The sequence below is a fragment of the Nocardia cyriacigeorgica genome (assembly GCF_005863245.1).
GTDB classification, from domain to species: domain Bacteria; phylum Actinomycetota; class Actinomycetes; order Mycobacteriales; family Mycobacteriaceae; genus Nocardia; species Nocardia cyriacigeorgica_C.
Map to the genome: position 1 here is coordinate 169642 of NZ_VBUT01000004.1, position 57146 is coordinate 226787.

At 67.5% G+C, this 57146-nt stretch carries 56 protein-coding genes (2 of these 56 only partly in view); 27 read left to right on the forward strand and 29 right to left on the reverse strand.

The window, feature by feature from the left end; genetic code table 11:
• A protein-coding gene (gene atzF, locus FEK34_RS10725) for an allophanate hydrolase (RefSeq protein ID WP_138447706.1) crosses the window boundary here: on the forward strand, positions 1-609 show its final stretch. It extends 1125 nt beyond the left edge of the window; 609 of the gene's 1734 nt are visible here — the last part of the coding sequence; its start codon lies beyond the left edge, outside the window; it ends in the stop codon at positions 607-609.
• A 245-nt stretch (positions 610-854) separates the two neighbouring features.
• Here atzF and FEK34_RS10730 read toward each other — a convergent pair whose 3' ends face one another.
• Positions 855-1433, reverse strand: coding sequence for a TetR/AcrR family transcriptional regulator (locus FEK34_RS10730; protein ID WP_138447707.1), 579 nt, complete (start codon positions 1431-1433; stop codon positions 855-857).
• Positions 1434-1534: 101 nt separating this feature from the next.
• Here FEK34_RS10730 and FEK34_RS10735 point away from each other — a divergent pair, with 101 nt between their 5' ends.
• Both FEK34_RS10735 and FEK34_RS29940 read left to right on the forward strand, forming a co-directional pair.
• Complete coding sequence (locus tag FEK34_RS10735; protein ID WP_138447708.1) at positions 1535-2791, forward strand: FAD-dependent monooxygenase; 1257 nt, start codon at positions 1535-1537, stop codon at positions 2789-2791.
• A 142-nt stretch (positions 2792-2933) separates the two neighbouring features.
• Positions 2934-3104, forward strand: a complete 171-nt coding sequence (locus FEK34_RS29940) for a hypothetical protein (protein WP_171048135.1) — start codon at positions 2934-2936, stop codon at positions 3102-3104.
• 391 nt (positions 3105-3495) lie between these two features.
• Here the strand turns inward: FEK34_RS29940 and FEK34_RS10740 are convergent, their stop codons facing one another.
• From FEK34_RS10740 to FEK34_RS10750, 3 genes are all read right to left on the reverse strand, one after another.
• Entirely contained in the window at positions 3496-3990 is a 495-nt protein-coding gene (locus FEK34_RS10740; protein WP_138447709.1) for a hypothetical protein, read from the reverse strand.
• 363 nt (positions 3991-4353) lie between these two features.
• The gene (locus FEK34_RS10745; protein WP_138447710.1) at positions 4354-5823 is read right to left on the reverse strand and encodes a catalase; all 1470 of its coding nucleotides are present in this window, start codon (positions 5821-5823) and stop codon (positions 4354-4356) included.
• Complete coding sequence (locus FEK34_RS10750; RefSeq protein WP_138447711.1) at positions 5820-6314, reverse strand: Fur family transcriptional regulator; 495 nt, start codon at positions 6312-6314, stop codon at positions 5820-5822. The genes FEK34_RS10745 and FEK34_RS10750 overlap by 4 nt, the downstream gene beginning before the upstream one ends.
• Positions 6315-6650: 336 nt before the next feature.
• Between FEK34_RS10750 and FEK34_RS10755 the strand changes: the two genes are divergently transcribed.
• Positions 6651-8006 carry a serine hydrolase domain-containing protein gene (locus FEK34_RS10755; protein ID WP_138447712.1) on the forward strand — a complete coding sequence of 452 codons (1356 nt, stop codon included), beginning with the start codon at positions 6651-6653 and terminating at the stop codon, positions 8004-8006.
• A gap of 61 nt (positions 8007-8067) precedes the next feature.
• Here the strand turns inward: FEK34_RS10755 and FEK34_RS10760 are convergent, their stop codons facing one another.
• From FEK34_RS10760 to FEK34_RS10775, 4 genes are all read right to left on the reverse strand, one after another.
• Entirely contained in the window at positions 8068-9102 is a 1035-nt protein-coding gene (locus tag FEK34_RS10760; protein ID WP_138447713.1) for an aspartate-semialdehyde dehydrogenase, read from the reverse strand.
• 2 nt (positions 9103-9104) lie between these two features.
• Positions 9105-10370 carry an aspartate kinase gene (locus FEK34_RS10765; protein WP_138447714.1) on the reverse strand — a complete coding sequence of 422 codons (1266 nt, stop codon included), beginning with the start codon at positions 10368-10370 and terminating at the stop codon, positions 9105-9107.
• Between the two features lie 181 nt (positions 10371-10551).
• Positions 10552-11127 (reverse strand): dihydrofolate reductase family protein, encoded by a 576-nt coding sequence (locus FEK34_RS10770; RefSeq protein ID WP_138447715.1) that lies wholly within the window; start codon positions 11125-11127, stop codon positions 10552-10554.
• A 31-nt stretch (positions 11128-11158) separates the two neighbouring features.
• A complete protein-coding gene (locus FEK34_RS10775) occupies positions 11159-11722 on the reverse strand; it encodes a dihydrofolate reductase family protein (RefSeq protein WP_138447716.1) in 564 nt (187 codons plus the stop codon).
• A gap of 72 nt (positions 11723-11794) precedes the next feature.
• Between FEK34_RS10775 and FEK34_RS10780 the strand changes: the two genes are divergently transcribed.
• From FEK34_RS10780 to FEK34_RS10795, 4 genes are all read left to right on the forward strand, one after another.
• Positions 11795-12376: a TetR/AcrR family transcriptional regulator gene (locus tag FEK34_RS10780; RefSeq protein ID WP_138447717.1), complete on the forward strand. Its 582-nt coding sequence runs from the start codon at positions 11795-11797 to the stop codon at positions 12374-12376.
• A 30-nt stretch (positions 12377-12406) separates the two neighbouring features.
• Entirely contained in the window at positions 12407-12598 is a 192-nt protein-coding gene (locus FEK34_RS10785) for a DUF1918 domain-containing protein (protein WP_048832581.1), read from the forward strand.
• A 146-nt stretch (positions 12599-12744) separates the two neighbouring features.
• Positions 12745-13203: an SRPBCC family protein gene (locus FEK34_RS10790; RefSeq protein WP_138447718.1), complete on the forward strand. Its 459-nt coding sequence runs from the start codon at positions 12745-12747 to the stop codon at positions 13201-13203.
• Between the two features lie 58 nt (positions 13204-13261).
• Complete coding sequence (locus tag FEK34_RS10795; RefSeq protein WP_138447719.1) at positions 13262-14473, forward strand: low temperature requirement protein A; 1212 nt, start codon at positions 13262-13264, stop codon at positions 14471-14473.
• 12 nt (positions 14474-14485) lie between these two features.
• Here FEK34_RS10795 and FEK34_RS10800 read toward each other — a convergent pair whose 3' ends face one another.
• From FEK34_RS10800 to FEK34_RS10810, 3 genes are all read right to left on the reverse strand, one after another.
• Positions 14486-15322 (reverse strand): ion transporter, encoded by an 837-nt coding sequence (locus tag FEK34_RS10800; protein ID WP_138447720.1) that lies wholly within the window; start codon positions 15320-15322, stop codon positions 14486-14488.
• 88 nt (positions 15323-15410) lie between these two features.
• On the reverse strand, positions 15411-17030 hold the full coding sequence (locus FEK34_RS10805) for a GMC oxidoreductase (RefSeq protein ID WP_138447721.1): 1620 nt from the start codon (positions 17028-17030) through the stop codon (positions 15411-15413).
• A gap of 151 nt (positions 17031-17181) precedes the next feature.
• Positions 17182-17943: a sulfite exporter TauE/SafE family protein gene (locus FEK34_RS10810; protein WP_138447722.1), complete on the reverse strand. Its 762-nt coding sequence runs from the start codon at positions 17941-17943 to the stop codon at positions 17182-17184.
• Positions 17944-18184: 241 nt separating this feature from the next.
• On the opposite strand from FEK34_RS10810, the gene leuA reads away from it, so the two are divergent.
• Together leuA and FEK34_RS30720 are read left to right on the forward strand one after the other, a co-directional pair.
• Positions 18185-19978 (forward strand): 2-isopropylmalate synthase, encoded by a 1794-nt coding sequence (leuA, locus tag FEK34_RS10815; protein ID WP_138447723.1) that lies wholly within the window; start codon positions 18185-18187, stop codon positions 19976-19978.
• A 167-nt stretch (positions 19979-20145) separates the two neighbouring features.
• On the forward strand, positions 20146-22311 hold the full coding sequence (locus FEK34_RS30720; RefSeq protein WP_249358973.1) for an AAA family ATPase: 2166 nt from the start codon (positions 20146-20148) through the stop codon (positions 22309-22311).
• A gap of 271 nt (positions 22312-22582) precedes the next feature.
• On the opposite strand, the gene FEK34_RS10825 is transcribed toward FEK34_RS30720, so the two are convergent.
• Entirely contained in the window at positions 22583-23476 is an 894-nt protein-coding gene (locus tag FEK34_RS10825; RefSeq protein WP_138448104.1) for a LysR family transcriptional regulator, read from the reverse strand.
• A 93-nt stretch (positions 23477-23569) separates the two neighbouring features.
• Here FEK34_RS10825 and FEK34_RS10830 point away from each other — a divergent pair, with 93 nt between their 5' ends.
• The 3 genes from FEK34_RS10830 (at position 23570) to FEK34_RS10840 (ending at position 25245) form a co-directional block, all read left to right on the forward strand.
• On the forward strand, positions 23570-24553 hold the full coding sequence (locus tag FEK34_RS10830) for an EamA family transporter (protein ID WP_138447724.1): 984 nt from the start codon (positions 23570-23572) through the stop codon (positions 24551-24553).
• Between the two features lie 63 nt (positions 24554-24616).
• A complete protein-coding gene (locus tag FEK34_RS10835) occupies positions 24617-24874 on the forward strand; it encodes a type II toxin-antitoxin system Phd/YefM family antitoxin (RefSeq protein WP_138447725.1) in 258 nt (85 codons plus the stop codon).
• Positions 24871-25245, forward strand: coding sequence for a type II toxin-antitoxin system VapC family toxin (locus tag FEK34_RS10840; protein WP_138447726.1), 375 nt, complete (start codon positions 24871-24873; stop codon positions 25243-25245). The genes FEK34_RS10835 and FEK34_RS10840 overlap by 4 nt, the downstream gene beginning before the upstream one ends.
• Before the next feature lie 16 nt (positions 25246-25261).
• Here FEK34_RS10840 and FEK34_RS10845 read toward each other — a convergent pair whose 3' ends face one another.
• The 8 genes from FEK34_RS10845 to FEK34_RS30725 all read right to left on the reverse strand — a co-directional run bounded on the left by FEK34_RS10845 (position 25262) and on the right by FEK34_RS30725 (position 31780).
• The gene (locus FEK34_RS10845) at positions 25262-25810 is read right to left on the reverse strand and encodes an LppA family lipoprotein (RefSeq protein WP_171048136.1); all 549 of its coding nucleotides are present in this window, start codon (positions 25808-25810) and stop codon (positions 25262-25264) included.
• Positions 25811-25832: 22 nt separating this feature from the next.
• On the reverse strand, positions 25833-26084 hold the full coding sequence (locus tag FEK34_RS10850) for a hypothetical protein (RefSeq protein WP_249358975.1): 252 nt from the start codon (positions 26082-26084) through the stop codon (positions 25833-25835).
• Positions 26085-26235: 151 nt separating this feature from the next.
• Complete coding sequence (locus tag FEK34_RS10855) at positions 26236-26946, reverse strand: type 1 glutamine amidotransferase (protein WP_138447728.1); 711 nt, start codon at positions 26944-26946, stop codon at positions 26236-26238.
• Positions 26947-26957: 11 nt separating this feature from the next.
• Positions 26958-28190, reverse strand: coding sequence for a MurT ligase domain-containing protein (locus FEK34_RS10860; protein ID WP_138447729.1), 1233 nt, complete (start codon positions 28188-28190; stop codon positions 26958-26960).
• Between the two features lie 37 nt (positions 28191-28227).
• Positions 28228-28872 (reverse strand): pyridoxamine 5'-phosphate oxidase family protein, encoded by a 645-nt coding sequence (locus FEK34_RS10865; protein ID WP_138447730.1) that lies wholly within the window; start codon positions 28870-28872, stop codon positions 28228-28230.
• Positions 28873-28933: 61 nt separating this feature from the next.
• Complete coding sequence (locus tag FEK34_RS10870; RefSeq protein ID WP_249358977.1) at positions 28934-30697, reverse strand: hydroxysqualene dehydroxylase; 1764 nt, start codon at positions 30695-30697, stop codon at positions 28934-28936.
• A gap of 229 nt (positions 30698-30926) precedes the next feature.
• Positions 30927-31265 (reverse strand): WXG100 family type VII secretion target, encoded by a 339-nt coding sequence (locus tag FEK34_RS10875; protein WP_138447731.1) that lies wholly within the window; start codon positions 31263-31265, stop codon positions 30927-30929.
• Between the two features lie 152 nt (positions 31266-31417).
• Complete coding sequence (locus FEK34_RS30725; protein ID WP_249358979.1) at positions 31418-31780, reverse strand: hypothetical protein; 363 nt, start codon at positions 31778-31780, stop codon at positions 31418-31420.
• Here FEK34_RS30725 and FEK34_RS10880 point away from each other — a divergent pair.
• Complete coding sequence (locus FEK34_RS10880) at positions 31772-33046, forward strand: alpha/beta hydrolase (protein WP_249358981.1); 1275 nt, start codon at positions 31772-31774, stop codon at positions 33044-33046. The two genes, FEK34_RS30725 and FEK34_RS10880, sit on opposite strands and share 9 nt — an antisense overlap.
• Positions 33047-33092: 46 nt before the next feature.
• On the forward strand, positions 33093-33623 hold the full coding sequence (locus FEK34_RS10885; RefSeq protein WP_171048138.1) for an LppA family lipoprotein: 531 nt from the start codon (positions 33093-33095) through the stop codon (positions 33621-33623).
• Positions 33624-33907: 284 nt separating this feature from the next.
• Here FEK34_RS10885 and FEK34_RS10890 read toward each other — a convergent pair whose 3' ends face one another.
• Positions 33908-34342, reverse strand: a complete 435-nt coding sequence (locus FEK34_RS10890; protein WP_138447734.1) for a YbaB/EbfC family nucleoid-associated protein — start codon at positions 34340-34342, stop codon at positions 33908-33910.
• A 67-nt stretch (positions 34343-34409) separates the two neighbouring features.
• On the opposite strand from FEK34_RS10890, the gene FEK34_RS10895 reads away from it, so the two are divergent.
• The 5 genes from FEK34_RS10895 to FEK34_RS10915 all read left to right on the forward strand — a co-directional run bounded on the left by FEK34_RS10895 (position 34410) and on the right by FEK34_RS10915 (position 37606).
• On the forward strand, positions 34410-34715 hold the full coding sequence (locus FEK34_RS10895) for a hypothetical protein (protein WP_138447735.1): 306 nt from the start codon (positions 34410-34412) through the stop codon (positions 34713-34715).
• Positions 34712-35893: a WXG100 family type VII secretion target gene (locus FEK34_RS10900; RefSeq protein WP_138447736.1), complete on the forward strand. Its 1182-nt coding sequence runs from the start codon at positions 34712-34714 to the stop codon at positions 35891-35893. The genes FEK34_RS10895 and FEK34_RS10900 overlap by 4 nt, the downstream gene beginning before the upstream one ends.
• Positions 35894-35928: 35 nt before the next feature.
• Positions 35929-36441 (forward strand): hypothetical protein, encoded by a 513-nt coding sequence (locus FEK34_RS10905; protein WP_138447737.1) that lies wholly within the window; start codon positions 35929-35931, stop codon positions 36439-36441.
• A gap of 190 nt (positions 36442-36631) precedes the next feature.
• Positions 36632-36844, forward strand: coding sequence for a hypothetical protein (locus tag FEK34_RS10910; protein WP_138447738.1), 213 nt, complete (start codon positions 36632-36634; stop codon positions 36842-36844).
• A 120-nt stretch (positions 36845-36964) separates the two neighbouring features.
• A complete protein-coding gene (locus FEK34_RS10915) occupies positions 36965-37606 on the forward strand; it encodes a hypothetical protein (protein WP_138447739.1) in 642 nt (213 codons plus the stop codon).
• A 15-nt stretch (positions 37607-37621) separates the two neighbouring features.
• Here the strand turns inward: FEK34_RS10915 and recR are convergent, their stop codons facing one another.
• Both recR and FEK34_RS10925 read right to left on the reverse strand, forming a co-directional pair.
• Positions 37622-38230 carry a recombination mediator RecR gene (gene recR, locus FEK34_RS10920; RefSeq protein WP_138447740.1) on the reverse strand — a complete coding sequence of 203 codons (609 nt, stop codon included), beginning with the start codon at positions 38228-38230 and terminating at the stop codon, positions 37622-37624.
• 19 nt (positions 38231-38249) lie between these two features.
• Complete coding sequence (locus FEK34_RS10925) at positions 38250-38585, reverse strand: YbaB/EbfC family nucleoid-associated protein (RefSeq protein WP_138447741.1); 336 nt, start codon at positions 38583-38585, stop codon at positions 38250-38252.
• Positions 38586-38920: 335 nt separating this feature from the next.
• On the opposite strand from FEK34_RS10925, the gene FEK34_RS10930 reads away from it, so the two are divergent.
• The 3 genes from FEK34_RS10930 to FEK34_RS10940 all read left to right on the forward strand — a co-directional run bounded on the left by FEK34_RS10930 (position 38921) and on the right by FEK34_RS10940 (position 40781).
• The gene (locus FEK34_RS10930; RefSeq protein ID WP_138447742.1) at positions 38921-39520 is read left to right on the forward strand and encodes a hypothetical protein; all 600 of its coding nucleotides are present in this window, start codon (positions 38921-38923) and stop codon (positions 39518-39520) included.
• A gap of 33 nt (positions 39521-39553) precedes the next feature.
• Entirely contained in the window at positions 39554-40366 is an 813-nt protein-coding gene (locus FEK34_RS10935) for a MerR family transcriptional regulator (protein ID WP_138447743.1), read from the forward strand.
• 61 nt (positions 40367-40427) lie between these two features.
• Complete coding sequence (locus FEK34_RS10940) at positions 40428-40781, forward strand: VOC family protein (RefSeq protein ID WP_138447744.1); 354 nt, start codon at positions 40428-40430, stop codon at positions 40779-40781.
• A 43-nt stretch (positions 40782-40824) separates the two neighbouring features.
• On the opposite strand, the gene FEK34_RS10945 is transcribed toward FEK34_RS10940, so the two are convergent.
• Entirely contained in the window at positions 40825-41259 is a 435-nt protein-coding gene (locus tag FEK34_RS10945; protein WP_014348569.1) for an SRPBCC family protein, read from the reverse strand.
• Between the two features lie 212 nt (positions 41260-41471).
• On the opposite strand from FEK34_RS10945, the gene FEK34_RS10950 reads away from it, so the two are divergent.
• Both FEK34_RS10950 and FEK34_RS10955 read left to right on the forward strand, forming a co-directional pair.
• Positions 41472-42902 (forward strand): FAD-binding oxidoreductase, encoded by a 1431-nt coding sequence (locus FEK34_RS10950; RefSeq protein WP_432760949.1) that lies wholly within the window; start codon positions 41472-41474, stop codon positions 42900-42902.
• Positions 42899-44215: a class I SAM-dependent methyltransferase gene (locus tag FEK34_RS10955; protein WP_138447746.1), complete on the forward strand. Its 1317-nt coding sequence runs from the start codon at positions 42899-42901 to the stop codon at positions 44213-44215. The genes FEK34_RS10950 and FEK34_RS10955 overlap by 4 nt, the downstream gene beginning before the upstream one ends.
• A gap of 12 nt (positions 44216-44227) precedes the next feature.
• Here FEK34_RS10955 and FEK34_RS10960 read toward each other — a convergent pair whose 3' ends face one another.
• The 5 genes from FEK34_RS10960 to FEK34_RS10985 all read right to left on the reverse strand — a co-directional run bounded on the left by FEK34_RS10960 (position 44228) and on the right by FEK34_RS10985 (position 55379).
• The gene (locus FEK34_RS10960; protein ID WP_138447747.1) at positions 44228-47944 is read right to left on the reverse strand and encodes a serine/threonine-protein kinase; all 3717 of its coding nucleotides are present in this window, start codon (positions 47942-47944) and stop codon (positions 44228-44230) included.
• A 450-nt stretch (positions 47945-48394) separates the two neighbouring features.
• Complete coding sequence (locus FEK34_RS10970) at positions 48395-48853, reverse strand: hypothetical protein (RefSeq protein WP_138447749.1); 459 nt, start codon at positions 48851-48853, stop codon at positions 48395-48397.
• A 128-nt stretch (positions 48854-48981) separates the two neighbouring features.
• Positions 48982-51132 (reverse strand): 3-hydroxyacyl-CoA dehydrogenase NAD-binding domain-containing protein, encoded by a 2151-nt coding sequence (locus FEK34_RS10975; RefSeq protein ID WP_138447750.1) that lies wholly within the window; start codon positions 51130-51132, stop codon positions 48982-48984.
• Between the two features lie 37 nt (positions 51133-51169).
• The gene (locus tag FEK34_RS10980) at positions 51170-52381 is read right to left on the reverse strand and encodes an acetyl-CoA C-acetyltransferase (protein WP_138447751.1); all 1212 of its coding nucleotides are present in this window, start codon (positions 52379-52381) and stop codon (positions 51170-51172) included.
• 415 nt (positions 52382-52796) lie between these two features.
• Entirely contained in the window at positions 52797-55379 is a 2583-nt protein-coding gene (locus FEK34_RS10985; RefSeq protein WP_138447752.1) for a DNA polymerase III subunit gamma and tau, read from the reverse strand.
• A 152-nt stretch (positions 55380-55531) separates the two neighbouring features.
• Between FEK34_RS10985 and FEK34_RS10990 the strand changes: the two genes are divergently transcribed.
• Positions 55532-56416, forward strand: a complete 885-nt coding sequence (locus FEK34_RS10990) for a hypothetical protein (protein ID WP_249358983.1) — start codon at positions 55532-55534, stop codon at positions 56414-56416.
• Between the two features lie 70 nt (positions 56417-56486).
• Positions 56487-57146 carry the 5' end (the start) of an MMPL family transporter gene (locus FEK34_RS10995; RefSeq protein ID WP_138447753.1) on the forward strand. It continues 1614 nt past the right edge of the window, so only the first 660 of its 2274 coding nucleotides appear in the window; the start codon lies at positions 56487-56489; the stop codon falls past the right edge of the window.

Here is a 57146-nt window from a genome sequence, read left to right on the forward strand (position 1 = left end):
GCGGTGCAGGCCGACCCGATCACCATCAACCGCAGGATGGGCACCTTCACCAACTTCTGCAACCTGCTCGACATGGCGGCGGTGGCCGTCCCGGGCGCGCGCACCGCCGACGGTTCGCCCTTCGGCGTGATGGTGGTGGTGCCCGCCTTCGCCGACCAGGTCGCCATCGATATCGCGGCGCGCCTGGTGGGCACCGACTCGACGCCCGCGCTGTTCGCCCATGACGCCGAACTCGCGGTCTTCGGCGCGCATCTGCGCGGCCAGCCACTGCACTGGCAGTTGGAGCAGATCGGTGCCCGTTTCGCCGGCGAGATCCGCACTACCGACGCCTACCGGCTCACCGCGCTCGACACCACGCCGCCCAAGCCGGGCCTGGTGCGGCACGGTCCCGGCCAGGGCGCGCCGATCGTCGGTGAGCTGTTCGGGGTCTCGGCCGCCGGACTCGGATCCTTCCTCGCCGCGCTACCGGCCCCGATGGCGCTGGCGAATATCGAGCTCGAGGACGGCCGCACCGTCGTCGGTTTCGCCTGCACCTACGACGCGGCAGTCGCGGCCACCGACATCACCGAGTTCGGCGGGTGGAAGAAGTACCTCGAGCAGCTCAGCTGAGCAGTCCAGCGCTCGGAACCGGCCGCTCGGAACCCGTGCACCGGCCGATAGTCCGCGCGCACAGAACCCATCGCACCCGCGGACAACCCGGCGCGCCGCTGCCCGATCAGCGGCGCGCCGGGGACGTCGTCCACCGAATGCGGACCGAACGCTTCCGATGCGGCCCCGAACAGCAGGACGCCATCTTCAAGGCCTCGCCGCGCGGCGCGGTACCCAGTGGCGTGAATAACGGCCGGTGCCGGCGGTCAACTCCGCGGGGCGAGTGCCGCAATCGCCACCGCCAGCTCATCCCCGCTCGGAAGCTCCCCCTCGGGCTCGGTAATCCATTGCAACGCCAGCCCGTTCAGCAAAGCGAAGTACAGCCGCGCGATCGCCCGCGCCTGTTCATCGCTCAATTCCGGATGCGACTGCACCACCAGGTCGGCCAGCTCCGAGACGGCCTCCGCGAGCAGCCCAGACATATGCGCCGCCTCGCCCGGTGTGCGGTGAATCCGGATCACGTTCTCCACGCTCGCCACCAGCATCTGCCGATTGCGCGCGAACACCTCGGCGATGTCGTTCCACACCAGCGGAAAGGCCTCGGCCGGTGACCGGCCGTCCTTGCTCGCCGCCTTGATCCGCTCATCGAGTGCGTCGCCGATCTCGCGGCCCGATTCCGCGGTGAGCGCCTCGGTGAGCAGCCGCTCCTTCGACCCGAAGTGGTAGCCGATCGCGGCCAGGCTCACCCCCGCCGCATTGGCGATATCGCGCGCGGTGGTCGCGGCGAATCCGCGCTCGTACACGCAGGCCCTGGCGGCCGCGAGCAGGTCCTCCTTGTTTCCCATACCCACATCGTACGCACGTCTTGAACATTTGTACTAGACAAACGTGCAAGCCATCTGTTAGACATTTGTCTAAGACGTTCGAGCAAACGAAGGATCCAGCGATGAGCACCCAGCCCGCCACCCACACCTCCCAGCCCGCCAACCGCCCCCGCGTCCTCGTATCCGGCGGCGGCATCGGCGGCAATGCCGTTGCGCTGCAACTACTCCGATACGGCATCCCGGTCACCGTGATCGAACGCGCCGCCGCTCCCCGACCCGGCGGTCAAGCCGTGGACCTGCGCGGCCCCAGCCGCGAGGTGGCCGAGCGGATGGGCCTGATGCCCGGCATCCGCGCGCACCAACTCGACGAACGCGGCATGGTGCACGTCGACGCGGACGGCACGGAACTGCTGCGCATGCCCGCCGACATGTTCGACGGCAAGGGCGGCGTCGCCGAGATCGAGATCACCCGCGGCGACCTGAACCAGGTGCTGCTCGACGCCATCGACGCGGCCGGCGGCTGCGACTACCGCTACGGCGAATGGCTCGAGTCGCTCACCCAGGACGACGACGGCGTGCAGGTCACCTACGCCTCGGGCGGCACCGAACGTTTCGACCTCGTCATCGGCGCCGACGGCCTGCACTCGGCCACCCGACGCCTGGTCTTCGGCCCGGAGGAACAGTTCAGCACCTACCTCGGCGGCTACATGTCCTTCTTCACCATGCCGACCCCCGCCGGCATCGAACCGCACTGGTTCACCATGCATTCGCTGCCCGGCGCCACCGGCCTCGGCATGCGCCCCGATGCCGATCCGGCCACCTCCAAGGCGCTGGTCGTCATCCGCGCCGACGCCGATCCGGCGCTGCGCCGCAACGTCGAGGCCCAGCAGCAGCTGATCCGCGATCGGCTGGCCGGCGGCGGCTGGACCGCACCCGCGATCACCGCCGCGATGACCGAGGCCGAGGACTTCTACTTCGACGAACTGGCCCGCATCGATATGCCGAGCTGGATCGAGGGCCGGGTGGCGCTGCTCGGCGACGCGGGCTACTGCGGGTCCCCGCTCACCGGCCAGGGCACCGCGATGGCACTGGTCGGCGCGTATGTGCTGGCCGGCGAGATCGCCACGCACCGCGACGACCCGCGTCGGGCGCTGGAGAACTATCAGCGGGTGCTGCGTCCGTTCGTCGCGCTCGCGCAGGAATTGCAGCCGGGCGGCCTGCGCGCGATGACCCCGAAGACCCGGTTCGGGATCCGGGCCGGACTGCTGGTCAGCAAGCTGATGACGGCGCGGATCATGAAGCCGCTCATGATGAAGATGCTGTCCAAGACCGAAACCTACGACCTGCCCGACTACCCGGCCACCACACCCGCGCGCTGATCCCGCGTCGCCGGTCACCGAGGTGGCCGGCGTCGGCATGTCGCTGGCGGTTGCCGCGGGATCGTCGGCCGCCGTGCCACACTGACCCAGGTGTGATCGCGACCCAATCGCTCGCGGTCGCGGTCACCGCGCTCCCGCAACCTTGGGCGGGGCGCTTCGCAGCGTCGGCACCAGGGAACTGGGATCGGCCATCGGCGAGCAGTGGATGGTTACCTTCGGCGGCGGCGAAGCCTGGGTCGCGCTCACCGTATGGATCGTGACCGCAGTAGCTCTGCTGCTCAGCTTCCGGAAGAGCCGGTACGTCTCGCGTTGACCTGCCCGGCCGGACCGATCACCCCGCGAGACCGGTCCGGCCGATACAAAGGCACCCCCTCGGCCCCTCCTGACCGCCCACCCCCGAGGCAGTCAGGAGGCACCGACCCCGCCGGGCTCGTCCATCGAGTCCCCGCACTCGATGTCACCCCTCCCGGCGTCCCCCGATCCCCCCATCGAGGCCCCACCCCGGTATCCGCCCCCGTCAGGTCCTCCCCGGCCTGCTCCGCTCGGATACCCTCGGGCCCTCCCCGGCCCGGCCTCGCCCGGCGCCGGATCTCCCCGGTCCGGCGCCCGCAGCGTCCGCCCCTCCCCAGCGGCGTCGGCTGCTGATTCCGGTGGATCGGGCCCTCCCCGGCCCGATCACCGTCCCCCTCTTATTCGGACCTCGGCTACTGGCAGTAGTCGAAGGTGCCGAGCTCGGTGCGACCGTCCTTGATCAGGTAGCTGGTCGCGTACAGGTCGGTCGCGGCGACCGGGTTCTCACCGTCGGGCGCGAGCCACTCGACCTCCTGGATGACCAGGTAGGCGTTGGGGTCGTTGCGCAGGACGTCCACCTTGGTGTCGTCCATATCGGCGGCCTTGGTGTCGGTGGCCTTGCCGGTCTCCCACTCGCCTGCCACGGCGAGGGTGCCCTGGGCGGCGTCGACGACCACCGTGCGGTAGCGGATCTGCTGGTTCTCACCGGGCAGGTAGCCGGGCTGGGCGTAGACAACCGGCGAGTCGATCTCGATCCGGATCTTGTCGTTCTTGTGCGTGCAGGTGGCCTGTCCGGTGACGGCGGCGCCCGGAACGCCTTCGGTGGCGGCCGATGCGGTGCCCGCACCGAGAACGAGGGCGGTGGTCGTGGTGGCGAGAGCGAGGGCGGTGGTCAGCTTGCCGATCATCGTCGTTACGTCCTGTTCGGGGTTTCGGTCTGTTCTTTCCGGTGTGTTCCGGTGTTGACACAAACAATGCCGCCCCCGGCTTGGCGCGCCCTTAAGAAGAACTTGCAGCCCGGCAATCCCCGCTCGAGCGGCTCCGATCGGCGAAACTGGACCAGTTTGCGGCGCGGGTGCTCGTTTCGCGCCATGATGGAAGTACGGCAAGAAGATTGGGAGAGCGTCGATGGAAACCGTGGTCGTCTGGATGCTGGCCTGCGTGATCTACTGGTTCGGTCTGCTCTAGGACCCTGCGGTACCGCTGGACAGAAAAAGATCCGCCCCTGACCGGAATGGTCAGGGGCGGAATGCTTTTCGAGGAGCCGAGGGTCAGCCGTTGCCGTTGAGACCGGCCCGCACGCCCTCCTCGACGCGCTTGCCGAGCTCGCTGTCGACGTTCTTCCAGTACTCGAAGACCCGGCTCAGCACCGGCTCCTGCACACCGCCGAGCACATGGCCGACGATATTGCTCACCAACCGGTCGCGCTGCTCATCGTTGAGCACCTCGCGCACCAGAATGCCGGGCTGGACGAAATCGCCGTCCTCGGCATGCTGGATGTAGCCCGCGCGCACGGCCTTGCCGTCGAACTCCCAGGCGCCGCCGTCACCGGCCAGTTCCGGATCGGCGTGCGGGCCGCCGTAGGAGTTCGGCGCGTACACCGGCACCTCCGGCTCGTTGAAGTGGTACCGCATCGCGCCTTCCTTGGAGTAGGAGTTGACCTCCGCGGCGCGCGGTGCGTTCGGCGGCAGCTGCGCGTAGTTGGTGCCGATGCGGTAGCGGTGCGCGTCGGCGTAGGCGAAGACGCGGCCGAGCAGCATCTTGTCCGGCGAGAACCCGATGCCGGGGACGATGTTCGACGGCTCGAACGCGGCCTGCTCGATCTCGACGAAGAAGTTGCGCGGATTGCGGTTCAGCGTCCACTTGCCGACCTCGATCAGCGGGTAGTCCTTCTTGGACCAGACCTTGGTGAGGTCGAACGGATTGAACCGGTAGGTCTCGGCCTCGGCGACCGGCATGATCTGCACGTAGACCGTCCAGCTCGGGAAGTCCCCGCGCTCGATCGCGTCCCACAGATCCTTGCGATGCAGGTCGGGGTCGGTGCCGGCGAGGCGGTCGGCCTCGGCCTGGGTGAGGAAGTCCTGGCCCTGGTCGGTGCGGAAGTGGTACTTCACCCACACCCGCTCACCTTCGGCGTTGATCCACTGGTAGGTGTGCGAGCCGTAGCCGTTCATGTGCCGGTAGCTCTTCGGGATGCCGCGGTCGCCCATCAGCCAGGTGACCTGATGCGCCGATTCCGGGCGCAGGGTCCAGAAGTCCCACTGCATGTTGTGGTCACGCAGGCCGGAGCCCGGCAGCCGCTTCTGCGAGCGGATGAAATCGGGGAACTTGATGGAGTCCTTGATGAAGAAGACCGGCGTGTTGTTGCCGACGAGGTCGTAATTGCCGTCCTCGGTGTAGAACTTGATCGCGAAACCGCGCGGGTCACGCCAGGTGTCGGGGCTGCCCTGCTCACCGGCGACGGTGGAGAAGCGCACCAGCGATTCGGTGCGCGCGCCGGGCTGGAACAGCTTGGCCTTGGTGTACTTCGCGATCTCCGGGTTGGTCACCACCAGTTCGCCGTACGCGCCCGAGCCCTTGGCGTGCACGATGCGTTCCGGCACCCGCTCCCGGTTGAACTGCGCGAGCTTCTCGATCAGATAGTGGTCGTGCAGCAGAACGGGGCCTTGAGTTCCCGCGGTCAGCGATTCGTTGTCGCTTTCGACGGGAATGCCGGTGTTGGTGGTCGTCGGCTTGGTCATAGAAGCCTCCTCGGCTGGTCAACGGACCCGGGTGGGCTGACCCGGGACTGTCGGGGTGTCGGCCGTCGGTCCGGACGGCAGTTCGGGCACAGGCCCCAGAACACGACCTCCGCCTCATCGATGGCGAAACCGTGTTCGTCATCGGGTTGCAGGCAGGGGGCGCTGCCCACGACACAGTCCACGTCCACGACCGTGCCGCAGTTTCTGCACACCAGGTGGTGATGGTTGTCGCCGGTCCTGGCCTCGTAGAGCGCCGCCGACCCGGCTGGCTCGATGCGCCGCAGGATGCCGGCGCGGACGCAGGCGTGCAGCACGTCGTAGACGGCCTGGGTGGAGACCGAGCCCAGCTGTTGCCGGACGGTGACGGCGACGGTGTCGGCGTCGGAATGCGGGCGAGCCGCAACCGCGTCGAGCACCGCTACCCGCGGGGCGGTGACCCGCAGACCGGCCGCGCGCAACTGCTCGCGGGGATCGGCGCCGTCGGTGTGCATACTTCGAGTCTCCACCTTTTCTGGAATTAGTCAAGAAAATAACTGGTGGGTTGCCGAACTGCGGTGCGTGGCCAAGTGTAGTGCCGCGCGTCACATCTTCGGCCCGGAATAGTTCCCCTCCGCGCCTCGTTGAACCCCGCTGTCGGCATCCGAGCAGCCCCGGGCCTCACCCCTCTGTCGCTACGAGCGACCACTCGCCGAGAGGCGCTTGCCGGGTGCCGATATCAGTGGTGACGTCGGCGTGGGCGTCCCGCGACTCGACGCCGCCAGGTCCCCGACCTGGCGGCGTTTCGCATATACCGGCCGCGACCGGCCCGCGGCGCTAACCTGATCCGCATGGGGCGTTTCGGTGGACTCCTCGTAGGGGTCACGGCGGTTGCACTGGTTGCTGGGCACGTCTTCGCCGCGTCCGCGGCAGCGGCGCCACCCACCACCACTCAGGCACAGTGCTCGGTGACCTCGGGACGGCAACTCGAACGCGCCGAACCCGAAGCGGTAGGGCTGGATTCGCAACGCCTGGCCGAGGCCCTGAACTTCGCGAGCACCCGGAATCGGTTGAACGTCCAGGTCTTCCGGCACAACTGCCTCATCGGTGAAGGCCCGACCAACGCCCAGACCGGCAATGTGGCCTGGAACGTCTGGAGCGTCACCAAGAGCATTGTCTCCCTGCTCGCCGGAATCGCCTCGGATCAGGGGAAACTCGATATCTCGGACCCGATCGGACGGTACCTGCCCGCCGGACTCGGCGACGCGCAACGGCGCTCGATCACCGTCGAAGATCTGCTGACGGAATCGTCGGGCATGCGTGTCGGCGTGGTCACCGAAGGCATCACCGGGGTGATCCCGCTCGACCCGAACAGCGCGGTGCAGGCCCTCGGTGTGCCGCTGGATCATGAGCCGGGCACCGTATTCAGTTACAGCCAGCGCAATGTCGACCTGCTGGCGTACGTGCTGGAGCTGGCCGTCGGCGAACCGCTGCAACAGTTCGCGCAGCGCGAATTGTTCGACCCGCTCGGCATCGAGCGCGGCGACTACTACTGGGCCCGCGACCGAGCAGGCCACACCTACGGGTACGCGCACCTGATGATCCCACCCAACGATCTGGCCAAGCTCGGACTGCTCGTGGCCAACGACGGGCGTTGGGGTACAACACAACTCGTCTCTCGCAGCTATCTGGACGCGGCGCGCTCTCCGTCGGCGACCAATCACTGCTACGGGTACCTGTTCTGGCTCGGCCCCGCCTGCGCGGAGAACGCCGACTTCCTGCCGCCGGACATGTATTCCATGGCAGGCATGGGCATGCAGAACGTCTTCGTCTTCCCCAGCCAGGATCTGACCGTGGTGTGGACCGGGATGTTCGGCAACGTCAGCAAGTACGGACCGTCCGGCGTCGTGCAGAACACGGCCGAACTGCCGCACGAATTCTTCCGCAGGCTGTTCGCCGCCTTCCACGAACCGCCGGTGCCCGATCCCGGTCCCTACGTCGAACCTCCGTTGACGCTTGACCCGAATGCGTTCATCGACAGCGATATCCTGCTGGCCATCGTCGGGGTCGGGCCGTCGGCCTATCCGGGCTGCAACGTTTTCGCCTGCCTCAACCAGCCGCTGCGCCCGCCCTTCAGCGACGCGCCACCCGGCTGCGCCATCCTGGCCTGCCTCGGCCCCGACCCGCGCACACCGGGCATCCGCTGACGAGACGAGCCCGGCCGCCGCTGGACAGCGACGGCCGGGCTCGTTCGGGAAAAGTATTCGCTCAGCGGTCGGCGAGCAGGACTTCCGCGATCTGAATGGTGTTGAGCGCGGCGCCCTTACGCAGATTGTCACCGGAGATGAACAGCGCGAGACCGCGACCGTCGGGCACACCGGGATCCTGCCGGATCCGGCCGACCAGCGACTCGTCGTGACCGGCCGCCTGCAACGGAGTAGGCACGTCGACCAGCTTCACACCGGGCGCCTTGGCCAGGATCTCCTTGGCCTGCGCCACCGACAGCGGCTGATCGAATTCGGCGTTCACCGACAGCGAGTGCCCGGTGAACACCGGAACGCGCACGCAGGTACCGCTGACCAGCAGGTCGGGCAGGCCGAGGATCTTACGGCTCTCATTGCGCAGCTTCTGATCCTCGTCGGTCTCGCCGGAGCCGTCGTCGACCAGCGAACCCGCCAGCGGCAGCACATTGAACGCGATCGGCGCGATGTACTTGTTCGGCGCGGGGAAATCGACCGCACCACCGTCGTGGGTGAGCTTCTCGGCGTCGTCGATCACCGCGCGCGCCTGCGAGGCCAGCTCCTCCACACCGGCCAGGCCGCTACCGGACACCGCCTGGTAGCTGGAGACGACGAGCCTGCGCAGACCGGCGATCTCGTGCAGCGGCTTGAGCACCGGCATCGCGGCCATGGTGGTGCAGTTGGGGTTGGCGATGATGCCCTTGACCAGGTTGCGGGTCTGCTCCGGGTTCACCTCGCTGACCACCAGCGGCACCTCGGGGTCCTTGCGCCAGGCCGAGGAGTTGTCGATCACGGTGACACCGGCGGCGGCGAAACGCGGCGCCTGCACCCGCGACATCGTCGCGCCCGCGGAGAACAGCGCGATATCGAGCCCGGACGGATCGGCGGTCTCGGTGTCTTCCACCACGATCTCACCGCCACGCCACGGCAGCTTCTTACCGGCGGACCTGGCCGAGGCGAAGAAACGCACCTCGTCGGCCGGGAAGTTGCGCTCCTCCAGCAGCTTGCGCATGACGGCGCCGACCTGTCCGGTCGCGCCGACCACTCCAACGCGTACACCCATTTTTATCGCCCCGTTCCGGCGTGGACGACGGCGACCTCGTCGCCGCCGAGATCGAATGCCCGGTGCAGCACCTTGACCGCCTCGTCGAGCTGGGATTCGGCGACCAGCACCGAGATGCGGATCTCCGAGGTCGAGATCAGGTCGATATTGACGCCTGCCTCGGCCAGCGATTCGCAGAACGTCGCGGTGACACCCGGATGGGACTTCATGCCGGCGCCGACGAGGGAGACCTTGCCGATGTTCTCATCGGAGCGGACCTCGGAGAAGCCGATCTCGGCCTTGCGCTCGGTGAGGATCTGCACCGCGCGGACCAGTTCGGTCTTGGGCAAGGTGAAGGTGATGTCGGTCTTGCCGGTCTCCACCTCGGAGACGTTCTGCAACACCATGTCGATATTGATTTCCGCGTCGGCGACCGCCCGGAACACCTTGGCGGCGTAGCCCGGTTCGTCCGGCAGGCCGACGACAGTCACCTTGGCCTCGCTGCGATCGTGCGCAACGCCGGTCAGGATTGCCTGCTCCATCGGGATGTCCTCCATCGATCCGTAAACGGTGGTGCCCACCTTGTCGGTGTACGACGAGCGCACATGCACGGGCACGTTGTAGCGCCGCGCGTACTCCACACAACGCAGCATCAAGACTTTCGAGCCGCACGCGGCCATCTCCAGCATCTCCTCGTAGGAGACCTGCTCGAGCTTCTGCGCGTCGGACACGATCCGCGGGTCGGCGGTGAAGATGCCGTCGACGTCGGTGTAGATCTCGCAGACATCGGCCTTCAGCGCCGCGGCCAGCGCGACCGCGGTGGTGTCGGAGCCGCCGCGCCCGAGGGTGGTGACGTCCTTGCTGTCCTGGCTCACGCCCTGGAAGCCGGCGACCAGCACGATCAGGCCGTCATCGAGGGCTTCCCGGAGCCGGCCGGGGGTGACGTCGATGATCTTGGCCTTGCCGTGCGCGCCGGTGGTGATGACACCGGCCTGGGAGCCGGTGAACGAGCGCGCTTCCTCGCCGAGGGCGTGGATGGCCATCGCGACCAGGGCGTTGGAGATGCGCTCACCCGAGGTGAGCAGCATGTCCATTTCGCGTGCCGGGGGTTCCGGGGAGACCTGCTGGGCGAGATCGAGCAGCTCGTCGGTGGTATCGCCCATGGCCGAGCAGACCACGACCACCTCGTGCCCCTGCTTCTTCGTTTCGACGATCCGTTCAGCGACGCGCCGGATACGCTCGGCCGACGAGACCGAGGATCCTCCGTACTTCTGAACAACGAGAGCCACGACAGGGTCCTCCCAGATCGACGAAAAGCTTATTCCGGTGATTCAGCGTACCGGCCCGCATCCAGCGATTTCGGGCCTACCTCCGCGCCTGTGGAAAAGGACACAACCGTGCCGGATCTCGTTTGAGATCGATGCGGACGGGCTATCGCCGCCGGTGATCGGCTTCCGTCGCCGGCCGGCGTCAGGCGCGGGTGAGCCAGGTGACCTGGGTGCCGTTGCCGAACTCGCGCCGCCGGGTGGGAGTGAAGCGCGTGGGCCGGAACGGGCCGTCGAACGCGCGCACGCCCGCGCCCGCCGATACCGGATAGCTCTTGACGACCAGTTCGTCGATCTCATCGAGGAGCGCACCGGCGAGCTTGCCGCCACCGGCCAGCCAGATATCCAGGCCGTCCTCCTGCTTCAACCGGCGTACCAGGCCCACCGGATCGGATTCCACGAGCTCGACGCCCGGATCCTCGATTGTCCCGAGCGTGCTGGACACGACGTACTGGCGCAGCTGCGGATACGGGCTGGTGATGCCGACGGCCAGGCCGGGCTCATAGGTGCCCCGGCCCATCACGAGAGTATCGAAATGTTTGCCGGACGTACCTTCGGCGACGCCGAAATGCGGCCAGACGTGGGCGGGCAGCGTTTCGGGGTAGTCGGCGGCGATCCATTCGGTGAAGTCGGCCGGCAGCGGGAAGAAATCGATGCTGCCGTCGGGGCCGGCGATATAGCCGTCGAGGGTCATGCCGACGTAGTAGACGAGCTTTCGCATGGTGGTCCTGCTTTCTCTTGGGTGGGCGGGGTCAGGCGCGCGAGTACCAGGTGACCTGGTTGCCGCCGTCGAATTCCTTGCGCCGGACCGGGGTGAACAGCGTCGGGTCGAAGGCACCGGCGAAGGCGGGGATGCCGGCGCCCGCGACGATCGGATAGCTCTTGATGATCAGCTCGTCGATCTCGCCGACCAGCGTGCCGGCGAGCTTGCCGCCTCCGCAGAGCCAGATATCGAGGCCGTCGGCGCGCTTCAACTGCCGCACCAGCGCGACCGGATCGCCGGGCACCACCTCGATGGCCGGGTCGGCATCCGGTGCGAGGGTCGAGGAGAAGACGTATTGCTTCAAGTGCGCGAACGGGTTGGCCTCGCCGACGGCGTAGGTGCCGCGGCCCATCAGCACGGTGTCCCAGTCCTGGTTCGGCGCATCCACCGCCATTCCGATGTGCGGGCGGGCCGCGGTGGGAATCGAGTCCGGGAACTGCCCGCACATCCATTCGGTGTAGGCGTCGCTGCCGGGATAGAAGTCGAACTCGTTGCCGGGGCCCGCGATGTACCCGTCCAGTGAGACGGCGACGTAGTAGACGAGCTTTCGCATATGAACCACCTGAGATGTTGTACTCTGTCTGTAGTGGTTTCAACGTAGTACTACAAACGGAGTGGTGTCAAGGTGAGAACGAATCCGGAGCGCAGACAGGCGTTGCTCGACGCGGCCATCGAGGTCCTGGCCCGCGAGGGCGCGCGGGGACTGACCTTTCGCGCGGTCGACAAGGAGGCCGGCGTGCCCGCGGGTACCGCATCGAACTATTTCGCCAACCGCGACGACCTGATGACCCAGACCGGCAGCCGGTTCTACGAGCGCCTCGAACCGAGCGCGGCGATGATGGCCAAGCTCGGCGGGCCGAAGACGAAGGAGACCATCACCGAGCTGATGACCGACGTGGTCGACCGGCTGGAGACCTTCCGCACCGGCTACCTCGCGCTACTGGAACTGCGCCTGGAGGCGACCCGGCGGCCAGAACTGCGCGAGGTGCTCACCGAGCGCGTGCGCGCCGATATCGAATTCAACGTCCGCAATCACATCGACTCCGGCATGCCGGGCGACGAGGACACCGTTCTACTGCTGTATCTGGCGCTGAATTGGCTGATCGTGGACCGGCTCACGCTGCCGGGCATCTTCACCGAAGAACAGAGCAAGCATCTGATCGAAACCGCCGTCGCTCGCGCCATAGCAGAGCGGGACGGGTTGTGATGTGCACCACGGTCCCCGATAATGGGAGCCATGATGGCGAACGTCGGAGATCGGCTCCATGTGCACGGTCACATCGTGGGCGACCATGATCATCTCGGCGAGATCGTCGAGGTGCGCGGACCCAACGGGTCACCCCCGTATATCGTGCGTTTCGAGGACGGACACGAGTCGCTGGTGTACCCCGGACCCGACGCGACAGTGGAGCCACCGGGCTCGAACTGAACGTCACAATTCGGTCACCGCACGCCCGCAGATCGGCCGCCGGCCAACCGTATAGCTACCTACGCCACCGTAGGCGCAGTGTTGACGATCACTGTGCCGCTGGGCACAATCGGCGCGTTGGTAATGCGGGGGTGCGGAGGTAAGACATGCGTACGAAGACCGATATCCGATTCGTCGTCGACACCGACCCCGCCCAGGTCATGGACGCATTGGCGGCGGTGGAAATGCTCCCGGATTGGTCGTCGGCCTACACCGATGCCCGCGTCGCCACCCGCGATGAGGAAGGCAGGCCGCGCCGGGTCTTCGTCAAGGCGGAAATGCTCGGCAGCTCCGATCTCCAGGTCCTGGAATATGACTGGGACGGCAACCGCTCGGCCTGGGAGGTCGTCGACAGCACTCGCGGCGTCAAGGGCGGGGGCTTCTTCGAGGTTAGCGAATCCGACGAGGGCACCCACGTCTGGTACCACAACGAGTTGTACCTGCCCATTCCGGTTCCCGGCTTCCTGCTCAAGCGTTCCGTGCGCCGCGCGAACGAGGCGATGGTCGAGACGTTCATCGAGTTCGCCGAACGATTTCCCGAAACGGAGACGTTTCAAACCGCTTGATGACTGAGCCCGCTCATCCGGCGGGCAGCGCGGGCCCCGGCCTGCCACGATGTCATCCATGATCGGATCCAAACGAGCCCGGCTACAGCCGATGGCCGAGGGCTCCTCGGTGACCCAGCTCGAACTGTTCTTCGACCTGGTCCTGGTCTTTGCGTTCACGATGGTCACCGACCTCGCCGCCGAGGACACCAGCGCGAAGAACCTGCTGCGCGCGCTGCTGTGCCTGGCCCTGATGTGGTGGCTGTGGATCGCCTACTCCTGGCTGGGCAATCTGGTCCGGGCCGACGAGGGCATCGCCCGAGTGGCCATCTTCGTGGCGATGGGCGGCGCGTTCATCGCCGCGCTCACCATTCCCGAAGCCTTCGACGACCTGGAAGGCGGCTGGTTCGGGCCGCTGGTGTTCGCCATCGCGTACCTGGTCGTGCGACTGGTGCATCTGGTGATGATGTGGCTGGCCGCCGCGGGCGATGCGAAGCTGCGCGCGCAGATCTTGCGGTGGGCGCTGGGGTCGATCACCCTCGGCACCACCCTGCTCGTCGTCGCGGCGCTGACCGAAGGCCGGGTGCAGATCGCGCTGTGGATCGCGGCGATCGCCGGCGATTGGCTGTGGACCCGGTTCGCGGGCACCGAATGGCGGCTCGCCTCGGCCAGCCACTATTCCGAACGCTATGGGCTGATCATCATCGTCGCGCTCGGCGAGTCGATCGTCTCCATCGGCATCGGCGTCTCGGGGCTACCCATCTCGTGGCCGATCACGCTCGCCTCGATGCTCGGCCTGGCCATCTCCGGGTTGCTGTGGTGGGCCTACTTCGACGTCGCCGCGCTGACCGTCGAGCATGCGCTGGCGCAGGCCACCGGCGCACGGCAGATCAAGATCGCCCAAATGTGCTACATGTACTGGCATTTCCCGATGATCGCCGGCGTCATCGGGCTGTCACTCGGCCTGAAGAAGGTGCTGTACTACGTCGGCGACGCCTCCGCGCACACCCTCAGCGACGCCCTCTACGGCATTCCGCTCGGCGCGCTCTACGGCGGTGTGGCGCTGTATCTCGTCGGATTGGTCGGGTTCAAGCAGTACGCGACCGGCAATCTCTCGGTCGCCCGGATCGTCACGGTGGTGGTGCTGGTGGCATTGACTCCGCTGGCTTCCGCACTCCCCGCCCTTGCCGCGTTGACGATGCTGTTCGCCGTGCTGGCCGCGCTGATCAGCTGGGAAACCGTCCGCCACGCCGGAGCGCGCGATCAGATCCGGCATGCCGTTACCGAATGATTCTTGCGCGGGTCAGCGCGGGAAGTGGTGGCGCACAGTGTGTTCCAGTGGCGTCGGACCGTAGGCCGAGGGCGGCACCTTCACCCCGTTGCTCAACGCGTCACGAATCTGGTCGATGTTCTCCCGCAGCAGATCCGAGACGAGTTCGTCGGTGCGCGGATCGTCGAGGAACTGGAACAGGATCCGGAAGACGGTATCGGCGACCAGCCGGATGATGTCGTCGTGGAACGGCAGGTAGCGGACCCGGCCCGCCTGCGGATCGTTCTTGATCAACTCCACGATCATCTCGTCGAGTTCCTTGCGGTTCTCCTCCAGTGCCGCGGCGATGTTCTGGGTGTAGTGGCCCGCGCGCAGGGCGTGGGCCACCTCGTCGAGCACGGCCATGGTCACCGGCTTCTTGATCGTCTCGACAATGGTGCCGACCGAGCGATTGACCACCGCGGCGGTGACCCGGTCGCCGAAGACCCGGTCGGCTACCCGGGCCAGCCGCACCAGGATCACCACGATCCGCAGCAGCCGGAAGCCACGCAGCCACGGGCTGGTCACCGGGATCATGCCGAGCACTTCGTACCAGTAGATGAACGGGAACGTCCACGGCCAGCCGGCGCGATGCCACCGCCAGAGGAACTCGACGGCGAAGATCGCGCAGATGGTGTAGTCGGCGATCACGATGGCGCGGTAGGCCTGATCGGAGACCTCGAAGAAGGTGATCCAGCCGACCAGCACCACCGAGACGATGGCCAGCCCGAGCATCAGGAAATCGGTCCACAGCGTGGGCGGTTTGCGCGGGTACTCGCCGGGTCCGGGCACCTCGCCGGATTCATAGCCGGTGGGCGACGCTACTGCCACGTGAGGATCCCTTCGATACCGAACAACCCAGCCGACGGTAATACCGCGCCGGGTCGCCCGCGCTGATTTCGCGGTTCGTGGCGGCGCGTCAGCGTCCGGCGCGGATGATGGCCTCGATATTGCGTTCGGCCAGCGCGGTGATGGTCAGCGACGGGTTGACCGTCGCGGTGCTGCCGGGGATCGCCGCGCCGTCCATGACGTAGAGCCCGGGATGGCCGTGCACCCGGCCGTACCCGTCGGTGGCCCGGCCCAGCACGGCACCGCCCAGCGGATGCGCGGTGAACAGCGCGTTGGCGTCGTAGCCGAGGGCGCTGTATTCGACCAGCGCGCCCGCGCGTTCGGCGATCCTGCGGTCGACGGCGCGGGCGGCGGCCACCGTGTCGTCGCGGTTGCGCGTCGACCAGCTCAGCCCGACCGAATCCGTCCCGCGGTCGTATCCCATCCGGGTGCGGGTCGGGTCGAGCACCATGCCGAGCGAGGCCAGCGCGCCGGTTTCGAACGGGATGCCAGGGATGTACCAGTTCTCCAGGGTGAGCGGCACCGCGGAGTCGTCGTAGATCCGGCTGGCGCTCGGCACGCCCTGACCGAAGCCGGCGACCGAGCTGGCGCCGCGGGCCAGCACCACATCGCCGTTGGTGCCCCAGCCGTCGCCGATATGTTCGTTGAGGTTGGGCAGGGCGCCGGTGGCCTGGGCGCGGACCAGCAGTTCGGTGCTGCCGATCGAACCCGCGCCGAGGAACAGCTGATCGCAGGTCAGGGTGCGGGTGCGCAGCACATCGCCGGTCGGAGCCAGTTTCGTCACGGTGACCGAATAGCGTCCGCCGCTCTCCTGCGCGATGGAATCGACCCGATGACCGGGGAAGACTCCGCAACGTCCGGTCTGCTCGGCGTAGCGCAGATAGTTCTGATTGAGATCGAATTTCGCGCCGTTGGAATTGCCGAGATTGCTGCGCGCCACCGTCGCCGACGGCCTGCTGCGCCCGGTCAGCTCATCGCGCAGGATGTTCCAGTTGAAGATCGAATCGTTGGGCATCGGCCGGTATCCGGCCTTGCGGACCTGATCGTCCCAGGCGCGCGAATGAGTAAACGGCGCCGAATGGTAGATGTCGGCGGGCATGGCGTCCAGCCGCAGCATCTGCCGCACGCGTGGGTAGTAGACGCGCTCGAGTTCGCCGTAATCGACGACCCCGCCGAAGACATGGTCGAACAGGCTGCGCTCGGGCGCGATCATGACGCCGCTGAACACGATCGAGCCGCCGCCCACCGCGGCCGCCCGCCACACGTCGATCCCCGGGTATTCGGTGACGTCGAGCACCCCGCCGAAACTGGCGAACTGCATCGGCACCTTGGTCACCCCGGTGAAGGAGGTGCGGTGCCAGAAACCGCGGCCGTCGGGCAGGTCGTCGCCGGTGAAGATCTCCCGCCACGGATCATTGGGCCAGCGCGAACCGCGTTCCAGCACCGTGGTGGCGATTCCGGCCTGTGCCAGCCGCAGGGCCGTGGCCGAAGCGCCGAAGCCGGAGCCGACGACGATCGCGGGTGAATGGTCGGCCGGATCGGGTAGCGGCGCGAAGATCTCCGGTACCCATTCGCGGAACAGTGCATCCCAGATCGGATCGGCTTCAGCCGTGACCGCACCGGCCGTCGATCCGAGGACCCCCAGCAATGTCGCCGCACCCACCGCCTCGAGGAAGGCACGCCTATCCACTTCTGCCACCTCCAAATTCACGCGCGCGGCCGGGGGAAGATTACCGGCAATCGCCAATGTTGAACAGCCGCTCTTCACCCGGCCGCACCCGTGACGGAACGATCTTCCTTATATAGAGATCCGCAGAAACGGCTCTGCCATTACCGATCGGTCATGAAGTGAGCAATCGGACCACCGCGACGGTGCCGACGACGACGATCACCGCGCGCAGAACGGTCGGCGACAGCTTGCGTCCGACGCGCGCGCCGAGCTGCCCGCCGATGATGGAACCGGCCGCGATCAGCGCGACCGCCTCCCAGGCGATATCGGCCACCACGATGAAGATCGCCGCCGACACCGCGTTCACCAGCAGCGCGAGCGTGTTCTTCACCGCGTTCAGCCGTTGCAGATCGTCGTGCACGAACACCCCGAGCAGCCCGATCAGCAGCACACCCTGGGCCGCGCCGAAGTAGCCGCCGTAGATGCCGGTGGCGTAGATCGAACCGAACAGCACCGGGCCGCCGTGCTCGGGGGTGTTGTCGGCGTCGCGGCGGCTCTTCACCCAGGCCGCCAGCCGAGGCTGCACCACCACCAGCACCAGGGCGGCGATGATCAGCACCGGCACGATGGCCTTGAACGCCTGTTCCGGCATGGTCAGCAGCGCCACCGCGCCGGTGATCGCGCCCAGCAGCGACGCGACGCCGAGCCGCAGCAGCCGGGCGCCCTGACCGGACAGCTCACGCCGGTACCCGATCACCCCGCTCACCGAGCCGGGCACCAGCCCGACGGTATTCGACACGTTCGCCGTCACCGGCGGATAGCCGATCGCCAGCAGCACCGGAAAGGTGATGAGGGTGCCGGAGCCGACGATGGTGTTGATTCCGCCCGCGGCCACACCGGCCCCGAAGACGGCCAGCTGTTCGAGCCAAGTCATCCATGTTCCTCACGTCCCGTCGGACCGCGGTGGCCCGTACAAGCGCTTTCGGTCCTGGACGCTATCGGTACCGCCCTTCCGTCACCGAATCCGGGCACGGTAAACTGGCCCGCATCATGCAGCGGGCTCTTCTTCTCGGCCGCCGCGACGGGGTCTGATCGGACCGGCCTCCCGTCGCGGGGTTCTGCCGCGCCGGTCGACCCGCCTTTTCGGGACACCACCCACACCCACGGAGAATCGCATGTCACCCGCTGACGCCTTCGTATCCGGCACGCGCACCATCACCGCGCCCACCAAGCCCGCGCCCGCCGATCAGCCGGCCTGGAACAAGCAGAAGAACTCCTCCATGCCGACCTTCCGGTACCGGCCCTTCGCCGAGGAAGTCGAGCCGATCACACTGCCCGACCGCACCTGGCCGGACAAGGTCATCGATCGCGCGCCCGCCTGGTGCGCGGTCGACCTGCGCGACGGCAACCAGGCCCTGATCGACCCGATGAGCCCGGCCCGCAAGCGCCGCATGTTCGACCTGCTGGTGCGGATGGGTTACAAGGAAATCGAGGTCGGCTTCCCGTCGGCCAGCCAGACCGATTTCGATTTCGTCCGCGAGATCATCACCGACGGCGCCATCCCGGACGACGTCACCATCCAGGTACTGACCCAGTGCCGCCCCGAACTGATCGAGCGCACCTTCGAGGCCTGCTCGGGCGCGCCGAACGTCATCGTGCACTTCTACAACTCCACCTCCATCCTGCAACGCCGGGTCGTGTTCCGCGCCGACCGCGAGGCCGTGAAGAAGATCGCCACCGACGCGGCGAAGCTGTGCCTGGAGACCGAGAAGAAGCACCCCGACACCAACTGGCGCTACGAGTACAGCCCGGAGTCCTACACCGGCACCGAGCTGGAATACGCCAGGGAGGTCTGCGACGCGGTCTCCGAGATCATCGCGCCGACCCCCGACAAGCCGCTGATCATCAACCTGCCGGCGACCGTCGAGATGGCCACGCCGAACGTCTACGCCGATTCCATCGAGTGGATGCACCGCAACCTGGCCCGCCGCGATTCCATCGTGCTGTCGCTGCACCCGCATAACGACCGCGGCACCGCCGTCGCGGCCGCCGAACTGGGGTACCAGGCCGGCGCCGACCGCATCGAGGGCTGCCTGTTCGGCAACGGTGAGCGCACCGGCAACGTCTGCCTGGTCACCCTCGGCATGAATCTGTTCTCCCGTGGCATCGACCCGCAGATCAACTTCTCCGATATCGACGAGATCCGCCGCACGGTCGAATACTGCAACCAGCTGCCCGTGCACGAGCGCCATCCCTACGGCGGCGACCTGGTGTACACCGCGTTCTCCGGCTCGCACCAGGACGCCATCAACAAGGGCCTGGACGCGATGAAGGTGACCGCGGATGCGGCGGGCGCCGACGTCGACGACATCACCTGGGAGGTGCCGTACCTGCCGATCGACCCCAAGGACGTCGGCCGCACCTACGAGGCCGTCATCCGGGTCAACTCGCAGTCCGGCAAGGGCGGGGTCGCCTACATCATGAAGACCGATCACGGGCTGGCGCTGCCGCGGCGGCTGCAGATCGAGTTCTCCCAGGCCATCCAGAAGATCACCGACGGTGAGGGCGGCGAGGTGACGCCCAAGGAGATGTGGGACGTCTTCGCCACCGAGTACCTGAACCCGGTGCGCCCGCTGGAGCGGATCAAGCAGAAGGTCACCGCCTCGGAGACCGACGGCGGCACCGACACCATCACCGCGACGGTGAAGGTCGACGGTGTCGAGCAGGAGATCACCGGCACCGGCAACGGCCCGCTCGCGGCATTCGTCGACGCGATCGCGACCGTCGGCTTCGATGTGCAGGTGCTCGACTACTCCGAGCACGCCATGTCCGCCGGTGACGACGCGCAGGCAGCGGCCTACGTCGAATGCGCGATCGGCGACAAGACCGTCTGGGGTGTCGGCATCGCCACCTCGATCACCACCGCCTCGCTGCGCGCCGTGGTTTCCGCGGTCAACCGGGCGAACTGAGCGACCATCGGCGCGGTCCGGACGGCTTCGAGCCGGTCCGGGCCGCGCCGGTGCCGTCTCGGACCTGGTAAGCCACGGCATGCACGGGCCCGAACTCACCTGCTAGCGTTGACCCGCAACTGCGCCACCGAGCTCTCTGCTCGACATCCCGAGCAGATGGGGGAACTGTGACAGACAACGACAACCCGACTTCTCCGCCCTGGCTGCAGAGTCATCCGGCGGACGCCGGAATCGCCACCGACTCCGACACGACGCAGCAGCCGCAGCACGACACCGGTGAAGCCGAGCAGTCCGCGGCTGCCGAATCGAGCCCCGCGGGTGAGGCATCCGAGCCGGATTCGGGCAACGGTGCCGGTCCCGCCGACGCGACGTCGGTGTATTCGGTGAACGAATCATCCTTCGGCGCCGACCAGTTCGCCGCCTCCGGCGCGTCGGCACCCGGGCAGTTCGAGCCGCACAACAGTGGCGAGTTCGCACAACCCGGACAGTTCTCTTCGCACACCAGCGGTCAATTCGCGCAGCCGGGTCACACCAGCGGCCAGTTCGCCCAGCCGGGCCAGTTCCCCGAACCGGCGCCCGGTCAGTTCCAGGAGCAGGGATCCTTCGCTCCCCCGGGTCAATTCCCCGAGCAAGGCTCCTTCGCTCCCCCCGGACAGTTCCCCGAACAGGGCTCGTTCGCGCCTCCCGGGCAGTTCCCCGAACAGGGCTCCTTCGCTCCCCCGGGTCAATTCCCCGAGCAGGGCACATTCGCTCCCCCCGGACAGTTCCCGGAACAAGGATCGTTCGCCCCGCCGAACCAGTTCGCACCGTCCGGTGGGTTCGATCCTTCAGGGCAGGGCCAGTTCTCGCAGGCAGGCCCAGGGCCGTTCCCCGAGCAGCCGAACCAGGGTGGATTCGAGCCGCCCGCGCAGTTCGACCAGCAGCCGAATCAGGGCCAGTTCGCGCCGCACAGCAGCGGGCAGTTCGAGCAGCAGCCCGCCCCTGCGCAATTCGAGCAGCAGGGCGGCGCCGGACAGTTCTCGCAGCCGCCCGGCCAGCAGTTCGACGCAGGCCAGAGCCAGTTCGCCCAGGGCGGTTTCGCGCCGCAGGGCGAGCAGTTCCAGGCTCCGCCGCCCGCGCCCGAGCAGAGCAACCATCACCCGATGCCCGACGGCGGCGATCCGCACGGCGGCGCCATCAACAGCTGGGCCCCGCCGCCGGTGGCTCCGCAGCAGACCTACCAGCCGCCCATGCAGCAGTCCGGGCCCGCTGGCATGAGCGGGCCCGCGACCGGCCAGTACCAGACGCCGGACTGGCAGGGCGGGCCGCCGCAGACCCAGCAGCCGGGACAGCCGCAGCAGCAGCCGTTCGTGCCGCAGCACATGCCGCAGCCCGGTCAGCCCGGACATTCGGTCAACGACCTGAACCTGCTCAAGCGGGCACGCAAGGCGCCGCGCAGCGGGTGGCGTCGCGCCGTGCACAAGGCGTCGCGCGGCATCATCAATCCCGGTGAATCCGCGGCCGATGTGGTGCACGCCGACCTGGTGGAGCGTGTCAACCAGCCGGTGCGCGGCGACTACCGGATCGCGATCCTGTCGCTGAAGGGCGGCGTCGGTAAGACCACGACCACCGTCGGCATCGGCTCCACCTTCGCCTCGCTGCGCGGTGACCGCGTCATCGCCATCGACGCCAACCCCGACCTCGGCACCCTCGCGCATCGGGTGCCGCGGCAGACCCGTTCGACGGTCCGCAACCTGCTCGAAGACCAGCACATCACCCGGTACTCCGATGTCCGCGCGCACACCTCGCAGGCACCGAGCCGGCTGGAAGTGCTGGCCAGTGAACAGGATCCGGCCGTCTCGGAAGCCTTCAGCGAGGCCGATTACCGCAAGGCCATCGGCATCCTCCAGTCGTTCTACAACATCATCCTGACCGACTGCGGTACCGGTCTGATGCACTCGGCCATGGCCGGTGTGCTCGATATGGCCAGCTCGCTGGTCCTGGTCACCTCCCCCGCCATCGACGGCGCCCGCAGCGCCTCGGCCACCCTGGACTGGCTCGACCACCACGGTTACAGCAAGCTGGTGGAGCGGACGGTCGTGGTGGTCAACGCGTCTCGGCGCGGGGCCTCCTCGGTCGATATCGACCAGCTGCGCAAGCTGTTCCTGGACCGCACCCGCGCGGTGCAGGTGGTGCCGTTCGACGATCATCTGGCCGAAGGCGCGGAGATCGACCTGGAGCTGGTGAGCAAGCCGACTCGTCGCGCGCTGCTGGAGCTCGCGGCGATGGTGGCCGACGACTTCGGGTACGCCGCGAGTCAGCAGCAGTACGGTCAGCAGCAGTACGGGCGGTAATAGTCGCGCGCTAGTGTCGCGGGAAGGCTCGGTGGCTGTCCGGTAATGCTCCGCCTCCGAGCGCGGCCCCATGGCTTCGGTCGCAGTGCGCCCCGGCCCAGTCCGAGGTGGCCCACGGCTCGGTGCCCCATGCCGACGGGCTCAGTACCGAATGGATCCGGCTCAGTGCGTGGTGCCTGCGGCTCAGTCCGAGGTGGCCCACGGCTCGGCGCCCCATGCCGACGGGCTCGGTGCCGAATGGATCCCGGCTCGGTGCGCGGTGCCTCGCGGCTCAGTCCGGTATGGCGGCGGCCGCCGCGATGAACGCGTCCAGCACGGTGGCAATGGCTGGGCGTGCGTCGGCCCGAGGACGCGTCGCCAGCTCGTACAGTCGCGCCGCGCGGACGCCGGACAACCGCAGCACCGACAGTTCCGGGTGAGTGACGGCGTGGCGCGGCATCAGCGCTACGCCGTAGCCGGTCGCCACCAGTGTCTCGATCATGCGGAATTCATTGAGGCGCTGGGCTATTCGTGGCTCCACACCGGTCACGGTCGCGATCGAGCGCAGCACATCGTCGACCGGGAATCCGCCGCGCACACTCAACCAACTCTCGTCCGCCAGTTCCGCCGGGGTGACCGACGCGTGCCCGGCCAGCCGGTGCGTCGGCGCCACGACCACATCGATCGGTTCACGCATCAGCACCCGCGAGGCGATTCGCGGCCCCGCCAGCGGTGCGGCGCGTTCGTCGCGGTGGGTGAGGACGATGTCGTAATCGGCCAGCAGCCGGTGCGTTTCCGACGGCGGCACATCCTCGTCGCGGGCGACGACCTCGACCCCGCTGCCGGCCAGCGCGGGCAGCACCTTCGGCAGCAGCAGCGCCCCGCCGGACGGGAACACCGCCACCCGCACCCGGCCGCGCGGCGAGCCACGGTAATGCGCCATCTCGGCCACCGCCCGGTCCATGGCGGCGAGCACTTCGTCGGCGCGCACCACCAGCGCGTGCCCGGCGTCGGTGAGCCGCACCCGGCGCCCGTCCGGTTCCAGCAGCGCCACACCCGCTTCCCTGGCGAGCACCTTCAACTGCTGCGATACCGCGGACGGCGTCATGGACAGCGCGGCCGCGGTGGCGGCGACGGTGCCGCGGTCGGCGAACTCACGCAAGACCCGCAGCCGCTCCAGCGACATCGGCGAACCCACAGAATTCATTAAGCAATGCTACATAAATAGTGCAGATCAATTCGATTGTTCTGAGCATTCGCCGCCGCCATCCTGGACAACGTGACCACCCGCGACCGCTTGCTCGGACTGACCGTCGTCCTGCTCTGGGGCCTGAACTTCCTGGCCATCCGCATCGGCCTCGACCACCTGCCGCCGTTCTTCTTCGCCTCGCTGCGCTTCGCCGTCATCGCGGTCCCGGTCCTGCTGTTCATCCCGCGCCCGGATGTGCGGTGGCGCTGGATCCTGTTGTACGGGCTCGGTTTCGGCATGTTGCAGTTCGCGTTCCTGTTCACCGCCATGCGGGTGGGGATGCCGACCGGGCTGGCGTCGCTGGTGCTGCAATCGTCGGCGCCGTTCACCGTCGCGCTCGGCGCGTTGCTGCTGTCCGAACGCATCCGCCCGATCCAGGTCGCCGGCCTGGTGACGGCGGTCGCGGGCATGGCGATCATCGGCTGGGACCGCTTCGCCCACGCCAGCCTGATCCCGGTGCTGCTCACGCTGGCCGGCGGTTTCGGCTGGGCACTGGGCAATATCGGCGCCCGCCGCGCCGGCCAGGAATCGCCCGGCGTCAACCCGCTACACCTGACCCTGTGGATCGCCGTCGTTCCCGTCCTGCCCCTGTTCGCCCTCTCCGCGGCACTCGAAGGCCCCACCACCGGCTTCCACGACCTGGCAGCCACCTTCTCCCCCACCGGCTGGCCCGCCCTGGCCGCCCTCACCTACATCGCCCTGCTCGCCACCGTCGTCGGCTCCGGCCTGTGGACCTACCTCATGAGCCGCTACCCGGCCGGCGCCGTCGCCCCGTTCTCGTTGCTGGTTCCGGTGGTGGGCATCGCGGCCAGCTGGGCATTTCTCGATGAAACGCCCACGGCCGCAAGCCTCATCGGCGGGGTGATCGTCATCGCCGGCGCGTTCGCGGCCACCTCCGCCCCGCGGAAGCGGACCGATGCGGCCAGCACGAACAGCGAATCCTCGGCCGGATCCACCGTCCCACCTTCGGCCACAACCACACCAAGCCGGTCCGAATCTCACGTCAGGTGCTGACGCGCTCTGACACGCTGGGCAAACCGAAGGGGTTGGACTAACCTCTTAGCTACGGAGGTCCTCATGTCGGGCAACGCCGCCGAGCAGTTCAACATCCACGAAGCGAAGACGAACTTGTCGCGGATCATCGAGCGCGTCGAGCGCGGCGAAGAGATCGTCATCAGCCGCGCCGGGCACCCGGTCGCGAAGGTTGTCCCGCTGAAGCGGCGCGTGAATCGCCGAGGCCGTGGTTCGCTGCGCGGAACCCTTCGGCTTGCGCCGGACTGGGATTCCGAGGAAACGAACGCTGAGATCGCCCGCGACTTCGGAATGACGACATGAGCCTGCTGCTCGACACCCACGTCGCACTGTGGTGGCTCGACGGCGACCCCCGGCTCTCCGAGGACCTCATCGACACGCTGGATCACGAACCCGATGTGTACCTCAGCGCGGCGACCATCTGGGAAGTCGCGATCAAGCAGGCGGCCGGAAAGCTCGATGGACCACCGGATCTTCCCCAACTACTGCGCGACAGCGGTTTCGTCGAATTGCCGATCGATCATCGCCATGGCACCGTCGCGGGCAGGCTCCCGCTGATCCATCGGGATCCATTCGATCGAATGCTCGTTGCGCAGGCACAGTGTGAGGGACTTCGGCTCGTGACCGCCGATCCGTGGTGCCAGAAGTACGACGTGGGCATTCTGCCGGTGTGATTCGGGCGCAAGCGTTCTACTTCGACGCCGGGTTCTGGAGGTCTTCGGCGCGGAAGCGGCAGCCGGTGACGCCGGTGATGACCGCGGCTCCGTGGGTGATGATCGTTATTTTGTCGCCATTGTGTGGCGAACTCAGGACGACGTCGTGGCGGCCGGGCGAGTCGGCTCGGACGGTCAGTGAGGTCATTCCGTGCTGCGCTGCGGTATCTCGCGCGATGGTAATGACGCTGGGCCATTCGTCGTCATTGATCGGGGTTGGCGAGCGAAGTGTGTCGGTCGTCATCGAAACGCCGTCGGTTTCGAGGTAAGGGGATGGGCAACCGAGCGTTCCGAGAGCACGGTTGGCTGTGGTCTGCCACTCCAATGCTGGCGCGGCGGTTTCGACGGCGTCGGCGACCTGCCGGATGACTGCGGCGAGCTGCGCCTCGCTATCGTGAACGGATGGCAGCGCCCGCATATGGGCCTCGGCTTGGGCGATCTCGTCAGCACTCGCAGGTGCGCCGGGATCGTCGAGACGACTACCGCACGCCGTCAGGGCCATGAATGTCATGACCGCAAAGGCCATTCGAGTCAGCATTCGGCGCATGTCACCGGACCGCCAACTCCGGTAGCCCAGCAATGATCACGGCCATGTTGTACCCGGCAGTCCGGAGAAAGTACTGCTCGCCCACCTTGACCGGCCGGGGGTATTCACTGTGGCCATTACTGTCCTCTCGATGCACCTCGTCCTCGGTGGTGGACTCTCGCACCGACAACTGTTCGAGGTTCGTCGTCACCGGATCGGGACCGAATACTCCATAGTCGTCTGCCCACGCGATCGGATCGTCAGGTGCCCGCATGACGAAGCCGTGGCCTGGACGAAGGTTGAGGTCATTCTCATCGTCGGCGTTTATCGCCGCAACCAATCTCGAGCCTCAACATTCAACGGTGACTCCTGTCAGCGGCGGCCGAGCCCACTTGCACGTGGCGACGGCGCGCGCCGAGCAGCGCTCAGGCGCGGAGCCGTTCGCGACGAAGCTGCTCTACTTCCGGGAGATCCAGCGGTTCGAGCGCATCGACGCCGAGTGCCCGGGTGAGGATGAGGTCGGCGAGTTCCGGGTTGCGGGCCAGGGCGGGACCATGCATGTAGGTGCCGATGACCGAGCCCTGGACGACGCCCTCGAGGCCGTCGCCGACGCCGTTGCCCACACCGCGGGTCACCCGGGCCAGGCCGGTCGCGTCGGGACCGAGCGACGTTCCGCCGCGGTGGTTTTCGAAGCCGGTGAGCGGGGCGGTCAGGCCCGGGATGAGCGGGGTGGTCGTCACTTCGCCGATGGCGCGGGTGTCCTGGGGTGAGGTGGTGGCGTCGAGCAGGGCGACGCCCTCGACCCGTTCCCCCGATGACGTCTCGTACCACTGGCCGAGCACCTGGATGGCCGCGCAGATCGCCAGCACCGGTGCGCCTTTCGCGGCCGCCTGCTGCAAACCGGGGTAGCGCTGGAGGTGGCGGGTCGCCAGCCGCTGCGCCGAATCCTCGGCACCGCCGAGGGTGTAGACGTCCAGGGAGTCCGGCACCGGATCGGACAGGGTGATCTCCACGATCTCGGCGTCGTAGCCGCGCATCCGCAGCCGCTGGCGCAGCACCAGCGCGTTGCCGCCGTCACCGTAGGTGCCCATCACATCGGGCAGGACCAGCCCGATCCGCACGGTCGATTCACTCATCGGGTTGCCTTTCAGCGAGCATCGAGATCGCGGTTCAGATCGCGGAACGCGGTGTAGTTGGCCAGCACCTCGACCCGGCCCGCGGGACAGGAGGCGATGGCGCGCAACGGATCCGCGACGGTGGTGTGCTCGACACCGGCATAGGTGAGCCGGACCGCGAGATCGGTGGCGCGTTCACCGGCCGCCACCACCTGCACGCCCTCGAAATGCTCGAATCGCACATCCCACAGCCAGGACAGATCCTCGCCGTCGGGTACCTGACCGTTGACCGCGATCACCAGCCCGGCGGCGTCGTGATCGATCATCGACAGCGCTTCCTGCCAGCCGGCCGGATTCTTCGCCAGCAGCAGCCGCGCCGAATGCTCCCCGACCTGCACGGTCCGGTACCGGCCCGCGATCTCGCGCACCGTGCCCGCCGCCGCGGTCGCCTGCGCCGGATCCGCACCGAGCGCGACCGCCACGGCCACGGCCTGCGCGGCATTACCGCGATTGGCGCGGCCCGGCAGCGCGAGCCGCAGCTCGGCGGTGAATTCGTCAGGCCCGCGCAGCTTTTCGCCGTCCAGCCACCAATCCGGTTGCGGGCGCTGGAAATCGGCGCCGGTGCTGCGCCAGTGCTCGCCCTCCCAGACGATCGGTTCGCCGCTGCGTGGGCAGCTGGTGGCGTCCATCGCCCAGCCGCTGCCCGCGGCCACCCACACCACGTTCGGGTGGTCGTAGGCGATGGAGGTGATGAGCACGTCGTCGCAGTTGGCGATCACGACCGTGTCGGGGTGGCGGGCCAGGCCGGCGCGCAGCTTGCGCTCGATCATATTGATCTCGCCGACCCGGTCGAGCTGGTCGCGGCTGAGGTTCAGCAGCACCACCGCGGCCGGATTCAGCGAATCGGTGACGTGTGGCAGGTGCAGCTCGTCGACCTCGATGGCGGCCAGCCCGGCGGTCCGGTTGACGCTGAGCGCCGCGACGATGCCGGCGTCCATATTGGCGCCGTCGGCCTGGGTGGCGACGTCGCCGAGGGTGCTCAGCGCCGCCGTCGTCATCCTGGTGGTGGTCGACTTGCCGTTGGTGCCGGTGACCAGCACCGTTCGCCGTCCACGACCCAGTTGATCCATGATCGTCGGATCGATTTTCAGGGCGATCAGCCCGCCGATCATCGACCCCTTGCCGCGACCGGCCTTCTGCGAGGCCCACGACGCCGCAGCCGCCGCCCGCAGCGCGATCCGCCCGCGCACCGATATGTCTGCCACGCCGCGAGTCTATGTTCGCCGCGTGCGGCGGGCCGGGTCAGGTCGGGGAGTCGTTGTAGAGCTTGCGCTCGTAGTTGGCCGCCGAGTAGTAGGCCTCCAGGTCTTCGACGCTTTCGCTGACGTTGGTCTGCACCTCTTTGATCAGCCGCGCCGGGCTGGGCAGGGTGTCGACCGGCCAGTGCCGCGGCTCCCAGAGGTGGCTGCGCATGAACGCCTTCGCGCAGTGGAAGAAGATCTGCTCGATGTCGACCTCGACCGCCAGGATCGGCCGGTGCCCGCGCACCACCATGTCCTCGAAGTACGGCGCGTCGCGGACGAGCCGGGCGCGGCCGTTGATGCGCAGCGTCTCGCGCCGGCCCGGGATCAGGAAGATCAGCCCGACGTGCGGATTGGACAGGATGTTGAGGTACCCGTCGGCGCGCCGGTTGCCCGGCCGTTCCGGGATGGCGAGGGTGGTGTCGTCGAGCACCTTGACGAACCCGGCCGGATCGCCCTTCGGTGAGGCGTCGCAGTTGCCGTCGGCGTCGCTGGTGCACATCACCAGGAACGGGGTGAGCGCGATCCACTCCCGGTCGCGCGGATGCAGGGCGACACGCTCCTTGCTCACCGCGCGCGGCATGACTGCGCCGAGCAGCTCCCTGAGTTCGGCGGGATCGGTGATCTCCGGGGCGTTGTCGCTCATAGCCACGATTGAAACATCCGGCGGTGGTCGCGGCGAACCTGTTTTCGCCGGGCCGGGCGTCTCAGATGTCGATATCGAATATGTTCGGCTCGCCGCGGGCGTAGCGGTCGGCGTCCAGCTGCCGCAACGGCTCCAGTTCAGGTGAGCGGTACAGGGTGAAGGTGCGGCAGCGTGGTGCGTCGGAACCGGTGACGTCGAGCAGCGCGTTGACGGCGCCGCGAGCCGATTCGCTGGCGCCTTCCATCGTGGCGAGGTCGATATTGGTGCGCACGTAGTCGCCGGCGAGGAAGAGATTCTCCAGCGCGCCGTGTGACTGCGGGCGCGAATTCCAGGACCCGGCGGTATTGATGAGCAGCGGGTCGGCGTTGGCGTTGCGGCGCTGCTCGGCCTGCCAGGTGATGCCGGGATCGAGGAACCAGGAGTGCAGGTCGGCCTCGCGCAGGACCTCGCCGCGGTCGTTGAGGTGGGTGGTGATCTGCGCCCAGGTTTCGCGGGCGATCTCGTCAGGGGTGCATTCCTTGGCCGGTTTGCCGTACAGGATGCCGGGGGTGTTCCAGTTGGAGATGTCCACCGACAGGCAATCAGCCACGGTGCCGTCACCGAATTCGGGGAGTTTGCGGGTCCAGAGCTGGTTCTGGCTGATCGAGGTGATCGCCCATGGTGAATCGATGAAGGCCGCGTGCCCGGAGACGATATCGGGTGAGGTGCGCAGATAGAACTGGATGCCGTTCATCCAGTCGGTGTAGAGGTTGTCCATCGCGGCCAGTTCGGGGCGAATGGCCCGGATATCGGGCGACCAGAGTGTGCGCGCGCGTTCGGCGGGCAGCGCGACCACATAGTGATCGGCCTCCACGGTGCGCGCCGCCCCGGTGCCGTCGACGATGCGTGCGCCGCTGATCCGCCGGTCCCGCACATCGAGCCCGCGCACCTCGGCGCCGAGCTCGAAGCGGACACCGAGCCGGCGCAGCAACGCCACCCACGGATCGATCCACGCGTCGTTGGTCGGCCCGTTCAGCACCCGATCCAGGTCGCCGTCATTGCCGATCTCGAGCGGATTGCCGAGGAACTGTTCGCCCATATTGCCGATGGTGCGCGCGCTGGCCATGTCCTCCTTGGCCGCTACCAGCAGGCTGGTGAGGGTGCGCGAGAGCAGGGCGCGGAATTCGTGGGATCGCTTGTGCCCGTGCACGAAATCGCGCCACGACATGTACTCCCATTGACCGAAGCGGCGGGCGTCGCAGCTGCTGAAGAACACCAGCAGCCGATTCGCGAAGAACGCGGCCTCACCCGGTGGCATCTTCAAGGCCGTCGCGATAGTCGCGCCCATCGTCTCCCGGAAGGCCTGCGGGGTCGCGGTGGCCAGATGCGCGGCGCCGAGCGGGAGCCGGAAATCGTCGCCGTCGCGCCGGGCGAATCGTGCCTCCGATGCGGCGACCAGGTTGTTCCACACGCCATCCGGGTTGTCGCCGAAGGGAATTCGCCGCATCGTATCGGGGACGTGGTGGTAGAAGCCGGGGAAGAACCGGAAGCCGTGCTCGCCGGGCAGGTCCGGGCGGCCATCGGTCCCCGTCCCGGGCACCCCGATGCTGCGTGCCTTTCCGCCCAGCGCCCTGCGCTCGTAGACGGTGACCTCGAAGCCGCGTTCGGCCAGCTCGTGCGCCGCCGTCAGGCCCGCGACCCCGCCGCCGAAGACCGCGACCCGCGTCCCCGGGCGGGCCGCCGCGGATCTCGTCCCGAGCGCCCCCGCCGACGCCACACCGACCCCCGCCGCGACCGCGCCGCGAAGAACCGCCCTCCGCGATACGGTCCACTGTTGTTTCGCCATGCGCCGCTCTGCTGCCTAGCCTCGGGACCTCACTGATTGCCGACCACTCTAAGCGCACGCCGGTTGAACGGCTGGCCGGGTCGGTGAAAGCGGCCGTGCCTTAGGTGACCGAGCCCTGCCGCCGGCCAACGCTGCACACTCCTACGTGCGACCCCGCATATGTTGTGGCGACGTTGGGGGCTTGCAGCCTGTGCGAAGTGCTCAGAACTTGTGCGAGGAACGGCCTCCGCTAGGAGCCGGGCGGCAGGTTCAGGCTGGTCGGGTGGTGGGGTGACTGCCCGGTCAGCGTGCTCGCCGTTGCCTGGTCTTGTGCGGCGAGGCTGTCCGCCGATGTCTTCAGCGACTCCGCCATCTCGCCGAGGTTGCGCTCCAGCAGGGTGCGCCGGTCGTCGAGGTAGGTGGTGAACCGGGCGAACGCCGGCACGGCCTCCCCTTTCCACGCCTCGTGACTGTCCGCGATGGCCTGGTCGGTCTCCCGCAGTGCCGTACCGGAGTCGGTGAACAACACGTCGAGCCGACCGGCAGCGGCACGCAACACTTCGGGATCGACAGAAACCTGATCAGCCATATTTCCCCCTCGGCCTACCGAAATCGCCTGTCCCCGATACGATACCCACGGACGCAGACGGCACACACAGTCTGGGGGGACGCCCGATCATGATGCTGCCCGATATCCGGTGGTGGAACGAACTCGCACTCGAAATGCTCGAAACGTCGCTGTCACGGCGGATCAGCACAATCGAAGACGTCAACAAGCAGCTCGCCGACATCGCGAAACTCCCCGGCTGGGAAGGCGACGCCGCCGAAGCCGCCCGCCGCCGCTTCGCCGACACGTCCGATCAACTCACCGATGAGGCATCTGCCCTCGGCGCCGTTCGTGCGTTGACCACGCAGACCCGTGAGGCCGTCAAACACCTGAAGCAGACCCTCGCTGATATCGACCGCCGCGCCACCGAGGCCGGCCTCGAGGTCTGGGACCACGGCCACGTCACCATCGCTGACAAACCCGACGCCCCAGACCCGGCCTCGGTAGAAGCCCTGCGCCTCGAGCTGATCGACGCCGCCCGCGCCGTCATGCGCCAAGCCGACGACATCGTCGCCGACGCCGCCGCCGTCCTGAACAAAGCCGCCAACGGCGAGATCACCGACAACGGGGCCACCGATGTCGTCGCGGCGTCCACCACCGGCGCCACCCAAGGCGGCCTCACCGCCCCCGCACCACCCGACAACGCGTCACCCCGCGAGAACAACGCCTACTGGGACGCACTCGACGACCGCCAACGCCGCGAAATCATCGACCAGCACCCCGAATGGATCGGCAACCGCGATGGCATCCCCTCCATGGCGCGCCACGAGGCCAACGTCAACCGCATCGACGACGAGCGAGCGCGGTTGATCGCGGAACGGGACCGGTTGAAGGAGGAGTTGAAGGATGATCCAGGACCGCCGAAGAACCCGAACGCGCCGATACCGAATGCGGACAAGAAGGCCGAATTGGCGCGGGTGGAGGCGAAGTTGAGTGATCTCGATTCGCTCGAGCAGACTCTTTCGGATCACCCGCTCGATCCGAACAACCCGGACGCGGGCGCACGACTGCTTTTGCTGGATATGCAGTCCGGGGACAAGGGGATGGCTGCGATCGCGATCGGGGATCCCGACAATGCTGACCATGTCTCAGTGACGGTCCCGGGAGTTTCGACGACTGTGCCGTCGTTGAGCGGAATGGCGACTGAAGCAGAGGCCGTGCAGCGAGAAGCCGACAAGCAGTTGGCCCTACAGGGGCGGTCCGGGGAGCGAGTAGCGACGATCGCGTGGCTCGGATATGAGCCGCCGCCCGATATCGGCCCCGCCGCGGCGAGCACCGGCCGCGCCGAGGATGGGGCGCCCAAGCTGGCCGAATTCTTCAAAGGCTTGGATGCAGCCTCGAACAAGACCGATCCCCATATCACCGCGTTGGGCCACTCATATGGCAGTTACACGACAGCACTCGCGCTTCAGGAACTCGGACCCGAGAACCCTGTCGACGATGCCGTCTTTTACGGTTCGCCGGGGATCAATGCCGACGACGAATCCGACCTCAACCTTGGTCAGGGTCATGGATTCGTCATGCGTGCGCCCGACGACCCGATCACCTGGGCGGACGGAATCGGCGTCTTCGGCCCAGACCCGGTGACTACACGCCTCGAACAGATTTCGGTCCGCGAAACCACCACGAGCGACGGCGTCCACCGGGAGGACTCGAACGGTCACAGCGAATATCCACGGCCGAGCGGAAATGGCGAACTTCGGACCGCGGGCTACAACATGGCCGTAATCGTCGCCGGACTGCCGCATCTGGTGGTGCGCTGAGATGGTGACTCCGAGCTACGTACGGACTCTGGTTTCGGTCGTCGTGTTGATCGGCGCCCTCAGCGGCTGCGGGAGTCGCCTGGACGATCCCGACCAACCACCCACACCCGACGAAATCGCGCATGCCGAGGATGCAATGCGGAAGTTGCCGTCTGTGCAGGACACAGAACAACAGCTTTCCGCACTCATGTGGCAGATTGCCGATTCCACCAGATCCGTTGCACCAGGACTCGACTGGCAGCCGAAAACCGACCGGGCTCAGGGAACTCTCGGATGTCCCTCGCCGTACCGTGAGACCGCCGGGGTATCGATGACGACGGACAGTATCTATTCGCCGATCCCGATCACCGATGCCGAATGGCCCGAGGTCCTCCGAATCACCCGTGACCTCGCTGCACCACACGGCATCACCGCACTCACCGTGCGCGTTGACGAACCCGGACACCACGACGTCACGCTGCACTCCCCTGACCACGGCAACGAGATCAGCATCGGCTCGCGCAACGCCGCCCTGATCACCGGCTTGACCGGTTGCCGCTTCCGCGCCGAAGACCTCCAGAACCCGGCGTCGAAGTAGATTTCCCGCGAACACCTGCGCACCTGACGACGGTCGGCAAGACGGCGATGGTGTACCGCGCCGAGACGGGTCAAGCAACGCCATGACCCGTCTCGGGTAGGACCTATGTCGTCATGCCGAAGTCGCAGACGATCTCGACGTTTCGTTTCATCGGAGTCCCAGTCCGACATGAGTGGAAGTCTTCCGCGTAGAGAGCCTCGGCCTCGACCATCTACGCCTCGCTCGGCGACGACGTGGATCGCACCACGTCTGGAGGATCGCACGACGTCATGGTTCGCAGCCGTCTACCAGGACTGAAAGAAGCTTCGATTACGCCGCTCGTTGAGCTCTATCAGCTCTTCCTCGGTAAGTTCGTCATCCGGATCGGCAGGCTCGGTGTTCGCCGAACGGACGGGTTCGCGCGGAGGGGGTTGCTGGGAGGCAGTCTCGAGCGAATCCACAACTGCGGCGATACGCGGATCGGCACTCAGCTCGTCGATTGCCTCATGGGCGTTCTCGCGCGCCTGCGCTAGTGCCTCGCCGGCAAGGGTCGTGATCAGTGCGCCGAGCTCTGTCCCGTATGGAGTGATGCTCTCGTCGATCCGTACGGACTCGAGAGACCCATCGGCTCGGACCTCAACCGAGACGCCGTATCGGCCGACAGTGGACGTGTCGGTTGTCAATGCCCGTCGAACCTTGTCCATGTGACCGGTGATCGGGTCGATCGAATCCGAGTGCATCCCTGTCTGCTCCCACGCTAATGAAATCCGGCCGTGCTAGCGTAGCAACCGATTTGGGGAGGTAGCTGTGTCCGAATTGTATGTTGATCCGCCGGCCGTGGAAGCGATGATCGCAGCACTGGGCACGTCGCGCACCGCGCTGGAGGCGGTACCGACGAAAAGCTTCATTGCGCAGATCGAGGAAGCCCTGCCCGGGAGCGGGCTCGGTCACGCGTATATGCAAGCCGGTTGGCGGGCCAACGCGGGCGTGCGGGGCGTCGGAGGACAACTTCAGGAGATCGCCGACAAAGCCAAAGCGGATATCGCGGCGTTCCAGGCAGGCGATTCGCAGAATGCGTTGGGCATTACTGGTGCCGGTGATCAGCCCCGATGAGTTCACTACCGCCGACCAAGACACAGATACGCGCCTGGAACACTGCACCCCTGTCGGATCAGGGCATGGAATGGGCGCGGGCGGCACAGGCGGTCAATACTGAGCATGGCGCAGTCACCCATCAGTTGGCGGACTCACCTGGATTTTGGCGAGGCGATGCCGCCGACGCCATGCGCGGCAAGGGTGACCAGGTACGAGGTGTGTTGACGGAAGTCGCCGATGCTCTCGAAAGCGGCGCAATTGCGAGCAACCAGATGGCCCAGGTCCTCGATTTCGCGAAAATAGCTGCTGTCGATGCCATCTCAGCGGCAGAAAAAGAAAAGTTCATCGTGGCCGAGGACGGCAGCGTCAGCTACTCCGATGACACGATCGCATGGTTGTACACCCAGGACGGATTCAAGCCTCCCGCTATAGCTCGACTAGTTCTCGGCAGTATGGCCAGGCAACATTCCGACACAATCAAGGCAGCGCTACGCTCAGCGGGAGACGCCGCGGAGTCCGCCAGGAAGGCGCTCGAAAATGCATTTGACGAGATCCCGATCCCGGACAATTTGAAGCTGGAAGGGATCCTCAACACCTATCAGGTGGAAGCGGATCCGGAGGGCCTGGTCGAGTGGCCGAGCGGTAGCGATCTTACCGGGATGGCAGCAACCCTCGGGATTGTCGAACCACAGAAGGTGACAGCAAGTGAAGCTGAAATGCTGGATCGACTCAGCCTTGGCGACAAGATTCGCTTCTATCGCATAAAATCCGAAGCGGAAGACACCGCGAAAGAAATATTCGGCGGCGAGCAAGACGATCACACGGACGCATTTCGTCACGCCTACTGGAACGCCTTGATGACGCAGGAGTTCGGCGAGGACTGGACGAAGGAGTACACGTCGAAACACGAGGCGAGAGGTGACAACGCGGCTGTCCGCGAGGCAATGGATCTGTACAACAACGAAGTTGGCCGAACGATTGCATTGCAGAATCCTGATGCCGATTCCGATGAATTGCGGGAAAAGGTGAGGCAAGCGGTAGACAGTGGCAACACCGTCATAATCGACCAAAACAAGAATCTGAACTGGACAAATCAAGTCCAAAATGGGCATACGGTGAATTCAGCAGAGTTCGATCAGAACCCGTTCTTCTTGCCAGGCTCCCCGGTACCAGATGACAAGCCGTCACCCAAGTAGACCCGATACCGATTCATTCAAAGGAAGCAGAAATCGTGTGGTCACCGTACCTGATCAATAAAGCAGCCCTGGCGTCCTTGGTGTGCGGCCTGCTCGTAGCACCAACCAGTGGTTGTCTTCCTTCGATTTCCGGGGACGAGGTCAATGTTTCCGAAGACAGCACATCGCTCGAGGGCTCATTTCAACGACTCAAAGATTCCCACGGGTCATCGACGCTCGGATCCGTCATTTCTGAATCCGGGATCCCAGTGGGAGATTGGGAACGCATGTACACGTTCTATTCGCCCGTCGACGGCGATGATATCGATTCTGCGCTCGGTACCGACACCAATTGGTCAGGGCTTCCTGGTGATTCGGACTCGGCAGTGCAGGTATTCGTCGGGGGCGGGGACGTGCGATATGCATTCATCGACAACCATCCGCGGTACGGCGTCGGGCGCAATCGGTACGCTACTCCGGAATCTCTGGTACGCGCTGTTCTGGACGAGCAGCAGACACCGCTCGGAAAAACGACCGCCTGGGTTATCGACATCGAAGAGTTCGGATGAAGGCACCACGCGTGCTGGGGCAAGTGGCATCGCGGTATGGCAGACCGGGCGGCATGACCTCATGCGTTGTGGTGACCGGCCAAGCCGTCGGGGCGTGGGGCAGACCACGACACGCCTCCCGGTAACGTCCCACTGCCCGGCACACCCCGGTGCTATGCACGAGATACGGACCCAGACGGTTGGAGGCGATATGCGCGCGACGAACTGTCCGTCCTGTGTGGCGGCGCTCGATCACTGCCATGGCACGCTCATCGTGCATGCCGGACGTATCGCGGAATGCACCGACGCCGACTGCTTCGATTTCGACCACGCCAGGCACACGTTTGTCGTCGAATGTACGGATCTCGCGGGCGGGTGCCGCTGTGATGCGCCCGCACTGGCTGATGTCGTGCGGGCCGGGTAACTCACCGGGCACGGGCCGACGCTCCCACCACTTCACCGCCGGCCGCCGACGCTACCGAGGTAGCACCCGAATCCGGCCAGGAAATTCCGGGAGGCGGACCGGCACCCGTACGCTGGCCGGGTGAGCTACGACCACATTCTGTTGCCCTCCGGCGCGGCCGCGACTCCGGCCGAGGTCGACGCGTATCTGACCGCCCAGCAGGGGCAACCGGAAAGTGCGATCGTCGCGGCCATCGCGGCCGAGGTGAATCGGCGCAATGACGAGCTGCCCGAAGAGGACACTTTTCTCAGTTCGGGGCCGATCGGTGGTTCCGACACCGGGACGGTGCTGCAAATCTCCAGTCCGTACGACGCGATCGGGTTCGTGCGTGAGCTGCTGTTCCAGCTCGCGACCCCGCAGAACTACGCCGTCTACGATCCGCAGCTCACCTGGCTGATCGATCCGGCGGGACATGTGCCGGTGCAGGTGTCGCACGGCGGGGCCGGCGAGTTCCCGTATCTGACGAAGACGCTGGCGCAGCGCTGGGTGGCCGAGCTGGCCGCGCCGAACCCGTACCTGGTGGTGTCGCGGGGCGAGCAGGACTACATCCAGACCTATCACCAGGAACCGGAATACATCCTGGAGTACCGCGACGGGTCGCCGAAGAAGCACTTCACGGCCACGCTGGACGACGCGTCGCGGGTATCGGAACTGATCTGGGCCTGGACCACCGGCGATCGCGCCGCGCTCGATGACGTCGCCTGGACCAAGCTGAAGCTCTGAGGCCTACCTACCGGCTTACAGCGCGCGCCGTCCCGACAGCGCCCGGCCCAGCGTTAGCTCATCGGCGAATTCCAGATCGCCGCCCATCGGCAGCCCGGAGGCCAGCCGGGTGACGCTGAGGCCTGGGAAATCGCGCAGCATCCGCACCAGGTAGGTGGCGGTGGCTTCGCCCTCGGTGTTGGGGTCGGTCGCGATGATCACCTCGGTGACGTCGACGCCGTCCTCCTGATTGCCGATGCGGGCCAGCAGTTCCCGGATCCGCAGCTGGTCCGGGCCGACGCCGCTGAGCGGGTCGAGCGCACCGCCGAGCACGTGATAGCGGCCGCGGAACTCGCGGGTGCGTTCGATGGCCTGGACGTCTTTGGGTTCTTCGACGACGCAGATCATGGTGCAGTCGCGGCGCGGGTCGGCGCAGATGCGGCACAGTTCGCCGTCGGCGACGGTGCCGCACATGGCGCAGAAACGCACGCCGTCACGCACCTTTTGCAGCACGGCTTGCAGCCGGTCGATTTCCGGCGGCTCCACCTGCAACAGATGGAAGGCGATGCGTTGCGCGCTCTTGGGACCGACGCCTGGCAGTTTGCCCAGCTCGTCGATCAGATCCTGGACCGGGCCCTCGTACACCTGCGCTGACTCCGGTCGGTCACATGCCGGGCAGGCCGGGCAACCCGCCCGCGCCGCCGGCCAGCGGGCCGAGCTTCTCCGAGGCCAGCTGCTGGGCGTTGGCCATGGCGTCGTTGACCGCGCCGATGACCAGATCTTGCAGGGTTTCGACGTCGTCGGGGTCGACGGCCTTGGGATCGATGGTCAGCGACTGCACCTCACCGGTGGCCTTGATGGTGACCTTGACCAGGCCGTTGCCTGCTTGGCCCTCGACTTCGGCGGCGGCGATCTCGGCCTGCGCCGCGACCATCATCTCCTGCATCTGCTGGGCTTGGGCGAGTATCTGCTGCATATCGAACTGACCACCGGGCTGCACGCCTGTTACCTCTTCTCCAGCCGATCCGCGGAATGTGTCATCGCCAGCCTAGTGGACTCGGCGCGGCGCGGCGGCCGCACGCCCGGCATCGCGGCAGCGAACTCACCCCCGGCCGAACGGCAGCCGGTGAGCCGGAACCGCGGCACGATTCGCGGCATCGGGAATCAGCATGCTGACCTCTATCGATTCCCCGACGAGACACGCGTAAGCGGGCTTAGGATCGCGACAGGTCCGCTTCCGCCCAGCGGACCCGCCGAGACACCGTGTGGTATCGCAACCACGCAGCGATCATCGACGCCGAACCCGGGGGGACAACCCACACCGAGGAGGCTCGGATGGCTCGCAAGACCCCGATGAACCCGATTCGACGCGGTCGGATGCGCACCCGCAGGCTCGCAACCGCGCTGTCCGCGGCAGCGGCAGCCTTGTTGATGGTCACCGCTCCCGCGAGTGCCGATCCGGCGCCGGTGGCCACCGATTACGGCGGCGGCTGCGTCATCGACCCCGCCAACGGTGCGGCCACCGTCGACGCCCTGCGCTTCCGGTGCAGTCCCGAACAGCAGGACGCCATCTTCAAGGCTTCACCGCGCGGCGCGGTACCCAGTGGCGTGAAGAACGGCTGGGTGACCCGACCGCCGGTGATGCAGGCGCTCGCACCCGCCCTGTGGATCGGCAAGACCTTCTACACCGGCCCGGACGGCGGCTGGCTGATGAACCGGGTCACCCCGGCCGGCATCGAGGCCTGGCGCGCCGACATCTACACCGCACCCGCTCTAGTCGACGGCGCGCCCACCTGGGCGCTGAACTACGCGCCCTCGCCCACACCGCAGGTCTACGACGAGATCCGCGAGGTCAGCCCCGGCGTCTGGTTCGGCTACTCCTGGTGGCGTGGCGCCTTCCAGACGACCCTGATGCTCACGTTCGTACTGGCTTGACCCTCCGGTAGCCGGAGGGTATTTGCTCGGGTCATGACAGCGATCGTCCCGATCGGCGAGTTCGCCAGGCTGACCCACCTGAGCGTGAAAGCCCTGCACCACTACCACGACATCGAACTGCTGGTGCCCGCCCAGGTCGACGCGGGCACCGGCTATCGGCGGTATTCGACCGAGCAGGTCGCCGACGCGCAGCTCATCCGGCGGCTGCGCGAGCTGGATATGCCGCTGCCGGAGATCCGCGCGGTGCTCGCGGCCTGCGATGTGGCCGACCGTGACGCGGCACTGCGCGCGCATCTGCTGCGCATGGAGAAACAGTTGCAGCGCACCCAGGAGGTGGTCGCTTCGCTGCGCGGGCTGCTGACCGCCGCGCCGCCGCTGACGGTGACTTATCGGCGGATTCCGGCGTTCACCGCGCTCACCCGCACCGCGGTCGTGGCGCGTGAGCAGATCGACCGGTGGTGCGCCGAGACGTTCCCGATGCTGGACGAGGCGCTGGCGGCGGCCGGGCTCCTGCCCGCCGGTGCGGCAGGGGCAGGCTACGCGCCGGAGTTCTTCACCGCCGAGGCCGGCGAGGTGGTCGGTTTCGTTCCCGTCGCCGCGGATGTGACCGCCGAATTCCCCGACGGGCTCACCCTGACGACGCTGCCCGCCCGCGATTTCGCCGTCGCCACCCACGACGGCCCCTACAGCGAGATCGACCGCGTCTACGGCGCGCTGGGCACGCACGTCGCCGAACACGACATCGCACTGCCCGAACCGATCCGCGAGCTCTACCTGATCGGGCCGGACCGCTCCCCCGACCCGGCCGGTTACCGCACCGAATTGTGCTGGCCGATCGCCGCGTGAGCCGCACCGCGCCGGTTATCCGGCATTCAACAGACCCCCGCACGCCAGAAGGAGATCACCGATGACCCTGTCCATCGCCAACGTCACCATCGACTGCCACGATCCCGGCAAGCTGGCCGATTTCTATTCGCGGCTGCTCGGCCATCCCGTGGATCCGGACGCCACCGATTACTACTCGACGGTCGGTCGCAGCTCCGGGATGACGACCCCGCTGATGTTTCTGAAGGTTCCGGACAAAACGCCCGGAAAGAATGTCGTGCACCTGGATCTGGCGACCAGGCAGTGGCGTGAGGAAATCGAACGCGCGGTCTCCCTCGGCGCCCGGCATATCGCCGATTACGACGAGTACGGGATCAAGTGGGCCACCCTCGCCGACCCGGAGGGCAATCTGTTCGATATCGGCGACCACGACTGACCGGAAAGGTACCGGCCGGGTGGCGACCCGGCCGGTATCCGGCTCAGCCCAGTTCGTTCTTCAGGTTGGCCAGCACCTCGGCCTGGATCTTCTTCAGCCCCAACGGCGCGAAGATGCCCTCGAAGATGCCCTTGATGCCGCCCGCGCCCTGCCAGGTGGTGGACAGGGTGACCTGCGAACCGGCGGCGTCGGGGGTCACCGTCCAGGTGTTGACCATCGACGAGTTGGCGTCGCGCTCGACGACCTCGGACTCCGAGACCGACACGGTGGCACGCACATTGCGCTGCCGGCTCTCGGTCGCCTGCAAGGTCCACTGCGCCACCGTTCCGGCGCCCTGACCGCCCTCGATCACCTGGTAATCGCGGTAGTGCGAGGTGAGGATGCGCGGGCGCACCTCGGCGTAGTCCGCGATCGCCGTCAGAGTGCGCTGCGGATCCGCTCCCACCACGATCGAACTGCTGGCACTGACCTGTCCCACGATGAACTCCTTGTCCGGATGCGGTATCTCGACCCCATCCTGCCCTGCCGGCTTCGCGGCCCGGCGCCCGGTCGGCGACCGCTTTACCGAATTCCGCTCGCCGCCGGTTCGAACACGGTGCAACATATGCGTGACATTTCATCCGAGTCGGGGACCTCACAGTGGCCGACCATGATCGCGAGTATTAGCGTCGAGGAGTGGCAGTGAGTCTGTTGGGGAAGGCCGGCCACGCTCCGGCCGCATATGAATCCGGGTTCGCAGCGCACCGAGAAGGCGTGCAACGCCTCCTCGCGAGCTATCGCGCCATCCCACGCGATGCCGACGTGCGCCTGGCCAAGAAGACCTCCAACCTGTTCCGGGCCAGAGCGAAGAACACCGCTCCCGGCCTGGACGTCTCCGGGTTGACCAAGGTCATCGCGGTCGATCCGGTCGCCAAGACCGCCGACGTCGCGGGCATGACCACCTATGAGGACCTGGTCGCGGCGACGCTGCCGTACGGGCTGGCACCGCTGGTGGTGCCGCAGCTGAAGACCATCACCCTCGGCGGCGCCGTCACCGGGCTCGGTATCGAGTCGACCTCGTTCCGCAACGGCCTTCCGCACGAATCGGTGCTGGAAATGGACGTGCTGACCGGAGCGGGCGAGATCATCACCGCCACCCCCGACGGCCCGGACGCCGACCTGTTCCGCGGTTTCCCCAACTCCTACGGCACCCTCGGCTACTCCACCCGGCTGAAGATCGAACTGGAAACCGTGCAGCCGTATGTGGCGCTGCGCCATCTGCGCTTCCACGATGTGCGCGAACTCGAGGCGACGCTGGCCAGGATCGTCGACGAACGCAGCTACGACGGCGAACGGGTCGACTACCTCGACGGCGTGGTGTTCACCGCCGAGGAGAGCTACCTGACCCTCGGCAGGCAGACCGACGAACCCGGCCCGGTCAGCGATTACACCGGCATGGACATCTACTACCGGTCCATCCAGCACGATTCCGGCGCACCGAAACGCGACCGGCTCACCATCCACGACTATCTGTGGCGCTGGGACACCGACTGGTTCTGGTGCTCGCGCGCCTTCGGCACGCAGAACCCGAAGATCCGCCGGTTCTGGCCGAAGAAGTACCGGCGCAGCAGCTTCTACTGGAAGCTGGTCGCCCTCGACCGCCGCTACCACATCGGCGACAAACTCGAGGCGCGCAAGGGCAACCCGCCGCAGGAGCGGGTCGTGCAGGACATCGAGGTGCCGGTGGAACGCACCGCCGATTTCGTCGAATGGTTCCTGCGCGAGATCCCGATCGAGCCGATCTGGCTGTGCCCGCTGCGATTGCGCGAACCGAGGGTGCCGGGAACAACCGCGCGCCCGTGGCCGCTGTACCCGCTGGAGCCGGACCGCACCTACGTCAATGTCGGGTTCTGGTCGGCGGTCCCGACGGTGCCGGGGCAGATCGAGGGTGCGGCCAACCGCGCGATCGAGCAGACCGTCACCGAGTTCGACGGGCACAAATCGCTGTACTCGGATTCGTACTACGACAAGGATGAGTTCGCGGCACTCTACGGCGGCGACGGCTACACCGAACTGAAGAAACGCTACGACCCGGACCAGCGCCTGCTGGATTTGTATTCGAAGGCGGTGCAACGCAAATGACGACGTTCAAGGATCGATCCGATGTTTTCGCGGATCTGGGCACCAAGCTCACGATCGCCGAGATCTTCGAAACCCTGGTCGAGGGCGAGGTCCCCATCCGGTTCACCGCCTACGACGGCAGCGCCACCGGACCGGAGGATTCGCCGTACGCGCTCAATATCGAGACCCCGCGCGGCATCAACTATCTGGCCACCGCGCCCGGCGATCTCGGCATGGCGCGCGCCTACATCTCCGGTGATATGACCGTCACCGGCGTCCATCCCGGCGACCCGTACGAGATCCTGCGGGCGATGGACAGCCTGAAGTTCCGCCGCCCGTCGGCGCTGGCGCTGCTGACCATCGCCCGTTCGCTGGGCTGGGAGCGCCTGCGCCCGGTGCCGCCACCGCCGCAGGAGACGGTGCCGCGCTGGCGGCGCATCGCCATGGAGGGCCTGCGCCACTCCAAGACCCGCGACGCCGAGGCCATCCACCACCACTACGACGTCTCCAATGCCTTCTACGAGCATGTGCTCGGCCCGTCCATGACCTACACCTGCGCCTGTTACGGCGACGAGAACTGGACGCTGGAGCAGGCGCAGGAGAACAAGTACCGGCTGGTCTTCGACAAGCTGCGGCTGAAGGAAGGCGACCGGCTGCTCGACATCGGCTGCGGCTGGGGCGGAATGGTGCGGTATGCCGCCAAGCGCGGCGTCAAGGTGATCGGCGCGACGCTGTCGGCGGAGCAGGCCGAATGGGCGCAGAAGAAGATCGCCGAAGAGGGCCTGTCCGAATTGGCCGAGGTGCGCCATTCCGATTACCGCGACATCGCGGAAACGGGATTCGACGCGCTGTCCTCGATCGGGCTCACCGAACACATCGGCGTGCACAACTACCCGTACTACTTCGGCTTCATCAAGAGCAAGCTGCGCGACGGCGGCCTGTTCCTCAACCACTGCATCACCCGCCCCGACAACACCCGCACCACCAAGGCCGGCGATTTCATCGACCGCTACGTCTTCCCCGACGGTGAGCTGATCGGTTCGGGCCGGATCATCTCCGAGATCCAGAACATCGGCCTGGAAGTGATGCACGAGGAGAACCTGCGTGAGCATTACGCGCTGACGCTGGCCGAATGGTGCAAGAACCTGGTGGAGAACTGGGATGCCTGCGTCGCCGAGGCCGGTGAGGGCACCGCCAAGGTGTGGGGCCTGTACATGGCGGGCAGCCGGTTGGGCTTCCAGCGCAATGTGGTTCAGCTGCATCAGGTCCTCGGGGTGAAACTCGGCCCGGACGGTCGCAACAACCTGCCGCTGCGGCCGTGGTGGCAGCCGTAAAGCGCTGACCGATCAGGCGAGCAGCTCGTCCACGAACCGGTCGGGCAGCTCCGCGGGCAGGTCGTTGCGCAGCACCCGCAGAATCGCGACCACACCCGGCCCCGCGTCCAGCAGGGGCCGGGTCCAGTCGAGTTCGGCGCAGGTGCTCACCGCGGGCACCAGCTGCGCCGCGGCCTCACCGACCCAGCCGGCCGCGGCCAGGCATTCGGCCAGCAGCAGCGAGGTGTCGAGCTGGGCGCGCGGGCGGTGCTGCTCATGGGTGCGGCCGTACAGCGCCCTGGCCCGGCGCACCGCACGGTCCTGATCTTCGATACCGCCGCCGGCCAGCAGTTCCCGGATGGCGGCGATTTCCTGCGCCTCGAGCGTCAGCCCCGCGGTGCCGGTGAATCGGTGCCCGGCGCGGGCGGCGTCGTCGATGACGTCGCCGTTCCAGCGCGCGGTCGCCGGCTGCGGTCCCGAGGGCTCCGCTGCCGGACCGAGCCGCACCCGTTCGGCGCGGATCTGCGCGGCCAGCCGCGGCAGATTCTGGTCGACGGCGATGCGTTCACCTTCGGCGAGCCGGTTGGCGGCGGTGCTCATATCGCCGCGCACCGCCTTCACCCGTGCCCCGATGACGAAGGTGGAGATCAGGAAGTCGATCGGGCCGACCCGCGCCACCAGCTGATGGCTTTCGTCGAGCAGCCGGTCGGCGGCGTCGAGCTCACCGCGCCGGTAGTGCAGCTCGCCGAGCAGGGCCGCCGCCACCCGCACCGCATGCGACCGCGGACCCGAGCGTGCCCGCGCGACATCCCAGGCCTGCTGGAAACAGCGGGCCGCGGTCGCGATATCGAGCTGTTCGTAGGCGACCGCGCCGCGGCTGCACAACCCGAAGACGCTGCCGAGCGGGTCCTTGGACCGTTCGTGGTACTCGGCGGCCCAATCCTGGATCGCGCGGGCACCGTCGAAATCGAACTCGCACAGCCGCACGAACGAGGTCAGGTTCGCCGCGGTCGACACCGTCCAGGCCGGAAGCTCGTCGGGATGTTCCAGGCAGTCGGCGATCTGGTCGAGCACGCCCTCGGTGTGATCGCGGGCGACCTGATCGGCGGCGGCGAGCACCGCGGCCTGACAGCGCTGCCGGATGACGTCGACGTCACCGGACGGACCGCGCGACAACACATTCGACAGCCGGCCCAGCGCACTGCGCGCCGCACCGGACTGCTGCAGATTCACATTGGCCCGCGCCACCGCCATCAGCAGCTTCGATCGCGAAGCCACCTGCTGCACCGGCAGTTTCGATACCGTGCCGAGCAGCGTGGCCAGCCGCGATCCGTCGATCAGATCCATGCCGCCGCTCTCCAGCAGATCCAGCGCCATCTTCAGATCGGTGGCCGCCACCGCGTGGTCGACGGACTTGCGCAGCAACTGATGTTCGGCATACCAGCGGGCCGCCTTGCGATGCAGCGCCTTGACCTGCGCCGGATCGCTGCGTTCGAGCCTGGCGCGCAGGTGTTCGGCGAACAGCGGCTGCACCCGGAACCACTCCGGATCGTATTCGACTCGCCGCACGAACAATTCACGCTGTTCGGCCTGTTCGAGCAGGTGCTCGGCCTCCGGATCGTCCGACAGCGCCGCAGCCAGCGAACCGGACACCTTCTCCGCGATGGAGATGGCGGTGAGGAAGTCGGCCATGCGCGGTTCGAGCCCGTCGATGACGTTCTCGGCCAGATATTCGCGGATGCCGTGCCCGCCCTCGGCCAGATGCGCGATCAGCGGCGCCGGATCCGGGTTGCCGCGCAGCGCCAGGCTGATCAGCTGCACGGCGGCGGGCCAGCCGTCGGTGGCGCGATGCAGTTCGTCGATCTGGGCGTCGTCGAGGTTGAAGCGGTTGCGCTCCACCAGGATCTGCCTGGTTTCCTCGCGGGTCAGCCGCAGCTGCGCCGAGCCGATCTCGACCAGTTCGTCGCGCACCCGCAGCCGGCTGATCGGCAGCCCGGACTGGTCGCGACTGGTCACCACGAACCGCAGATGATGGCAGCCGTTGTTGAGCAGCGAATCCATCACCCGGCGCGTTCCGGCGTCGGTGATGCGGTGCCAGTCGTCGATCACCACCACGACGGTGGCGCCGCCGGCGTGCACGTCGTCGATGAGGGTGGTGATGGCGTAGGCGACGGCGTCGGCGGGCTGTTCCTCGAGTACCTGGTCCAGACCGGTGCCGATATCGGGGCGCACCCGCCGGATCGCTTCGATCAGATGGGCCAGGAACCAGATCTCGTTGTCGTCGTCGCTGTCGATGCCGATCCAGGCGACCGCGACGCCGTCGGCGGTGAGTTCGCCACGCCACTGCGCGGCCAGGGTGCTCTTACCGAAGCCCGCGGGCGCGTGGATCACCGCGAGCCTGCGGCGCCCGCCCGTGCGCAGGATGTCGAGCAGCCGGGTGCGCGGAATCGGTTCCCGAGCCGGGGTCGGCGGCCGGAATTTGGTGGCCGCGGTCGGCGGCAGGGTGGCGGTCGGTGACGGGTCGTAGCCGGGGCGCGGAGTGGGTGGGCTCAGGTTCAGCGGCCAGCTGCGCCGCGCGGTGACCGCGGTCCGGCCGCCCTGCGCGGGCGCGGCATCGGATTCGTCGGAGGTGTCCAGCAGGGCCATCTCGTCGGCCATCTGCCCGTGTGCGCGCTGGATCGCGCGCAGGGTCTCGCCGAACTCGTAGGCCGAGGCGGGGCGATCGTCCGGGTTCTGCGCCATCGCGTGCTCGATGGCCGCGGCCACGTCGGCGGGGATGTCCTGCTCGCGCAGGTCGGGGACGGGCTGGGTGGTGATCCGCAGGAACTGCGCCACCACCTTCTCCCCCGCCTGACGCTCGAAGGCGGCATGGCCGGTGAGCAGCGCGAACAGCGTCGCGCCGAGCCCATAGACGTCGGAGCGGACCGTCGGCTCGTCACCCTTGAGCACCTCAGGCGCGGTGAACGCCGGTGAACCGGTGATCATGCTGCTCGAGGTGCGGAACCCGCCCGGCACCCTGGCGATGCCGAAATCGGTGAGCTGCGGTTCGCCGTACGAGCTGAGCAGCACATTGGCCGGTTTGACGTCGCGGTGCAGGATGCCCGCGCGGTGCGCGCTCTCGATCGCACCGGCCAGTTTCACCCCGGCGCGCAGCGTGTCCGACCAGGTGAGCGGGCCGTTGTCGCGGACGACGACCTCGAGCGAGCCCCGGGTGGCGTACGGCATGACGATGAACGGCCTGCCGGTGGGGGTGACGTCGACCTGGAGGATGTCGACGATGTTCGGATGCCCTGACAGCCGGCCCATCGCGTGTTCCTCGCGCAGGAAGCGTTCGCGGCTTTCGTCGTCGATATCGGAGGAGAGCACCTTCACCGCGACGACCCGGTCGAGCGCGCGCTGTACACACCGGTAGACGACGCCGAAGCCGCCGTGCCCGATCTCGCGCGCGCCGGACAGCCCCATGGCCTCGAGTTCGTCCTCGATGGCGATGGGGTTGTTCTCCTGGGTGTCGCGGTCTTCGGGCCGGGTGCCGGTGTCGCCGTTGCCGGAGACGGCGGGACGGGCAGCGGCGCCGGGGCCGTCGGCAGCGTCGGCTACCGAGTCCGCGCCGGACGCGGTACCGGATTCGGCCGGTTCCGCCTCGGCCTCGGGGCCGGATGATCGCGTGTCGAGATCGGGCTGCCAGCGCGCCGTATCGGAGACGACGCTGCCCGACTCGCTCGCGCGGTCCGAACGCGCCCGTGGATCCATCTCACCACCTCGCACTCCCGACGAATCGGCGGCCGACGAGCACATCCTGTTCTCGGGCGGTCGAGCGGATCGCTCGACGGCCGTCGTGCGCTCGGCCTCCGGACCCGGAGTGGCTCCGGTATCCGAATCCTCTGCGCACCTCCAACGTAGCTCGGTGCGCGACCGCGTGGGTGAGTTTCCCGTCCCGCGTGCCGGGCGATCCGGTCAAGCTTCGAAGCACACCCCCGGCACGGGTGAGCCGGGCCCGCCTATTCGGTCCACTTGGGGTGGCCTACTCCCGCCAACACGACCCAGACGATGCGTTTCGCCGGTGCCGGGCAGTACCAGATGCGGCCACCAGCCGTCACCTCGTACTGCCACTGTTCCAATTCCTCCCCACCGATCTCGCGGGTAGCGAAATCACCTCGCAGCCGGTGGCGCCACCCGGTCGCCACGTTTCGCGGGCAACGGTCACTCCCCCATCGGTTCCGGTACGGCGCCGAAATCGTCGTCGATCGGGCCGGAAAGCTGTTCGGCGAGGACCGGATCCGCGTAGATGGCCGCAGTGCTGCGCCATTCCTGAACGGTGCGGGCCAGGACCGACCACTCTCCGAGTTCAGCGGAGGCCTGGAATGCCCTCGCGAACTCGTTGACGAACGCCGCCTGGGCCGACTCGGGAAGCACATCCACCCACGGAAACTCATCGATCAACGCCCGGGCGGCGACGTCGGCGGGAAGGTGGACGAGCACATTGCGCAGCGCCCGAGCCGCCGCGACCGACCCTTCCGACAGCGCATGCGCGCGATCCTCCCGAACCAGGAGCAACGGCACGCCGTCACGACGCCGGACCCGGACATCGCCCTCATCCGCCAGCCGCGCGACCTCCTTCGGGTCGCGCTGTAGCTCGCTCCATTGAACCTCGGTCACCATGCCCTAATTCTGAACTTTTTCAGAAGATTTGCCAAGTAGGTAGAGCCTCCGATGAAACGGCGAAGGCCCGCCACCGCGAAACACGGTGACGGGCCTTGCCTTTCGCGATCAGCGACCGCGACCGATGACTACTTGCGCAGCGAAGCCGGAACCTCGAAACGCGCACCGTAGGTCTTGGCCAGCTCGTCGGCGCGAGCCACGAAGGCCTCCTGGCCGCCCGGGTAGCCGACGATGAACTGGTGCACACCACCGGTCCAGGCCGGGTAGCCGATGCCGAAGATCGAGCCGATGTTGGCGTCGGCGGTCTTCTCCAGCACGCCCTCGTCGAAACACTTCTGGGTCTCGATCGCCTCGATGAACAGCATGCGGTCGATCAGGTCCTGGATCGGCACACCGAAGCCGATGTTCGACTTGTAGTGCTCGGCCAGGCCGGACCACAGGCCGATGCGCTTGCCGTTCTCGTCGTAGTCGTAGAAGCCGGCCTTCTCCAGGCGGCCCGGGCGACCCGAGTTCACCATGAACTCGATGACGTCGATGGCCGGGTGGCGCTCCTTGCCCATGGTGACCTCACCACGCGCGATGGCCTCTTCGGTCTCCTTGGCGATCTTCAGCATGAGCTTCATGTTCAGCTCATCCGACAGCTGCAGCGGCGCGGCCGGGTAGCCCGCCTGCAGACCGGCCTGCTCGATGGTCGCGGGCGCGATGCCCTCGCCGAGCATGGCGATCGCCTCGTTGACGAAGGTGCCGATGACGCGCGAGGTGAAGAAGCCGCGGCTGTCGTTGACGACGATCGGGGTCTTCTTGATCGCGAGGGTGTAGTCGAACACCCGCGCCAGCGCCTCGGGCGAGGTCTTCTCACCCTTGATGATCTCCACCAGCGGCATCTTGTCGACCGGCGAGAAGAAGTGGATGCCGATGAAGTCCTCCTGGCGCTTCACGCCGGTCGCCAGACCGGTGATCGGCAGTGTGGAGGTGTTGGAGCCCAGCAGGGCGTCCGCGTCGACGATGTCCTCGATCTCCTGGAACACCTTGTGCTTGAGCTCGGTGTTCTCGAAGACGGCCTCGATGACGAAGTCGACGCCGGCGAAGTCGGCCGCGTCCGCGGTCGGCTTGATCCGGTCCAGCAGCGCCTTGGACTTCTCCTCGGTGGTCTTGCCACGGGAGAGGGCCTTGGCCTCGATCTTCTCCGAGTAGTTCTTGCCACGCTCGGCGGCCTCGAGGGTGACGTCCTTGAGCACGACCTCGTAGCCGGCCTTGGCCGACACGTAGGCGATACCGGCGCCCATCATGCCCGCGCCGAGCACGCCGACCTTCTTGATCTCACGCTTGGGCACGTCGGCCGGACGCGAACCACCGTTGTTGATCGACTGCAGGTCGAAGAAGAACGCCTGGATCATGTTCTTGGCGACCGGGCCGGTCAGCAGGTGCACGAAGTAGCGCGACTCGATCAGCGAGGCGTTGTCGATGTCGACCTGCGAACCCTCGACCGCGGCGGACATGATCGCGCGCGGGGCGGGCATGTTCGCGCCCTTGATCTGCTTGCGCAGGTTGGCCGGGAAGGCGGGCAGGTTCGCCGCGAACGCCGGCGAGGACGGGGTGCCGCCGGGGATCTTGAAGCCCTTCTTGTCCCACGGCTGCACACCGGCGTCGGGGTTGGCCTTGATCCACGCCTTGGCGGCGGGCACCAGTTCCTCGACCGAGCCGACGACCTCGTTGATCAGGCCGATCTCCTTGGCCTTGGCCGGGCGGTACTTCTGGCCCTGGAGCAGCACCTGCATGAGCGCGCCCTGCAGGCCGAGCATGCGCACGGTACGGATGACGCCGCCGCCGGCGGGCAGCAGGCCGAGGGTGACCTCGGGCAGGCCGAGCTGCACGCCGGGCACGTCGGCCGCGATGCGGTAGTGGGTGGCCAGGGTGATCTCCAGGCCACCGCCGAGGGCGGCGCCGTTGATGGCGGAGACGACCGGCTTGCCGAGGGTCTCCAGGCGACGCAGGGCGCCCTTGATGGTGCCGAGCTCGTCCATGAGGGCCTGGGCGTCGTCCTTGCCCACCTTCATCATGTTCTTCAGGTCGCCGCCGGCGAAGAAGGTCTTCTTACCGGAGGTCAGCACCACACCGGTGATGTTGTCCTTCTCGGCCTCGAGCCGCTCGACCGTGGCGGTCATCGACTTCTTGTACAGGTCGTTCATCGTGTTGGCGCCCTGGTTCGGGTCGTCCATCGTCAGCACGACGATGCCGTCCGAATCCTGCTCCCAACCGATCATGTTGGTCTCGCTCACAGTGTTCGTTCTCCTTGTGAATTATCGGTCGGGGGGATCAGACGCGCTCGATGATGGTGGCCACGCCCATGCCGCCGCCGATGCACAGGGTGATCAGCGCGTAGCGGCCGTTGCGGCGCTCCAGCTCGTCGACCATGGTGCCGGTGATCATGGCGCCGGTGGCACCCAGCGGGTGACCCATGGCGATCGCGCCACCGTTGACGTTCAGCTTCTCGTCCGGGACCTTCAGGTCCTTCTGGAACTTCAGCACCACCGAGGCGAAGGCCTCGTTGATCTCGACCAGGTCCATGTCGTCGATGGTCAGGCCGGCCGTGGCCAGGGCCTTCTTGGCGGCCGGGGTCGGGCCGGTCAGCATGATGGTGGCGTCGGCGCCGCTGGTGGCGGTGGCCACGACGCGGGCGCGCGGGGTCAGACCGGAGGCCTTGCCCGCCTCTTCGGTACCGATCAGCAGCAGCGCGGCGCCGTCGACGATGCCGGAGCTGTTACCGCCGTGGTGCACGTGGTTGATCTTCTCCACGAAGTGGAACTTCTGCAGCGCCACCGCGTCGAAGCCGCCCATCTCGCCCAGACCGGCGAAGGAGGGGTTCAGCTTGGCGAGGTCTTCCAGGGTGGTGCCGGGACGCATGTGCTCGTCGTTGTCGAGCACGACCAGGCCGTTCTGGTCCTTCACGGGAACGATCGACTTGGCGAAGTAGCCGCCGGAGGTGGCCTTGGCGGCCAGTTCCTGCGAGCGCACCGCGTAGGCGTCGACATCCTCGCGGGAGAAGCCCTCGATGGTGGCGATCAGGTCGGCGGACACACCCTGCGGGACGAAGTAGGTGTCGTAGGCGGTGGCCGGGTCCATGGCCCAGGCGCCACCGTCGGAGCCCATCGGCACGCGCGACATGGACTCGACGCCACCGGCGATCACCAGATCGTCGAAGCCCGAGCGCACCTTCTGCGCGGCCAGGTTCACGGCCTCGAGGCCGGAGGCGCAGAAGCGGTTGAGCTGGAAGCCGCCGACGGTGTCGGGCAGGCCCGCGGTGAGCACGGTGGTGCGGGCGATATCGGCGCCCTGGTCACCGACCGGGGAAACGACACCGAGGATCAGATCCGAGATCCGGTCTTCGTCGAGGTTCGGGAAGCGATTGCGCAGCTCCTGAACCAGACCCGTGGTGAGGTCGATCGGCTTGACCGAGTGCAGCGACCCCTTCTTGTTGCGGCCGCGCGGGGTGCGGATGGCCTCGAAAATGTAGGCCTCTGTGGTCATATCGGAGTGTTTCCTTCCTAGGGTTGCGCCCGGACCGCACTAGGCGGTACCGGCGCGGGTAACCTCGCCGACCGGCCATGAGACCGACCGTGTGTATTCAATTCGCGGTACTCCCGGTGCCAGTCGTGCCACCACGCTCACACCGCCCATGTTCAATTCGCGCTGCTCACGCAACCGCGGTGGTTGCTCGAGCTGCCGCCTGCCCAGTCCTCGCCGCCACCGCCTAACGCTGTACAAACGATGACATGGGCCTGCCGACGCACGACAAGGTCGCCCGTACGCCTGGGCATACGATAGAACCTCGCCTCACGTGAGCTCGCGGCCACCCGCACATACTACCGCCGGATGCGAACTCCGGTTAACTTAACGTCGGGTGGGCACTGGTTGTCAACCCTCTGGCCGGGTGCGATGCGCCTCACTCCAGCCGGACGGCGCCCAGCTCGGAGGCGAGCAATTGCAGGGCGACCTCATCCGGGTCCTGCCGGTCGCCCGGCGCCACGGGACGGGAGGATTCGGCCAGCATCTCCTGCTCTTCCTCCGGAGTCGGCGGCGGGATCGGGACGCTGCTGTACTCGCCGGGGCCCGGATCGTCGGGCAGATCGGGGTAATCGGGCGGCGGAATATCGTCGTCGGCTATCGGGGCGGCCTTGGCTTGGCTGGGGCGGGAGAAGCGGGGCGGGGTGCTCGCCGCTTTGGCTGTGGCGCTCCGGGCGGGTGCCGGGTCGGCGACCGGCTCGACAGGGCTCGATGACGAGCCCGCGGGCGCGGATGCGCTCGGCCGGGAGAAGCTGCGCGGAGCGGACGGTTCGGATGCTCCCGGCGCGGGGTCCTCGGCCCCGGCGTCGCCGGACCGACGCGACCCGGCGCCACCGGATTCCCGGCCACCCCGGCCGCGAGTGCCAGCACTACCGCGCGGCGCGGTCTGCCCGGCACCTGCCTCGAACCGCACATCGAACTCACGCCCGAGCACCGTCTGCAACGCCGTCCGCAGCGCGTCCACGCTGCGCTGCTCCGACAGCCGCTTGACCAGCGCGTCGTGCGGATGGACGAAGACCGCCGTGTTTCCGTCGACGCGGGCCGGTGCGGCGGCGGTCAGCATGGCGTGCACCGCGATGGCGATCTTGCGGACCTCGGCCTTGATATCGGTCCAGGCGGCTTCGAGTTCGGCCAGCGGGTCGCCGGTGGGGGCAGGCGCGGAGGCTGCCTGGGGCTCGGGTGAATCGGCCGGCGGCGTCGCCTGCTGAGCACGCTCGTCGGAATCAGGCGGTAGGTCCCCGGCGCCGATTCCCGCGTCGTGGTCCGGTGTCGGTGCTTGTTCCTCATGCGGCGCTGCGTCCGGCGCGCCGGTGCCCGGCTGCCCTGCGCTCGGCGCGGACGCCTGCTCAGCACCCGCCGCCACACCGTGCGAATCAGCCGAGTGGCCTGCTTCTGGCCGTCCGCCGGGTGCGGAGTCATGCCGATCAGTCGGCGAACCGGCCGTCGGCTGCGGCTGTTGCCGTTCCGCGTTCGGCTGCGCGGAACCCGGCGCGGTGTGCTGCGCCCGCTCGGTGGCGTGCTGCACCTGCTCAACGGCGGGCTCTCCGTGGGCGGCCGCCGGCTGGCCATGCTGGGGATCCGGCCGGTCCGTAGCGGCCGGCGTGCCCGGCGCGGACGAGGGCTCGCCGGGCGGGCGTCCGGGAGCTGCGCCCGATGCGGCTGCCTGCGGCTCATCGGATTCAGACTTCGGCGCGCGCGATTCACGCAGGGCGGCAAGGGCTTCGGCGCCGCGGCGGCGGTTGGGGTCGGCGGGCGGCGGTGTGGCTGCGGCGGCGGGACCGGCAGCCGAGGCGGAAGGCACTGCACCGGAAGCGAACTGGCGTTCGAGGCTTTCCAGACGTTGCAGGGCGGCCGCGTCGGAGTCGGTGGCGGCAGGCAGCAGCATGCGGGCACAGATGACTTCGAGCAGCAGACGGGGCGCGGTGGCACCGCGCATTTCGCCGAGGCCGGCGTGCAGGAGTTCGGCGTAGCGGGTGAGGGCGGCGGGGCCGAGGCTCTCGGCCTGGGCCTGCATGCGTTCGAGCTGGTCGCCGGGTGCGGCGACGAGGCCGCGTTCGGCGGCGTCGGGGACCGCGCGCAGCAGGATCAGATCACGCAGGCGTTCGAGCAGGTCGACGGAGAAGCGGCGCGGATCGTGCCCGGCCTCCATCACCCGGTCGATGGTGCCGAACAGGGCCGCGCCATCGGAGGTGGCCAGCGCCTCGACGGCGTCGTCGATCAACGCCACATCGGTGACGCCGAGCAGCGACACCGCACGCGTATAGGTGACGCCCTCGGGCCCGGCGCCCGCCAGCAACTGGTCCAGCACGCTGAGGCTGTCGCGCGGCGAACCGCCGCCCGCGCGGATCACCAGCGGGTACACCGCCTCCTCGACCGGCACGTTCTCCTGTTCGCAGATGCGCCCGAGCAGCCCGCGCATGGTGGCGGGCGGCAGCAAACGGAACGGGTAGTGGTGGGTGCGCGAACGGATGGTCGGCAGCACCTTGTCCGGTTCGGTGGTGGCGAAGATGAAGATCAGGTGGGCGGGCGGCTCTTCGACGATCTTGAGCAGCGCGTTGAAACCGGCCGTGGTGACCATATGCGCCTCGTCGACGATGAACACCCGGTAGCGCGATTCGGCGGGCGCGTAGAAGGCGCGGTCGCGCAGCTCACGGGTGTCGTCGACACCGCCGTGGCTGGCGGCGTCGAGCTCGATGACGTCGAGGTTGCCCGGACCGCCGGGCGCCAGCGCTACACACGACGGGCACACGCCGCACGGGCGCGAGGTCGGGCCTTCCACACAGTTCAGCGAACGGGCCAGGATCCGCGCCGAGGAGGTCTTACCGCAACCGCGTGGCCCGGAGAACAGATAGGCATGACTGATCCGCCCGGTGTCGAGCGCGGTGCTCAGCGGGTCGGTGACGTGCTCCTGACCCACTACCTCAGCGAACGAAGCCGGTCGGTACTTCCGGTACAGAGCCACGGCCAGAGGTTACCGGCGAGCACCGACAGGTGAACACCCGCGCCGGTGGGCATGCACAACACGAATAACGAAACCGTCACCTCGCGCATACCGGCGCAACCATCTGGCTAACCTGTTGTCGGCAACTTCGGTAGCCAATCTTCATCAGGTTGGTGACCCCGGTCGGAGCTACCGGCCGGGGCACAACCGAGCTCGACGAATCCACGCCCCCGCACCCGGAGGAACTCGCCGTGTCGTCGTGTGAAGACATTGCCGCCGCCTGGCTTTCCGGCACCGAATTCGCCGGTAACCGCGCCGCTGTTCAGCTGCTCAGCCGGGCGATCAGTCCGGGCGATTTCGCGGTCGAACGCGAGTCGCTACCGGTCAGCGCCGCCGCCGATCCGGTCACCTCGGCCACCATCCTGGAATTGCTCGAACGCGGCCAGGTGCCGACCATGGCCGCCATTCGCACGCTCACCGCGCAGAACGAGATGCGCCGCGAAGCCGAGCGGGTGGCCAAGCTGGGCCGGCGCGCGCAACGCTGGATCGACGATTTCGGCCGGCTGCTCGCCACCGTCGCCGAGGCGCACTGGCTGGCCAACGGCGTCGGCCCGACCCGCCGCGACGCCCTCGCCTCCGAACCCGTCGCCCTGCTGATCCAGAGCCGGGTCGGCGAGATCGCGCCGAACGCCGTCAAGCATCTGTGGCTGATCGAGCGCGCGCAGCGGGCGGGCTGGATCACCTATGACGACGAGCCGGGATCGCTGTGCGCGGCCCGGCGGTTCCACTCCGAGCCGTACGGCGACCGGGTCTCGGCGCAACCGATCCAGCTGATCGGCGCGGCGGTGGCCCGGCAGGTCGACAAGGCCGGCGGACACACCTGGCGTGAACTCGCCGTCCACATTCGTGACCGTTCGGGTGTGCCGATCTTCTTCGACGGCGCGGACGCCCTCGCGCAGCAGCGCTGGCTGACGATCGCCGGCTGGATCACGGTGCACGAGGACCGGCCCGCACTCGGTCCACGCGGTCGGCGCACCCTTGCTCGCAGGCCCCGGTAGCAATCTGCCCCTTCCACCGGAAGGTTAACCGCGTTACGCTAACGCCACTAACTTACTGGAGGGGGCTCCCGTGCTGATCCGAATAGCGCGCCTGACCACACGCTTCCCGCGCATCGTGCTCGCGGTGGCGTTCGCACTCGCCGTGCTCTTCGGCGTCGTCGGGGCCACCGCCTCGGCGCATATGAAATCCGGCGGATTCACCACCGACGACGCCGAATCCACCCGCGCCGCCGAAATGCTCTCGGAGAACTTCCCCGGCGCGTCCCCGAACTTCGTGCTGCTGGTCAGCTCCGAGGCCGGGCTGCGCGATCCGGTCACCAGCGCCCGCGCGAACGAACTGGTCGACGCCCTGCGCGCCCGCGACGACATCAGCGGAATCCAGTCGTACTGGACCAGTCCGCCGACCATGGCCGCGGCGCTCGGCAGCACCGACGGCGACAGCGGCCTGATCATCGCCGAGATCGAGGGCGACGAAAACCGGATCCAGCAGGTCGCCGGCGAACTCACCGAGCAACTCACCGGCACCAGCGATGGCGTGACCGTGCGCCAGGGCGGCATCGCGGCGGTCTACCACGACGTCACCGAGCAGATCACCCATGACCTGGCGGTGGCCGAGGCGGTCGCGGTGCCGTTGTCGCTGATCGTGCTGATCCTGGTGTTCGGCAGCCTGATCGCCGCCTCGCTGCCGGTGATGGTCGGGCTGTTCGCGATCGCCGCGACGCTGGCCATC

Excerpts from the sequence above, each read along its gene's own strand:
- FEK34_RS10730 (WP_138447707.1), bottom strand. The coding sequence starts at position 1,433 with ATGGGAAACAAGGAGGACCTGCTCGCGGCCGCCAGGGCCTGCGTGTAC.
- FEK34_RS10735 (WP_138447708.1), top strand. The coding sequence starts at position 1,535 with ATGAGCACCCAGCCCGCCACCCACACCTCCCAGCCCGCCAACCGCCCC.
- FEK34_RS10740 (WP_138447709.1), bottom strand. The coding sequence starts at position 3,990 with ATGATCGGCAAGCTGACCACCGCCCTCGCTCTCGCCACCACGACCACC.
- FEK34_RS10745 (WP_138447710.1), bottom strand. The coding sequence starts at position 5,823 with ATGACCAAGCCGACGACCACCAACACCGGCATTCCCGTCGAAAGCGAC.
- FEK34_RS10750 (WP_138447711.1), bottom strand. The coding sequence starts at position 6,314 with ATGCACACCGACGGCGCCGATCCCCGCGAGCAGTTGCGCGCGGCCGGT.
- FEK34_RS10755 (WP_138447712.1), top strand. The coding sequence starts at position 6,651 with ATGGGGCGTTTCGGTGGACTCCTCGTAGGGGTCACGGCGGTTGCACTG.
- FEK34_RS10760 (WP_138447713.1), bottom strand. The coding sequence starts at position 9,102 with ATGGGTGTACGCGTTGGAGTGGTCGGCGCGACCGGACAGGTCGGCGCC.
- FEK34_RS10770 (WP_138447715.1), bottom strand. The coding sequence starts at position 11,127 with ATGCGAAAGCTCGTCTACTACGTCGGCATGACCCTCGACGGCTATATC.
- FEK34_RS10775 (WP_138447716.1), bottom strand. The coding sequence starts at position 11,722 with ATGCGAAAGCTCGTCTACTACGTCGCCGTCTCACTGGACGGGTACATC.
- FEK34_RS10785 (WP_048832581.1), top strand. The coding sequence starts at position 12,407 with ATGATGGCGAACGTCGGAGATCGGCTCCATGTGCACGGTCACATCGTG.
- FEK34_RS10790 (WP_138447718.1), top strand. The coding sequence starts at position 12,745 with ATGCGTACGAAGACCGATATCCGATTCGTCGTCGACACCGACCCCGCC.
- FEK34_RS10795 (WP_138447719.1), top strand. The coding sequence starts at position 13,262 with ATGATCGGATCCAAACGAGCCCGGCTACAGCCGATGGCCGAGGGCTCC.
- FEK34_RS10810 (WP_138447722.1), bottom strand. The coding sequence starts at position 17,943 with ATGACTTGGCTCGAACAGCTGGCCGTCTTCGGGGCCGGTGTGGCCGCG.
- leuA (WP_138447723.1), top strand. The coding sequence starts at position 18,185 with ATGTCACCCGCTGACGCCTTCGTATCCGGCACGCGCACCATCACCGCG.
- FEK34_RS10825 (WP_138448104.1), bottom strand. The coding sequence starts at position 23,476 with ATGTCGCTGGAGCGGCTGCGGGTCTTGCGTGAGTTCGCCGACCGCGGC.
- FEK34_RS10835 (WP_138447725.1), top strand. The coding sequence starts at position 24,617 with ATGTCGGGCAACGCCGCCGAGCAGTTCAACATCCACGAAGCGAAGACG.
- FEK34_RS10840 (WP_138447726.1), top strand. The coding sequence starts at position 24,871 with ATGAGCCTGCTGCTCGACACCCACGTCGCACTGTGGTGGCTCGACGGC.
- FEK34_RS10845 (WP_171048136.1), bottom strand. The coding sequence starts at position 25,810 with ATGGCCTTTGCGGTCATGACATTCATGGCCCTGACGGCGTGCGGTAGT.
- FEK34_RS10850 (WP_249358975.1), bottom strand. The coding sequence starts at position 26,084 with ATGCGGGCACCTGACGATCCGATCGCGTGGGCAGACGACTATGGAGTA.
- FEK34_RS10855 (WP_138447728.1), bottom strand. The coding sequence starts at position 26,946 with ATGAGTGAATCGACCGTGCGGATCGGGCTGGTCCTGCCCGATGTGATG.
- FEK34_RS10865 (WP_138447730.1), bottom strand. The coding sequence starts at position 28,872 with ATGAGCGACAACGCCCCGGAGATCACCGATCCCGCCGAACTCAGGGAG.
- FEK34_RS10870 (WP_249358977.1), bottom strand. The coding sequence starts at position 30,697 with ATGGCGAAACAACAGTGGACCGTATCGCGGAGGGCGGTTCTTCGCGGC.
- FEK34_RS10875 (WP_138447731.1), bottom strand. The coding sequence starts at position 31,265 with ATGGCTGATCAGGTTTCTGTCGATCCCGAAGTGTTGCGTGCCGCTGCC.
- FEK34_RS10880 (WP_249358981.1), top strand. The coding sequence starts at position 31,772 with ATGCGCCAAGCCGACGACATCGTCGCCGACGCCGCCGCCGTCCTGAAC.
- FEK34_RS10890 (WP_138447734.1), bottom strand. The coding sequence starts at position 34,342 with ATGCACTCGGATTCGATCGACCCGATCACCGGTCACATGGACAAGGTT.
- FEK34_RS10900 (WP_138447736.1), top strand. The coding sequence starts at position 34,712 with ATGAGTTCACTACCGCCGACCAAGACACAGATACGCGCCTGGAACACT.
- FEK34_RS10910 (WP_138447738.1), top strand. The coding sequence starts at position 36,632 with ATGCGCGCGACGAACTGTCCGTCCTGTGTGGCGGCGCTCGATCACTGC.
- FEK34_RS10930 (WP_138447742.1), top strand. The coding sequence starts at position 38,921 with ATGGCTCGCAAGACCCCGATGAACCCGATTCGACGCGGTCGGATGCGC.
- FEK34_RS10935 (WP_138447743.1), top strand. The coding sequence starts at position 39,554 with ATGACAGCGATCGTCCCGATCGGCGAGTTCGCCAGGCTGACCCACCTG.
- FEK34_RS10940 (WP_138447744.1), top strand. The coding sequence starts at position 40,428 with ATGACCCTGTCCATCGCCAACGTCACCATCGACTGCCACGATCCCGGC.
- FEK34_RS10955 (WP_138447746.1), top strand. The coding sequence starts at position 42,899 with ATGACGACGTTCAAGGATCGATCCGATGTTTTCGCGGATCTGGGCACC.
- FEK34_RS10960 (WP_138447747.1), bottom strand. The coding sequence starts at position 47,944 with ATGGATCCACGGGCGCGTTCGGACCGCGCGAGCGAGTCGGGCAGCGTC.
- FEK34_RS10970 (WP_138447749.1), bottom strand. The coding sequence starts at position 48,853 with ATGGTGACCGAGGTTCAATGGAGCGAGCTACAGCGCGACCCGAAGGAG.
- FEK34_RS10980 (WP_138447751.1), bottom strand. The coding sequence starts at position 52,381 with ATGACCACAGAGGCCTACATTTTCGAGGCCATCCGCACCCCGCGCGGC.